56 protein-coding genes (2 of these 56 only partly in view) are annotated in these 55,921 nt (G+C 59.8%); 24 read left to right on the forward strand and 32 right to left on the reverse strand.

Going from position 1 to position 55,921, the window contains the following annotated elements:
* The 7 genes from J7447_RS23685 to J7447_RS23715 all read right to left on the reverse strand — a co-directional run.
* Positions 1-158 carry the 5' end (the start) of a bifunctional sugar-binding transcriptional regulator/dihydroxyacetone kinase subunit DhaK gene (locus J7447_RS23685; RefSeq protein WP_209171134.1) on the reverse strand. 1,930 nt of this gene lie to the left of the window's left edge, so the window shows 158 of its 2,088 coding nt (coding positions 1-158); the start codon lies at positions 156-158; its stop codon lies beyond the left edge, outside the window.
* Positions 158-820: a dihydroxyacetone kinase subunit DhaL gene (dhaL, locus tag J7447_RS23690; RefSeq protein WP_209171135.1), complete on the reverse strand. Its 663-nt coding sequence runs from the start codon at positions 818-820 to the stop codon at positions 158-160. The genes J7447_RS23685 and dhaL (J7447_RS23690) overlap by 1 nt, the downstream gene beginning before the upstream one ends.
* A 19-nt stretch (positions 821-839) precedes the next feature.
* Positions 840-2,576 carry a dihydroxyacetone kinase subunit DhaL gene (dhaL, locus tag J7447_RS23695; RefSeq protein WP_209171136.1) on the reverse strand — a complete coding sequence of 579 codons (1,737 nt, stop codon included), beginning with the start codon at positions 2,574-2,576 and terminating at the stop codon, positions 840-842.
* A gap of 585 nt (positions 2,577-3,161) precedes the next feature.
* Positions 3,162-5,543: a ferrous iron transport protein B gene (gene feoB, locus J7447_RS23700; RefSeq protein ID WP_209171137.1), complete on the reverse strand. Its 2,382-nt coding sequence runs from the start codon at positions 5,541-5,543 to the stop codon at positions 3,162-3,164.
* Positions 5,543-5,911, reverse strand: a complete 369-nt coding sequence (locus tag J7447_RS23705) for a FeoA domain-containing protein (protein ID WP_209171138.1) — start codon at positions 5,909-5,911, stop codon at positions 5,543-5,545. The genes feoB and J7447_RS23705 overlap by 1 nt, the downstream gene beginning before the upstream one ends.
* A gap of 140 nt (positions 5,912-6,051) precedes the next feature.
* A complete protein-coding gene (locus J7447_RS23710) occupies positions 6,052-6,633 on the reverse strand; it encodes a UbiX family flavin prenyltransferase (RefSeq protein WP_209171139.1) in 582 nt (193 codons plus the stop codon).
* Positions 6,630-8,144 (reverse strand): UbiD family decarboxylase, encoded by a 1,515-nt coding sequence (locus J7447_RS23715; protein ID WP_209171140.1) that lies wholly within the window; start codon positions 8,142-8,144, stop codon positions 6,630-6,632. Before J7447_RS23715 ends, J7447_RS23710 begins: the two co-directional genes overlap by 4 nt.
* 149 nt (positions 8,145-8,293) lie before the next feature.
* Here J7447_RS23715 and J7447_RS23720 point away from each other — a divergent pair, with 149 nt between their 5' ends.
* Genes J7447_RS23720 through J7447_RS23735 form a run of 4 tightly spaced genes read left to right on the forward strand, consistent with a single transcriptional unit; the run spans position 8,294 to position 11,132 of the window.
* Positions 8,294-8,851, forward strand: a complete 558-nt coding sequence (locus J7447_RS23720; protein WP_209171141.1) for an SCP2 sterol-binding domain-containing protein — start codon at positions 8,294-8,296, stop codon at positions 8,849-8,851.
* Entirely contained in the window at positions 8,848-9,858 is a 1,011-nt protein-coding gene (locus tag J7447_RS23725; RefSeq protein ID WP_286189518.1) for a peptidase U32 family protein, read from the forward strand. The genes J7447_RS23720 and J7447_RS23725 overlap by 4 nt, the downstream gene beginning before the upstream one ends.
* Positions 9,859-9,861: 3 nt before the next feature.
* Entirely contained in the window at positions 9,862-10,773 is a 912-nt protein-coding gene (locus J7447_RS23730) for a U32 family peptidase (protein WP_209171142.1), read from the forward strand.
* Positions 10,746-11,132 carry a hypothetical protein gene (locus J7447_RS23735; protein ID WP_152507826.1) on the forward strand — a complete coding sequence of 129 codons (387 nt, stop codon included), beginning with the start codon at positions 10,746-10,748 and terminating at the stop codon, positions 11,130-11,132. Before J7447_RS23730 ends, J7447_RS23735 begins: the two co-directional genes overlap by 28 nt.
* An 11-nt stretch (positions 11,133-11,143) precedes the next feature.
* Here the strand turns inward: J7447_RS23735 and J7447_RS23740 are convergent, their stop codons facing one another.
* Positions 11,144-11,905, reverse strand: coding sequence for an NnrU family protein (locus J7447_RS23740; RefSeq protein WP_286189519.1), 762 nt, complete (start codon positions 11,903-11,905; stop codon positions 11,144-11,146).
* 139 nt (positions 11,906-12,044) lie between these two features.
* Between J7447_RS23740 and J7447_RS23745 the strand changes: the two genes are divergently transcribed.
* The 8 genes from J7447_RS23745 (at position 12,045) to J7447_RS23780 (ending at position 22,177) form a co-directional block, all read left to right on the forward strand.
* Positions 12,045-13,262 carry an NnrS family protein gene (locus J7447_RS23745; protein WP_286189577.1) on the forward strand — a complete coding sequence of 406 codons (1,218 nt, stop codon included), beginning with the start codon at positions 12,045-12,047 and terminating at the stop codon, positions 13,260-13,262.
* 155 nt (positions 13,263-13,417) lie between these two features.
* Positions 13,418-15,631: a NosR/NirI family protein gene (locus J7447_RS23750; protein WP_209171144.1), complete on the forward strand. Its 2,214-nt coding sequence runs from the start codon at positions 13,418-13,420 to the stop codon at positions 15,629-15,631.
* 30 nt (positions 15,632-15,661) lie between these two features.
* Positions 15,662-17,572 (forward strand): TAT-dependent nitrous-oxide reductase, encoded by a 1,911-nt coding sequence (nosZ, locus tag J7447_RS23755; RefSeq protein WP_055660829.1) that lies wholly within the window; start codon positions 15,662-15,664, stop codon positions 17,570-17,572.
* Between the two features lie 3 nt (positions 17,573-17,575).
* Positions 17,576-18,859: a nitrous oxide reductase family maturation protein NosD gene (locus tag J7447_RS23760; protein ID WP_209171145.1), complete on the forward strand. Its 1,284-nt coding sequence runs from the start codon at positions 17,576-17,578 to the stop codon at positions 18,857-18,859.
* Entirely contained in the window at positions 18,856-19,776 is a 921-nt protein-coding gene (locus J7447_RS23765) for an ABC transporter ATP-binding protein (RefSeq protein ID WP_168687701.1), read from the forward strand. The genes J7447_RS23760 and J7447_RS23765 overlap by 4 nt, the downstream gene beginning before the upstream one ends.
* Positions 19,777-19,779: 3 nt before the next feature.
* The gene (locus J7447_RS23770; protein ID WP_168687702.1) at positions 19,780-20,610 is read left to right on the forward strand and encodes an ABC transporter permease subunit; all 831 of its coding nucleotides are present in this window, start codon (positions 19,780-19,782) and stop codon (positions 20,608-20,610) included.
* Positions 20,607-21,155 carry a nitrous oxide reductase accessory protein NosL gene (locus tag J7447_RS23775; RefSeq protein WP_209171146.1) on the forward strand — a complete coding sequence of 183 codons (549 nt, stop codon included), beginning with the start codon at positions 20,607-20,609 and terminating at the stop codon, positions 21,153-21,155. Before J7447_RS23770 ends, J7447_RS23775 begins: the two co-directional genes overlap by 4 nt.
* Positions 21,152-22,177, forward strand: a complete 1,026-nt coding sequence (locus tag J7447_RS23780; protein ID WP_209171147.1) for an FAD:protein FMN transferase — start codon at positions 21,152-21,154, stop codon at positions 22,175-22,177. Before J7447_RS23775 ends, J7447_RS23780 begins: the two co-directional genes overlap by 4 nt.
* A 12-nt stretch (positions 22,178-22,189) precedes the next feature.
* On the opposite strand, the gene J7447_RS23785 is transcribed toward J7447_RS23780, so the two are convergent.
* The 12 genes from J7447_RS23785 to J7447_RS23840 all read right to left on the reverse strand — a co-directional run bounded on the left by J7447_RS23785 (position 22,190) and on the right by J7447_RS23840 (position 32,324).
* The gene (locus J7447_RS23785; RefSeq protein WP_209171148.1) at positions 22,190-22,591 is read right to left on the reverse strand and encodes a hypothetical protein; all 402 of its coding nucleotides are present in this window, start codon (positions 22,589-22,591) and stop codon (positions 22,190-22,192) included.
* A 25-nt stretch (positions 22,592-22,616) separates the two neighbouring features.
* On the reverse strand, positions 22,617-22,868 hold the full coding sequence (locus J7447_RS23790) for a hypothetical protein (RefSeq protein ID WP_023001466.1): 252 nt from the start codon (positions 22,866-22,868) through the stop codon (positions 22,617-22,619).
* Positions 22,865-23,608, reverse strand: coding sequence for a CbiX/SirB N-terminal domain-containing protein (locus tag J7447_RS23795; protein ID WP_023001467.1), 744 nt, complete (start codon positions 23,606-23,608; stop codon positions 22,865-22,867). The genes J7447_RS23790 and J7447_RS23795 overlap by 4 nt, the downstream gene beginning before the upstream one ends.
* On the reverse strand, positions 23,565-25,112 hold the full coding sequence (locus J7447_RS23800; protein WP_023001468.1) for a nitrite reductase: 1,548 nt from the start codon (positions 25,110-25,112) through the stop codon (positions 23,565-23,567). Before J7447_RS23800 ends, J7447_RS23795 begins: the two co-directional genes overlap by 44 nt.
* On the reverse strand, positions 25,087-26,307 hold the full coding sequence (gene nirJ / locus J7447_RS23805) for a heme d1 biosynthesis radical SAM protein NirJ (protein ID WP_209171149.1): 1,221 nt from the start codon (positions 26,305-26,307) through the stop codon (positions 25,087-25,089). Before nirJ ends, J7447_RS23800 begins: the two co-directional genes overlap by 26 nt.
* A 3-nt stretch (positions 26,308-26,310) precedes the next feature.
* Complete coding sequence (locus tag J7447_RS23810) at positions 26,311-26,799, reverse strand: Lrp/AsnC family transcriptional regulator (protein WP_055660808.1); 489 nt, start codon at positions 26,797-26,799, stop codon at positions 26,311-26,313.
* Positions 26,796-27,251 carry an Lrp/AsnC family transcriptional regulator gene (locus tag J7447_RS23815; RefSeq protein ID WP_055660806.1) on the reverse strand — a complete coding sequence of 152 codons (456 nt, stop codon included), beginning with the start codon at positions 27,249-27,251 and terminating at the stop codon, positions 26,796-26,798. The genes J7447_RS23810 and J7447_RS23815 overlap by 4 nt, the downstream gene beginning before the upstream one ends.
* Positions 27,248-28,237, reverse strand: a complete 990-nt coding sequence (locus J7447_RS23820) for an Lrp/AsnC family transcriptional regulator (protein WP_209171150.1) — start codon at positions 28,235-28,237, stop codon at positions 27,248-27,250. Before J7447_RS23820 ends, J7447_RS23815 begins: the two co-directional genes overlap by 4 nt.
* Before the next feature lie 3 nt (positions 28,238-28,240).
* The gene (locus J7447_RS23825; protein ID WP_209171151.1) at positions 28,241-29,389 is read right to left on the reverse strand and encodes a cytochrome D1 domain-containing protein; all 1,149 of its coding nucleotides are present in this window, start codon (positions 29,387-29,389) and stop codon (positions 28,241-28,243) included.
* Positions 29,386-29,703, reverse strand: coding sequence for a cytochrome c (locus J7447_RS23830; RefSeq protein ID WP_023001474.1), 318 nt, complete (start codon positions 29,701-29,703; stop codon positions 29,386-29,388). The genes J7447_RS23825 and J7447_RS23830 overlap by 4 nt, the downstream gene beginning before the upstream one ends.
* A complete protein-coding gene (gene cobA, locus J7447_RS23835; RefSeq protein WP_152507811.1) occupies positions 29,696-30,499 on the reverse strand; it encodes a uroporphyrinogen-III C-methyltransferase in 804 nt (267 codons plus the stop codon). Before cobA ends, J7447_RS23830 begins: the two co-directional genes overlap by 8 nt.
* A gap of 70 nt (positions 30,500-30,569) precedes the next feature.
* Positions 30,570-32,324 (reverse strand): nitrite reductase, encoded by a 1,755-nt coding sequence (locus tag J7447_RS23840; RefSeq protein WP_055660798.1) that lies wholly within the window; start codon positions 32,322-32,324, stop codon positions 30,570-30,572.
* A gap of 370 nt (positions 32,325-32,694) precedes the next feature.
* On the opposite strand from J7447_RS23840, the gene J7447_RS23845 reads away from it, so the two are divergent.
* From J7447_RS23845 to J7447_RS23870, 6 genes are read left to right on the forward strand one after another with little or no spacing between them, the layout of a single operon-like run.
* Positions 32,695-33,147 carry a cytochrome c gene (locus J7447_RS23845; protein WP_023001477.1) on the forward strand — a complete coding sequence of 151 codons (453 nt, stop codon included), beginning with the start codon at positions 32,695-32,697 and terminating at the stop codon, positions 33,145-33,147.
* Positions 33,148-33,171: 24 nt separating this feature from the next.
* Positions 33,172-34,542: a cbb3-type cytochrome c oxidase subunit I gene (locus J7447_RS23850; protein WP_023001478.1), complete on the forward strand. Its 1,371-nt coding sequence runs from the start codon at positions 33,172-33,174 to the stop codon at positions 34,540-34,542.
* Complete coding sequence (locus J7447_RS23855) at positions 34,542-35,357, forward strand: CbbQ/NirQ/NorQ/GpvN family protein (protein ID WP_286189521.1); 816 nt, start codon at positions 34,542-34,544, stop codon at positions 35,355-35,357. Before J7447_RS23850 ends, J7447_RS23855 begins: the two co-directional genes overlap by 1 nt.
* A 10-nt stretch (positions 35,358-35,367) precedes the next feature.
* Positions 35,368-37,305 (forward strand): VWA domain-containing protein, encoded by a 1,938-nt coding sequence (locus J7447_RS23860; RefSeq protein WP_209171153.1) that lies wholly within the window; start codon positions 35,368-35,370, stop codon positions 37,303-37,305.
* Positions 37,306-37,313: 8 nt separating this feature from the next.
* Positions 37,314-37,892 (forward strand): cytochrome c oxidase subunit 3 family protein, encoded by a 579-nt coding sequence (locus tag J7447_RS23865; protein ID WP_286189522.1) that lies wholly within the window; start codon positions 37,314-37,316, stop codon positions 37,890-37,892.
* A 6-nt stretch (positions 37,893-37,898) separates the two neighbouring features.
* Positions 37,899-38,171 carry a hypothetical protein gene (locus J7447_RS23870; RefSeq protein ID WP_023001482.1) on the forward strand — a complete coding sequence of 91 codons (273 nt, stop codon included), beginning with the start codon at positions 37,899-37,901 and terminating at the stop codon, positions 38,169-38,171.
* Here J7447_RS23870 and J7447_RS23875 read toward each other — a convergent pair.
* Both J7447_RS23875 and J7447_RS23880 read right to left on the reverse strand, forming a co-directional pair.
* Positions 38,161-38,721 carry a DUF4202 domain-containing protein gene (locus J7447_RS23875; RefSeq protein ID WP_209171154.1) on the reverse strand — a complete coding sequence of 187 codons (561 nt, stop codon included), beginning with the start codon at positions 38,719-38,721 and terminating at the stop codon, positions 38,161-38,163. The genes J7447_RS23870 and J7447_RS23875 overlap by 11 nt on opposite strands.
* Positions 38,722-38,723: 2 nt before the next feature.
* Positions 38,724-39,428 carry a Crp/Fnr family transcriptional regulator gene (locus J7447_RS23880; RefSeq protein WP_023001484.1) on the reverse strand — a complete coding sequence of 235 codons (705 nt, stop codon included), beginning with the start codon at positions 39,426-39,428 and terminating at the stop codon, positions 38,724-38,726.
* Between the two features lie 171 nt (positions 39,429-39,599).
* On the opposite strand from J7447_RS23880, the gene hemA reads away from it, so the two are divergent.
* Entirely contained in the window at positions 39,600-40,823 is a 1,224-nt protein-coding gene (gene hemA, locus J7447_RS23885; RefSeq protein WP_209171155.1) for a 5-aminolevulinate synthase, read from the forward strand.
* A gap of 216 nt (positions 40,824-41,039) precedes the next feature.
* Complete coding sequence (locus J7447_RS23890) at positions 41,040-41,423, forward strand: cytochrome c family protein (RefSeq protein WP_023001486.1); 384 nt, start codon at positions 41,040-41,042, stop codon at positions 41,421-41,423.
* An 83-nt stretch (positions 41,424-41,506) separates the two neighbouring features.
* Here the strand turns inward: J7447_RS23890 and J7447_RS23895 are convergent, their stop codons facing one another.
* Together J7447_RS23895 and J7447_RS23900 are read right to left on the reverse strand one after the other, a co-directional pair.
* A complete protein-coding gene (locus J7447_RS23895) occupies positions 41,507-42,127 on the reverse strand; it encodes a gamma carbonic anhydrase family protein (RefSeq protein ID WP_152507806.1) in 621 nt (206 codons plus the stop codon).
* Entirely contained in the window at positions 42,124-42,642 is a 519-nt protein-coding gene (locus J7447_RS23900; RefSeq protein ID WP_209171156.1) for a MarR family transcriptional regulator, read from the reverse strand. Before J7447_RS23900 ends, J7447_RS23895 begins: the two co-directional genes overlap by 4 nt.
* Before the next feature lie 1,610 nt (positions 42,643-44,252).
* Here J7447_RS23900 and J7447_RS23905 point away from each other — a divergent pair.
* Positions 44,253-45,359 (forward strand): glycosyltransferase family 4 protein, encoded by a 1,107-nt coding sequence (locus J7447_RS23905; protein ID WP_209171157.1) that lies wholly within the window; start codon positions 44,253-44,255, stop codon positions 45,357-45,359.
* 134 nt (positions 45,360-45,493) lie between these two features.
* Here J7447_RS23905 and J7447_RS23910 read toward each other — a convergent pair whose 3' ends face one another.
* Positions 45,494-46,066 carry a TetR/AcrR family transcriptional regulator gene (locus J7447_RS23910; RefSeq protein ID WP_209171158.1) on the reverse strand — a complete coding sequence of 191 codons (573 nt, stop codon included), beginning with the start codon at positions 46,064-46,066 and terminating at the stop codon, positions 45,494-45,496.
* A gap of 111 nt (positions 46,067-46,177) precedes the next feature.
* Here J7447_RS23910 and J7447_RS23915 point away from each other — a divergent pair, with 111 nt between their 5' ends.
* Both J7447_RS23915 and J7447_RS23920 read left to right on the forward strand, forming a co-directional pair.
* Positions 46,178-47,368 (forward strand): acetyl-CoA C-acyltransferase, encoded by a 1,191-nt coding sequence (locus tag J7447_RS23915; RefSeq protein WP_209171159.1) that lies wholly within the window; start codon positions 46,178-46,180, stop codon positions 47,366-47,368.
* Positions 47,369-47,437: 69 nt separating this feature from the next.
* Positions 47,438-48,010: a carboxymuconolactone decarboxylase family protein gene (locus J7447_RS23920; RefSeq protein ID WP_209171160.1), complete on the forward strand. Its 573-nt coding sequence runs from the start codon at positions 47,438-47,440 to the stop codon at positions 48,008-48,010.
* A gap of 73 nt (positions 48,011-48,083) precedes the next feature.
* On the opposite strand, the gene J7447_RS23925 is transcribed toward J7447_RS23920, so the two are convergent.
* From J7447_RS23925 to J7447_RS23955, 7 genes are all read right to left on the reverse strand, one after another.
* A complete protein-coding gene (locus J7447_RS23925; RefSeq protein ID WP_168687719.1) occupies positions 48,084-48,602 on the reverse strand; it encodes a nucleoside-diphosphate kinase in 519 nt (172 codons plus the stop codon).
* Positions 48,603-48,785: 183 nt separating this feature from the next.
* Complete coding sequence (gene rnk / locus J7447_RS23930; protein ID WP_209171161.1) at positions 48,786-49,232, reverse strand: nucleoside diphosphate kinase regulator; 447 nt, start codon at positions 49,230-49,232, stop codon at positions 48,786-48,788.
* Positions 49,233-49,584: 352 nt separating this feature from the next.
* Positions 49,585-50,265, reverse strand: coding sequence for an SGNH/GDSL hydrolase family protein (locus tag J7447_RS23935; RefSeq protein ID WP_055660766.1), 681 nt, complete (start codon positions 50,263-50,265; stop codon positions 49,585-49,587).
* A 29-nt stretch (positions 50,266-50,294) separates the two neighbouring features.
* Positions 50,295-51,251: an ABC transporter permease gene (locus tag J7447_RS23940; RefSeq protein ID WP_023001496.1), complete on the reverse strand. Its 957-nt coding sequence runs from the start codon at positions 51,249-51,251 to the stop codon at positions 50,295-50,297.
* Positions 51,252-51,253: 2 nt separating this feature from the next.
* Complete coding sequence (locus tag J7447_RS23945; RefSeq protein WP_209171162.1) at positions 51,254-52,216, reverse strand: ABC transporter permease; 963 nt, start codon at positions 52,214-52,216, stop codon at positions 51,254-51,256.
* A 25-nt stretch (positions 52,217-52,241) separates the two neighbouring features.
* Positions 52,242-53,735: a sugar ABC transporter ATP-binding protein gene (locus J7447_RS23950; RefSeq protein ID WP_209171163.1), complete on the reverse strand. Its 1,494-nt coding sequence runs from the start codon at positions 53,733-53,735 to the stop codon at positions 52,242-52,244.
* A gap of 98 nt (positions 53,736-53,833) precedes the next feature.
* Positions 53,834-54,907: a substrate-binding domain-containing protein gene (locus J7447_RS23955; RefSeq protein WP_075281816.1), complete on the reverse strand. Its 1,074-nt coding sequence runs from the start codon at positions 54,905-54,907 to the stop codon at positions 53,834-53,836.
* A 377-nt stretch (positions 54,908-55,284) separates the two neighbouring features.
* Here J7447_RS23955 and J7447_RS23960 point away from each other — a divergent pair, with 377 nt between their 5' ends.
* Positions 55,285-55,921, forward strand: the 5' portion of a protein-coding gene (locus J7447_RS23960; protein ID WP_209171164.1) for an SGNH/GDSL hydrolase family protein. It continues 5 nt past the right edge of the window; 637 of the gene's 642 nt are visible here — the first part of the coding sequence; the start codon lies at positions 55,285-55,287; its stop codon lies beyond the right edge, outside the window.

Raw genomic sequence — 55,921 nt, forward strand, 5'->3', positions numbered from 1 at the left:
GACGCCCGGGAGAGCCCCATGAGGTTAGCGATGTCCGCCTGGGTCATGCCGTCTTCGTAATAGAGCCAGGCAGCCCACAGCAGCGGATCGTCGCCGAACCGCATCGGCATTTCACTCAGGATGGCCTTGTCGGGTTTCCCGCCGGAACGCTTCACCATCAGCTTGCCTCCCCTTGCAGGAGGTTCGCGAGACCCTCGCGCAATGCGGCAATGATGATGACTGCGGAGGCGGCTCCCGGGTCGACATGCCCGAGCGATCTTTCACCCAGTCTTGCGGCCCGGCCGACGGAGGCGACCATGGCGCGCGTGGCTTCTCGCCCTTCGCTCGCGGCCTCCAGCGCGGCATCGAGGCAAGCAACCGGGCCTGCCCCGTTCTGCTGTGCTTCTGTTACGGCACGCGCAGCCGGCCCCCAGGCGTCCAGCATGGTCTTGTCGCCGGGGGTCGCCTTGCCCCGTTGTGCAATCCCGTCGCAGAAGCAGACGACCATCTCCGGGAGACGATCCACCGGAATATCCTGCTGCGTATCAAACGCCTGCCCAGCCCGAAGAAAGGCACTGGCATAGAGCGGTCCGGTCGTTGCACCGACGGCATTCAGGAACGAGCGTCCTGCAATCGGCAACAGGGCACCGGCCTTCACGTCCTGGTTTGCAGCCTCAACGCATGCGGTAACGACCGCGGCAAATCCGCGTGCCATGGTGTTCCCATGGTCGGCATCACCGATGGCGCCATCCAGGGCACCAAGTTCGGCACTTGCTTCGTCGATCCGCATCGAGACGATGCGGAGCAATTCGGTCATTTGCGTTGCGTTGAGGTTTGTCATGGTTCGTCTGCTGCTCCGTTTAGCCCAGCCTCTTTTCAAGTGAGTCGGCCAGTGCCACCAGGATAAGGCAGCAGGATGTCGCGCCTGCGTCCAGCACACCGCGCGATCGTTCGCCCAGACGGCTGGCACGTCCGATCTTCGCGACCAGATCGATCGTGCTGTCACGTCCCTGTTCTGCGGCCTTGCGCATGGCAGCAAGGGCAGCAACGAACCCTTGCGATTTTGCTCCGTCAAAGGCTTCGACCGCCGGAACAAGCGTGTCGATCAGTGTCTTGTCGCCGACCTTTGCCGAACCGGTCCGGCGGACACCTTCAAGCGCGGCATTGAGAACGGCCGAGAACCCGTCGGCATCGATGGCGGGGCGCCCCTGAACGGTCGTTGCCATTTCCTGGAACATGAAGCCGTACAATGGCCCCATGGATCCGCCGATCTCGCTCATCAGGACATCGGACAGAACGCTCATCGCCTCATCAAGTGAAAGGGACTTGCCGGAAATACGCTCCGCGGCACGACCAAACCCCTTGGCCATGTTGATCCCGTGATCACCGTCCCCGATCAGACCGTCTATTTCGGAAAGATAGGCCTTGTTCGCGACGATCACCTCGGCAACTTCCGCCACGATCTCCTGAGATCCTGCAACAGGCACAGAAGGTCCCTCGATGGTGACATCCTTTGCGACGGTGGGCCGCGCTTCTTTTCGGCTTCCCCGTGACCTGTGGGTCTGAGCGCCTTCGGGAACTTCCGGTGCTTCGACCTTCCCGGTCGACATGCCCGGTGCCTCGGCGGCCATGTCCAGCAGCTCTTTCAGCTCACTGTCGAGCGCCATGACCGTCAAGGTCGCACCGATCATTTCCAGCGAGGTGAAGTAGTTGCCGACAAACGCCTTGTGCACACGAATGCCCTGCGCCTGGAGACGTGTCTCGATGCGGTTGTAGAGGACATAAAGCTCGTTCACGGGCGTGGCACCGAGACCCGAAACAAGCACGGCGACTTCCGCACCGTCCTCAAGTCCGTGATCATCGAGAACGATCTTCAGCATGTCGTCGGCCACGGCATCGGCAGAAGCGAGCTTTTCGACACGAACTCCGGGTTCGCCGTGGTGACCTATGCCGACTTCCATCGTACCGGCTTCGATCGAAAAGTTGGGATGACCCACAGCGGGCAAGGTGCAGGGCCCGAGACCCACACCAACGGACCGGCAGGCATCGATTGCCTTTTGCGCGGCCGCCTGCACTTCCGTCAATGACCCGCCGAGCGCAGCCTTCGCTCCGCCGATCTTCCACATGAAGATTTCTCCGGCTACACCCCGGCGCTTTTCCCGCTCGGCAAGCGGCGCAGAGCAGACGTCGTCGTTGGCAACCACCGTAACGACCTCGATGCCGTCGGGAGCCACCATTTCCTTGGCCATTTTCACGTTCATGTTGTCGCCGGCATAATTGCCGTAGAGGACGGCAACACCCTTGCCGCCATCGGCGGCGCGGATCGCATCGGCAAAGCTCTTGGCGGTCGGTGAGGAGAACAGCTCGCCAACAGCGGTGGCGTCGACAAGGTTCCGGCCGGTGTAGCCGATAAAGGCCGGTTCGTGACCCGATCCACCACCAGTGACGATACCCACACGACCTGGCCGCGGCGCTGTGGTGGACACGACAACACGGTCGTTTTCCGGATCCAGCCGGACAAGGTCGCTATGCGCCCTCACGAAGCCGGCAACGGTCTCGTCCACGAGGTTGTCTGGGTCGTTGATAAATCTCTGCATTCTCTTTCCGCTTGAAAAAACGTCACAGAAGGGCTCAGCCCCGGAAGCCATGCGCGAGACGCCTTTGAACAAAGGTCCGCGCTCGGCCAACCGAAGTTTCCGAGACAAGAGTGACGCTGATTAGCTCCTCCCTGAGCCGCCCTGAACGTGCAGGTCCGGTCTTGATGGGCTCTATGCTTCATCCGTATTTTGTCATTTGTCAAGCAAGAGTCGAATAATATCAAAAATTGACATTTTCCGTGTCGAAACGCTGTCGTCCAGCGACGCTACAGCATTGCAGCCGCAATCTCGGCCAGGGCCGGAACCGCCTTCCCACTACCTAAGGTTTCGGTATCTGCACTTGTTTGGAGAACGAATTTCGATGCCGTCAACTTGACCTGGCTCCGTCCAACTCGAGAGAACGGCGGGTAATGACCCACGGATCTAAGGCACTGATCTAAATGAGCATTCAGACATGCCTTTTGGCTGCTCTTATCGACGCAGGGAAGCGAAGGCCTTGCAGATGCCCACAGCATCGATCGCCCTTTGCCACCCCTCGAACGCCCGACGGCACAAATTGGCACTTTCTAGTTATGAGGGTAAAATTCACCCGGATGCGGAAGGTCGAAAATCCGCCTTGGACGGACCACTTCTTCCAAGGGTCCGACTTATGAAGAAGGTCAGTCCGATCAGTCCCGTCATGAGTGCCAGCCAGAATAGGGAGCGTTCAGCGTGGTTGCCGATCTGGCTGAGCTGATAGGCGATCGTGGCACCGGAGTAGGCGACGAACGTTGTCCATGCCGCAGCAAAGACGGCCCAACCGGCACCGATCTCCCGAGCAATCGCAGAAAGGGTCGCAACGCAGGGGATGTAAAGCAATACCGCCAGCATGTAGGCAAATGCAGCGCTCTGGCTGCCGAAGTACCTGGACATTTCGGCAAAGACGGCTGGCTGGACGTTCTGTTCGCCTGCCGCAGCTTCAAAACTGGATATGTCACCGACATCCAGTCCAAGCGGATCAAGCAAGGCATCCGCCAGGCCGAGCAGGGATTCGCCCAGGGCAAGCACCGTGGCTTGTGCGGTATCCATCGGATTGGGAATCACTTCACCTGCCGTTTCGCCGGAGGCGTAGAGAGCCTGCAGGGTCCCCACGACGGTTTCCTTTGCGAACATGCCGGTGAAAAGACCGACCGCTGCCGGCCAGTTGTCGGCACTGACGCCCATGGGTTCAAGAACGGGCGTAACCTGCCGGGCTGTGAGCGCCAGTATGGAGGTGCCATTGTCCTCATTGCCGAAGCTGCCATCAGGGCCGACGGAATTCAGAAACGACAGGAGCGCAACCACGATCACGATGGTCTTCCCGGCCTCGGCAACAAATTGCCGGATCCGGGCCCAGCAGAGCCGCAGGACCCTGGAAAGTGGTGGCATCTGGTAGATCGGCAGCTCGATTGCCAGAGGCCTGGGTCGCTGCAAGGTGAGCCGGGGAGCCAGCATCCAGCCGGTGAATAGCGCTGCCGCGATGCCGATCAGATAAAGTGCGAAAACGACATTCTGGCCCCCAACCGGGAAGAAAGCAGCGGCGAACAGCGCATAGACCGGAAGGCGCGCCCCGCAGGACATGAAGGGCGCCATCATCGAGGTCAAAATGCGCTCGGCGCGCGTGTCGAGAGTTCGCGTTGCCAGCACGGCCGGAATTGTGCATCCGAAGCCCAGCACAAGCGGCAGGAAGGCGCGGCCCGACAGTCCCAGACGACGCATCACGCGGTCCGCGACCACGGCGGCGCGGGTCATGTATCCGCTTTCCTCCAGAAAGATCTGGCACAGGAACAGGAACCCGACCACCGGCACGAAAGTCCCGACCGTCTGAATGCCGGTACCGATTGCGCCGACGGCAATGTCGAGGACCGTGCCGGACAGCCCCAGCTGATGGAAAACGAGCGCCGGCGTATCGACAAAGGCAGCCTGACCGAGGCCGTCGAAAAGATCGATGAAGACGCCGGACACATTGATCGTCAGGAAGAACAGGAGATACATCACGCCAAGAAACAGCACCGGGCCGAACCATGGCGAAAGGGCGATCCGGTCGAACCTGTCGGACAGAAATCTGCGACCTGCAGGGGGCGGCATATCTATGCGGCGCGCCAGAAGGGTTGCCTGTGCAAGGGGCGCGTCCGCCAGATACTGGTCGAGCGGCACACCATCCACAGGTCCGGTCTCCTCGATCAAACGGTCACGGATTTCAAGAAGGTCTTGTCTCGCGCGTTTTTCCGTCAGCCAGTCCCGCTCCATCAACCGGCGCGATGCGGCAACGGTGTTGGCGTTTTCATATTCGGGCCTGCCGTCCAGTACCTGTTGCAACGCCTCCAAGGCATCGCAGACCTTGCCGGGCAAGGATGTCTGCTGAGGAGAGGAAACGTGCTGCCGATCTTGCAGGCAACGTGCAAGCTGGTCATGGAGCTGATCGAGCCCTGAAAGGGTTCTGCCGGAAACGGCAACCACTGGAACATTCAATTGTTCGCTCAGAACCCGCGCGGCTGCGTCCACGGCAGCCGACGTCCAGCAGTCGGCCTTCGTCAGAACCGCCACAACCGGCACGCCGTTTCCACGGGCCTGCAGCAACATGGACAATCCGCGATGCGGCGCGGACAGATCCACCGCAACAATCAGGGAATCGTGCGCTACGTTGACGAGCGCGTCTCTGGCAACCCTTTCATCTATCCGTTCCGCCTGGGGAGCGGACAGGCTCGAGATTCCCGGCAGATCGACGAATTCTACGGTCAGACCCTTGATGACAGCCGTTCCGCTCTTTCGATCGACGGTCACGCCGGGCCAGTTGCCGATCGTTTGCCGGGCGCCGGTGAGCATGTTGAACAGCGTGGACTTGCCCGAATTGGCAGGGCCGAGCAGGAAAACCCGGTACTGCGCCGGCGCACAGGGCAGAAGGTCTCGCCGAACGCAACCGGGTGCGGCACAACTGGAACAGCCCATCAGACGCCCCTCCCCCGGAAAACGTGTTCGTGGGCCTGTTCCTTCTGGCGATTGCTGTCGCAACCGCAGCCGCAGTCACAAGGAGAGAGATGGACCGACAAGGCCAGATCCACGCCGATGGCGGCGCGAATGTCGCCACATGCCACGATGCGCGGCCGCAAACCGTTGCCGCGAAGAAGATTGATGACCGTGTCGGGTGCAAGCCCGGCCGCAAGAAGTTCCATGCGCGAGTGGCGTGTCTCGCCCAGGCAGACAACATGATACGCCTTGCCCGGCACGGCATGCGCAAGCGTCAGAACATCCGCGCCATCGGCCGTCGGCGGCGACGTTATTTGTCCACTTTCGGTTTGAAGGATTGTTTCAGACATTGGCGAAGCCCTTCTTGTTCCGAATAAGGGCGTAGCACCGGAAGAACCCGACCCAATTGACCATAGTCAAGTCTGACAGGGGGCCCGGTCGCGGCGAAAGATCACAGATCGACCGACGCAGGGCTGCCGGAGATCTAATTTCAGGCTGGTTCACCAGTCCATCGCCGCAGGCTGTCTCCCGGATCGATCCCCGCCGTTGCGAGCGCGCGGGCAGCAATCTGCCGGGTCATTTCCTCTATCGTTGAAAGGCCCAGATAAAACGGAGGCACCGGCGGTGCGACGATCGCACCCATGCGGGTAACCTTGAGCATTGCCTCCAGGTGCCCTTCGTGGAGCGGGGCTTCACGAGCCAGCAGGACAAGTGGCCTGCGTTCCTTCAGAGTGACATCTGCAGCGCGCGCCAGCAGTCCCTCCCCCGTGCCGTAGGCGATGGCTGCGAGGCTGCGCATGGAACAAGGCGCGACGATCATGGCATCCATCTGAAAGGATCCGCTGGATATGGGTGCGGCGATATCCGAAGCGGCATATTCCTGCGTCGCGAGATCTTGGATTTCCCCGCGGGCCGCATCGCCCAACTCAAGCTGTATCGTCCGTTCCGCCGCAGCGCTCACCGTGGTGAAGGTGTCGAGCCTGAGTGCCTTGCACAACCGCAGAATTTCAAGTGCAATTGCCGCACCCGATGCCCCTGAAATGCCGATTCCAAGTCGTTTGCGCCGGCTCATGGGCGCACCTCGGCCGCAGGTGTTAGGCACAGCTGCGCGAAGAGGCTGTCAGCGCGCGTTTCCATCTCCGCCGGCATGGTCAGTTTCTCCGCAAACGTACGTGCCGTCTCTGCGCCAATCTTGATCGTCGCATCAATGCCGAGCTTGCCCCCCAGTCCCTCGCGCGGACTGGCAAAGTCCAGTTGATCGACCGGTGTTCCGGTCAGGACGAGCAGGTCGCGCTCCGGGTCGGACCGTGTTGCGACAGCCCACATGACATCGTCCCAGTTCCGGATGTCGATGTCCTGATCGACAACGATCACGTATTTGGTCATCGAGAACTGCGGCAAGAGTGACCAGAAGCCCATCATCGCCCTCCGTGCCTGACCGGGATAGGTCTTGGCCATCTGAAGGATCGCCACTCTGTAGGAGCAGGTCGCAGGAGGCAGATGGACATCGATAATTTCCGGAATTGCCTGTTGCAGCAGCGGGCGGAAGAGACCCGTCATGGCCTCGCCGATAACAGAGGGTTCGTCGGGCGCCCTGCCGGTGAAGGTCGACAGATAGACGCAGTCCCGGCGCATCTTCATGGCCTTCAGCCGGAACACAGGATAATCGGCGGCTTCGTTGTAGTAACCTGTGTGATCGCCGAAAGGTCCTTCCAGCGCCGTCTCTCCCGGCTGGACCTCTCCTTCCAGGACAATCTCGGAACTCGCCGGGACATGAAGATCGATCGTATCGCAGGGAGCAAGCCTTGATGGCGTGCCGTTGAAGATGCCGGCCAGCGCCAGTTCACTCACGTTTGCCGGAGCCGGGATAACAGACGCCAGCAAGGTTGCCGGATCACAGCCGATAACCACGGCAACAGGCATTGCCTCGCCTGACTGCTGCCACTGGCGGTAATGCTGGGCACCTCCGCGAAACGGCAGCCAACGCAGGATTGCCCTGTCCTTGTCCAGCACCTGGATCCGGTAGATGCCGAGATTATAGCTCCTGGGGTCGTCCTTGCCGGGACGACGGGTAACGACCATTCCCCAGGTGATCAGCGGCCCCGCATCGCCCGGCCAGCAGGTCTGGACCGGAAGCTGCGAGAGATCCGGCTCAACCCGGTGAAGATCCTTGGGAACGCCAGTCATCTTCGGCCTTGAATTGAGCCCTGCCTTTGCCATAGGGATCAGGGTTCCAGCCTCCCGCCAGGAAGCGGGCGGCTGCGGACTGCGCAAGCAGGCCAGAAACTGTCCGAGGTCGGGCAGGTTTTCGGGGTGAAGACCCAATCCGTTCGCAACGCGCTTCGAGGTGCCGAAGAGATTGATCAAAAGGGGTGCGGCAAAACCGCCCCGGTCTGCCCGGACTGGATTGGAAACGAGGACCGCGGGACCGGCACTCCCGATCACCTTCTGATGCAACGCGGTCGCTTCAAGATGAACATCCACGGGGGTGCTCAGGGTCTTCAGATCGTCTTCACGACCCAGAAAATCCATGAATTTCCGCAAGTTGGGAAAGGGAGGCAGGTCGCGACCGGTCTTTTGCATCGTGATTCCAGCAAGACATGCGCGTGTGGCAACACGCTGCTCAGAGTGTCCGGCGATATCGGCAGAACGACCGATGCCCGCCTTGATAATTGTCAAGTTGGCAAGGGGCGATGCCGGTCTAGGCTCCGCTCACAGAAAGTGAGATCCGGATGCAAACACACCCCTCTTCGGAAAGCCTGCCACAACTCGTTTCCTCCCTTGTTTCGCCCCTGCCGAAACCTCCAATGGAAGCGCTGTTGTCGACCCTCACGAAACGCCTCGTCGCACGCCGGCCGGATCTGATCCGCAGGCTCGGCGACGTTGTCCAGGTGCCGATCGCGATCGTTCCGGACGATTTGCCCCACGCCTTTCTTCTGTCACTGGACCCCGACAACTCCAGGGTCCGGATCTGTGACAAGAGCCGGATTGGCGATGCCAGGGCGATCGTGCGCGCTCCCTTTCTGGTGCTGCTGGGGCTGCTGGACGGCACCTATGATGGCGACGCCCTGTTCTTCAGCCGTGATCTTCGTATCGAAGGCAGGACAGAGCACGTGTTGGCCTTGCGCAACACGCTGGAAGAGGCAGATCTCACCCCGGGCGAATTCTTCGGCCTGAGCGGACAATCGGCCGACTGGGTCAACACCATCAGCGACAAGCTGCTGGGCCAGGTTCGTGCCTTTGCGCAAAAATCCGCCCAGGCTGACTGTTCCCGGCAGAAACTCTCATGAAATCGCCTGAAGCAAAGGCGATGGAACTGGTTTGCCCGGCAGGAACGCCTGCCGCGTTACGCGCAGCAGCGGAAGCTGGGGCCGACGCGATCTATTGCGGCCTTGCAAACGAGACCAACGCGCGCAACTTTCCCGGGCTGAACTTCTCGCCGGAAGAGCTGGCGGAGGGCGTTGCCTTTGCCCACCGCAAGGGGTCCAGAGTGCTGGTCGCGATCAACACGTTTGCCCGGGCCGGAGATGTCGGTCTGTGGCGAGAGGCTGTCGATACGGCTGCGCAATGCAGGGCCGACGCCGTCATTGCCGCAGATCTTGCCGTTCTCGATCATGCGGCAAGCAACCATCCTGAACTGAGGCTTCATCTGTCCGTGCAGGCGGCCGCCAACACGCCCGAGGCGATCCGGTTCTATACGGACACTTTCGGGGTGAAGCGCGTCGTCCTGCCCAGGGTGCTGTCGGTGCCTGAAATCGCAAGTCTGAACAAGGAAATCAATGTCGAAACCGAGGTCTTCGTTTTCGGCGGGCTCTGCGTGATGACGGAGGGCAGATGCTCGCTTTCCTCCTACGCCACGGGCAAGTCGCCGAACCTGACCGGCGTGTGTTCGCCGCCGGAACATGTCGACTACACCGAAGACGCCGACGGCAAACTTCAGGCCCGGCTCGGCGGGTTCACAATCGACAGTTTCGAGCAAGGCCAGGCAGCCGGTTATCCGACGCTCTGCAAGGGCCAGTTCACCGTGGAAGGCAAGACCGGCTACCTGTTCGAGGACCCGGTTTCCCTCAATGCCTTCGAGCTTCTCGGAGACCTTTCCAAGGCGGGTGTCACAGCGCTGAAAATCGAAGGTCGCCAACGCGGCAAGGCCTATATCGCGGGCGTCGTCGGCGCGTTCAGAAAGGCTGTCGACAGTCTTTCAGACGGCGGCGACCCCGGCCCGGCCATCGGCGCCTTGAAAGCCTTTTCGGAAGGCGGCCGTCAGACCGCAGGCTCCTACAAGAAAACATGGCGATAAAAGATGCCGGACCATCCGAAAATTGAACTTGCGCTCGGGCCCTGTTTCTTCAACTGGTCTGCAGAGCGGCTTGTCGACTTCTACCGCGGCATCGCCGAGGAAGCGGACATCGACCGCGTGTATCTGGGTGAAGTCGTGTGCGGCAAGCGCATGCCGTTCACCGATGCAATCTGGCCGGACATCATGGAGATGCTGACCAAGGCCGGTAAACAGGTGGTCCTGTCCGGGCTTGCGCAACCCGTCAACAAACGGGAACGGGAGATCCTGCGCCAGCAGGCCGGTTATGACATGCCGATCGAGATCAACGATCTGTCGATGGTCCCGGGCCGCGCTGGCCAGGAATTCACGGCAGGCCCGTTTCTGAATGTCTACAACGAAGCCAGCCTCAGACTGCTTGCCGACAGAGGAGCCACGGCCTGGTGTCCTCCGGTCGAACTGCCTCTTGTTTCGATCCAGAAAATCGCCGCGCTCGTGCCGGAGGTGGACATTGAACTCTTTGCGTTCGGCAGGCTTCCGCTCGCACTCTCGTCCCGTTGTTACCATGCAAGGGCACATGGGCTGCGCAAGGATGCCTGTCAGTTTGTCTGTGATCGCGACCCGGACGGAATGAACATCGCCACACTGGACGATCGCAGGTTCCTGGCGGCAAACGGAATTCAGACCCTGTCGGATGCCGTTCATGTTGCGGGCGTAACCAGCGGACAATTGCTGGCAACGGGTATCCGCCGGCTACGCCTGTCTCCTCATTCGCTGGACATGGTGAAGGTCGCCGGCACATTCAGGCGTTTTCTGGATGGCGAGCTGACATGTGAAGACTTGAATGCAGAGCTCGCAGGCCAAGGCCTGCCCGGCCCTGTCTGCAACGCCTATCTCGCAGGAGATGCAGGATGGAAGACAGCAACACTCCCGGCCTGAGACCGGGCACCGAAGCGCGAAGCGAACCGTTTCCGGATGTCATCGAGCAGATCCACCGTGAACTGCAACGCCTGGACATGCCCTGTACGTGCAAGGAACAACTGGACCGGACGATCGTCGCCATAGAAACCTGGAGAACCCTCAAGCTGCAGAGGGACCTGACCAGCAATATCGAGACCGAGTATGCCCAGATGGCGTCCGGCATATCCTTCCTGAGCGATCTGGCGCTCCTCAGCCGCAAGCCGCTGTCACCGCAGGAAATGCTCGATCATGCCGAAAGCCTCAAGTTTCTGGCAGATATGGCGGATCGGTGTGCCCGGCGGCTGACGGAACTGGCCAGAATTTCCGGCAAGACCTGAAGACCGCTGCCTTACGGCATCAGCGTTGCCACGGGATCGACACCTGCAAACAAGGGGTGCGCGACTGCCAGGACAATGTAGAGCACAAGCCCTGCCGTTGCCCTGATCAGGATTGCTTGCCAGTTGACCGGCACCAATCTAGACGAATGCTTCATGTCGGCTAGCAGGCAATTCCAGGTATTGCCCATTTCCCTTTGTTTGCGCCGATCAATCAGTTTCATGCCCGCCAGAGAGAAAACCGCAAACGTTCCAAACAGGATGACGTGTGCCAGATCTCCGTTCGGAACAACATGCGCCACTGACCACAGAAACGCAGCCACCAGGATCGGGTGACGGGTCAGGCCGACGATGCCTGGACGCTCGGGATCGAACCGGTTGTTGTGCCGCCCGCCGAAGGAGAACGGGTTTGGTGCACCGATCCCGAAGGCGAGGATCAGACAGACGGGCAGCATCATCAATACGGGTACATAGGTCTGCCAGGGCTCCCAGGGCCAAAGCGCAACGTATGGCGCATCACGGGCTGCCACAATCAGCCACCACAGGATCCCCAGTGAAAGCAGCGAATAGCAGAGTGAAAACCCGCGCGGTGAGAGGAAGGCGACCAGAAGCGGACGAAGCGGCGGCCTGACCAGAACCATGTGGGAGGCGAAGAAGACCAGGAAGGCCGCGATAAAATTGAGCCAGTTGAGGCTGAGCATGGCAGGGGCGCTCTCTTCAGGAACACGTTTCCGGAACCTCGCAGCTCCGTCGATATACATGACTCTTATAGTCATGAATCCAATCCGACTTGACGATGGTCAAGACACTTGCAGACCCGTCTTGGGATCATGAGCCAAGGGCCCTTCGGCCTGTTTCATCTTCAGCTGCATTTGCCGGTCTGCCGGCAGAAACACCCTGAAAGGCAAGCTCATGATGGCAACTCATCGTTTTGGGGCATTGGGCAACCCTACCCGGATCCCGACAGTGTTGACCGCCGGGTTCAGGTTCTTTTTCCTGTCCGCAGGCATTTTTTCGGTATTTGCCATGCTCGCCTGGACAGTCTGGCTCGGTGTGCACGCCGCCGGAGGCACCTTTATCTCCACACCCATGGCCATGGCACCGCACCTCTGGCACGCGCATGAAATGGTTTTCGGCTACACCGCTGCCGTTATTGCAGGGTTCTTCGTGACAGCGGTGCCCAACTGGACCGGAACGAAGGAAGCCGGTTCGCTGTTTGTCATTGCCAGTGGCACGGTCTGGCTTGCGGGACGGATCGCCATCTGGTTTTCCAACAGCATCGACCCGGTGATCGTTGCCGCGGTAGACCTTGCCTTTGTCCCGGTCCTCTCCACCGCTGTACTCGGGCGCCTTGCTCGCAAATCCCAGGCCCGCAACATGGTGTTTCTGGCCCTGCTGACGGCTCTCCTCACCGGCAATCTGATGATGCATCTGGAGTGGATCGGCTGGACCGACGACACCGCCCAGGCCGGTGTTCGAATGGGGATTTTTACCAGCACGGCCATGATCGCGATTATCGGTGGCCGGGTCGTGCCGGCGTTCACGCGCAACGCCCTGCTTCGGGCGGGCTATCAAGGGTCCCTGCCCGCGTCGCGTGTCTGGCTGGACCGGGCAGGTATCCTGCTTGTGCTGCTGGCTGCCCTCGCATTCCTGCCGTTTGTGCCTGAGGTGTTGCGTGGTGGGCTTTGCCTGGCGGCCGGGCTGGTCACACTGTTACGTCTTGCCGGCTGGCAAGGCTGGGCGGCGCGAAGGGAACCGATCCTCTGGATCCTGCATGCCGCCTATCTGCTGCTTGGGTCGGGGTATCTGGTTTACGGTGTGACTTTACTAACCGGCGAATACTCCGAAACGGCTGCCCTGCATTTGCTTGCTGCCGGAGCAATCGGCAGCATGACACTTGCAATGATGACGCGCGCCTCGCTCGGTCACGCGGGTTTGCCGTTGAAAGTGTCGAGGCCGATCGTGCTCGCCTATGTGCTTCTGATCGCCGCCGCGCTAGTGCGAAGTTTCGGGCTCAGCGCCCTCGGCTACTTCGAAACCATGCTGCTGTCGGGCAGTTTGTGGATCGTGGCCTTCGCTTTGTATGTCGGAGTCTATTTCCCGATCCTGACGACGCCTCGAATACGAAAATAACAATATTTATCAAGGCGCTCGCCACAGGTGAGCGCCTTTTTTTCATCTCCTGAAAAATCAATTTCGACACGCTTGACTATCGTCAAGAAGTTCCAGGCCATGAAGGCCGACAACTAGCCCCAAGAGAAAACACACGACTTCTTGGAGCGCGTCTCGTGGGTCATCCCCGTCACATTTTTCTGTTCGCCTTCCTGAGCATCGCTGTTGCCCTGGGTCTGGTGGGAATCGCACCGGTCAAGGCAGATGAAGCGCTGGTCCAGCATTACCTCGACAAGGTAGCGCCGGGCGAACTCGTGCCGGGGGCCGAAACTTTCGGCCCGCTGAAGAACGATGTTCCGGTCGTGCCTGCCCTGAAAGGCAAAGACACGCTCGGCTGGGTTTACCTGACTTCGGATTTCGTCTCCACAACGGGCTATTCCGGCAAACCGATCCACACTCTTGTCGGGGTCGACAAGGACGCCGTCATCACGGGTGTCCGACTGGTCAAACACTCCGAACCGATTGTCCTGATCGGAATTCCGGACAAGAAAATCCGTGCGGTCACGGAAGGATATGCAGGTCTCGACCTGAAGTCGGAAGCTGCCAGTGGTGGCTCGGCACACGATCTCGACATCATATCCGGCGCGACCGTGACCATCATGGTCATCGACGATTCCATCATCCGTTCGGGCCTGAAGGTTGCACGGACCCTGGGTCTGGGTGGTCTTGCTTCCGAAGTTGCGGAGAGTGGCCCGCAAAGGGAAGTCGATACCGGCAAGAAAGACATCAGTGACTGGATGACGTTGACCGGTGATGGCTCGGTACGGCGCCTCTCCCTGGATGTCGCGCAGATCAACGAATCCTTTGTGAGCCAGGGTGACAAACGTGCGGTCAAACGGCCTGAAAAAGGCCCGGAAACCGACACCTTCATCGACCTCTATCTCGCTCTTGCAGATGTACCTTCAATCGGCCTGTCGCTGTTGGGCGAAGCGGAATATGCCAACCTGATGGCACGGCTTGACGACGGCGACCACGCCATTCTTGTGGCCGGCCGGGGGCGCTATTCCTTCAAGGGGTCGGGTTATGTGCGGGGTGGGATCTTCGACCGGATCCAGCTCATCCAGGACGATATCTCGGTTCGTTTCCATGATCGCCAGCACAACCGCGTCGGCACGATCGCCGCGGAAGGTGCCCCGGCCTTTTCCGAAATGGACCTCTTCATCATTCCGGCGGACTCAGGTTTCGATCCTGCCAAGGAATTCCGGCTGCAGCTGCTCGTGCAGCGCCCGGTCGGGCCGATCGAAAAGGTGTTCCTGACGTTCGACCTCGGCTACCGGCTGCCAGAAATCTATCTGAAGACCGTTGCACCAGCCGCAGCGCCTGTCGCAGCTTCAGGTCAATCCAGTGCAGCCGCCGCGGAAAAGGACACAGGTGTCCAGGCCCTCTGGAAACGGATCTGGAATGACCGCAAGACGGACGTTCTGATCCTTGGCGCTGCCATCGCCGTGCTCACGCTGGTGTTCTTCTTCCAGATGCAGGTAACCCGCAACGAGCGTTTCACCTTCTGGTTCCGCATCGGCTTCCTCACCTTCACGCTGGTCTGGCTCGGCTGGATGGAAAACGCCCAGCTGTCAGTGGTCAACGTGCTGGCCTTCTTCTCCGCCCTCACGAGCGACTTCAGCTGGGACGCCTTCCTGATGGATCCGCTGGTGTTCCTGCTGTGGTTCTCCGTGGCTGCTGCCCTTCTGTTCTGGGGACGCGGCGCCTATTGCGGCTGGCTGTGCCCCTTCGGCGCCCTGCAGGAGCTGACCAACCGTATCGCCAAGCTGTGCCGTATCCCGCAGATCGAAGTGCCGTGGGGTCTGCATGAGCGCCTGTGGCCGGTGAAATACATCATCTTCCTGGGTCTGTTCGGACTGTCGCTCTATTCACTCGATGTGGCCGAACACTATGCCGAGGTCGAACCCTTCAAGACGGCCATCATCCTGAAGTTCCAGCGCGCCTGGCCCTTCGTCCTGTTCGCGGTGGCCCTGCTGGCAGCCGGCCTGTTCATCGAGCGGTTCTACTGCCGGTATCTGTGCCCGCTCGGCGCGGCCCTCGCGATCCCGGCACGGCTGCGGATGTTCGACTGGCTGAAGCGGTACCGCGAGTGCGGCAACCCCTGCAACCGCTGCGCCAAGGAGTGCATGGTCCAGGCCATCCATCCCGAAGGCCACATCAATCCCAACGAGTGCCTGAACTGCCTGCACTGCCAGGTTCTGTATCAGCACGACCAGAAATGTCCCGTTTGCATCAAGAAGCTCGCGAAAAGACGGCGGTTCGAGGTGCAGACCGGTCTCGTCAAGCCGGACACAAAAGCCAAGGCAGAAACGCCGGTGCCGGCCAAATAACCTTCAAAAGGCAACCTAAGGAGATCAGCCATGAAGGACACTCAAGAACAGCGCGGCGTATCCCGCCGGGATCTGTTGGGCGGATCAGCCAAGACCGCCATCGTCGCCGGTATGGGCGCAGTCGCCCTCAGCGGTGCAGACCTTGCATATGCGCAGGGAGACGGACAGAAGTTCGAACTCGCACCGGGTGAACTCGACGAATATTACGGCTTCTGGTCGTCCGGCCAAAGCGGCGAGTTGCGCATTCTCGGTTTCCCGTCCATGCGCGAACTGATGCGTGTTCCGGTGTTCAACCGTTGCTCGGCAACCGGCTGGGGTCAGACCAACGAGTCCCTCAAGATCCTGACGGAAGGTCTGCTGCCGGAAACCAAGGCCTATCTCGCGGCGCAGGGCAAGGTCACCTATGACAACGGCGACCTGCACCATCCGCATATGTCCTTCACCGACGGCACCTATGACGGTCGTTACATCTTCGCCAACGACAAGGCGAACACGCGCGTGGCCCGCATCGATTGCACCACGATGAAGTGCGACAAGATCATCGAGATCCCGAACGCACACGACATCCACGGCATGCGGCCGCAGAAATATCCGCGCACGGGCTATGTCTTTGCCAATGGCGAGCATGAAGCCCCGCTGGTCAACGACGGCAAGATCCTGGACGATCCGTCCCAGTATTCCTGCCTGTTCACCGCCATCGACGGTGACGAGATGAAGGTCGCCTGGCAGGTGATCGTATCGGGCAACCTCGATAACTGCGACGCCGACTACCAGGGCAAATACGCCTTTTCGACCAGCTACAACTCGGAAATGGGCATGAACCTTGCCGAAATGACCGAGAGCGAACTGGACCATTGCGTCGTCTTCAACATCAAGGCGATCGAGGAAGCCGTCGCTGCGGGCAACTACCGGGAACTCAACGGTGTGCCGATCGTCGATGGCCGCAAGGAAGCCAATTCCCAGTTCACCCGCTATATCCCGGTTCCGAACAGCCCGCACGGCTGCAACGCGGCACCGGACAAGAAGCACATCGTCATCAACGGCAAGCTGTCGCCCACCTGCACGGTGATCGACGTGACCAAGGTCGACGCGCTCTTCTCTGACAATGCCGATCCACGCTCGGCTGTTGTCGCCGAACCTCAGCTCGGCCTTGGCCCGCTCCACACGGCTTTCGACGGCAAGGGCAATGCGTTCACCACCCTGTTCCTCGACAGCCAGATCGTGAAATGGAACGTCGACAAGGCCATCCGCGCCTATGCGGGCGAAGAAGTCGATCCGATCATCTCGAAGGTCGATGTGCATTATCAGCCGGGCCACAACTCCACGTCCATGGGTGAAACCGCGGAAGCGGACGGCAAATGGCTGATCTCGATGAACAAGTTCTCCAAGGACCGGTTCCTGAACGTCGGTCCGCTGAAACCGGAGAACGAACAGCTCATCGACATTTCCACCGACGACATGAAGGTGGTTCACGACGGGCCGACGTTCGCCGAGCCGCATGACAGCATCATCGTGCATGCGTCGAAGCTGAATCCGGCAACTGTCTGGGATCGCAACCATCCCTGGTTTGACGATGCCAAGAAACAGGCTGCCGCCGACGGTGTCGAGCTGGAATATGCCGCGGATGTCATCCGCGACGGCAACAAGGTGCGTGTCTACATGCACTCGGTCGCGCCGACATTCAGCCTCGAGAAGTTCACGGTAAAGCAGGGCGACGAAGTCACCATCTACGTCACCAACATCGATGATATCGATGACCTGACCCATGGCTTCTGCCTGTCCAACTATGGCATCGCCATGGAAGTTGGTCCGCAGGCGACCGCGTCGGTCACCTTTGTTGCCGAACGCCCGGGCGTCCATTGGTACTATTGCCAGTGGTTCTGCCATGCGCTGCACATGGAAATGCGCGGCCGGATGTTCGTGGAACCGAGGAACGCCTGAGCCATGCACCGCGCCTTTTTCAGATCACTGGCCCTTTCCACCGCTGCTGTGGCGAGCCTGACCGTCTGCGGTCCGCTACAGGCGGAAGAATGGCAGGTACCAGCCGAAAAGGGCGCCTTGCAGCAGGTTCTTCAACAAGCGCAGGCCGGGGACATTCTCCGGCTTGCACCCGGCAAGCATGAGGGCCCCGTGGTTCTCGACAAACCCTTGACGCTGAGTGGAGCGGGCAAGGCTGGCATTGCCGGCAACGGCACAGGTAGCGTTGTCACCATCAACGCACCGGACAGTGTCGTGGAAGGGTTGGAACTGACCGGGTCCGGCCTCTCGCAGGAAACGCTGGATGCAGGCGTCAAGCTGTCCAAGACCGCGCATCGCGCCATCGTGCGTGACAACCGGATCCTCGACAACCTGACAGGTGTCGATGTTCATGGTGCGCGCAACGCAACAGTTTCGAACAATCTCATCGAAGGCCGTCAGGACCTGCGCATGAACGAGCGCGGCAACGGCATCTACGTCTGGAACGCGCCTGATCTTCTGGCGGAATACAACACGATCCGCTACGGCCGCGACGGCATCTTCGTCAACACCAGTCCCAAGGACACCTTCCGCAACAACCGGTTCGAAGACCTGCGTTTTGCCGTTCATTACATGCACGGCAACAACGGTGTCATCGAGAACAACGTTTCTGAAGGCAACGACATCGGCTACGCGCTGATGTTTTCCGACCGGCTGAAGGTACGCAACAACGTCTCGATCGGCGACCGCAATCACGGCCTCATGCTCAACTACGCCAATCACGCCGAGATTTCCGGCAACCAGGTTGAAGGCGGCGGCGAGAAGTGCCTGTTCATGTACAACGCCAACAAGAACACGGTGACAGACAACAGCTTCGAAGGCTGCCCCATCGGTGTTCACTTCACCGCAGGGTCTGCAAATAACGCCTTCAAGGGCAATGCCTTCATCGCCAACAAGACCCAGGTGAAATACGTCGGCAGCCGCCAGCTTGACTGGAGCACGGACGGGCGCGGCAACTACTGGAGCGACCACCCGGCCTTCGACATGAACGGCGACGGCATTGCCGACACCGCCTACCGGCCCAACGACATGGTCGACCAGGTCCTCTGGACCCAACCTTCCGCCAAGCTTCTGGTCGGCAGTCCGGCTGTTCAGCTGCTGCGGTGGACCCAATCTCAATTTCCGGCGCTGCTGCCAGGCGGCATCGTCGACAACGCTCCACTGATGCATCCGCCGGTGCGGGCGACACCGAATTCGGGAGTTCAAGGATGACCGAAACGTCCCTTTCTGCACCGACCCTCCGCGTGGACGGCGTCTGCAAGACCTTTTCCGGGCACAAGGCCGTCGATGACGTGTCTTTTTCGCTGAACGCAGGTGAACGGGTTGCCATGCTCGGGCACAACGGCGCCGGCAAGACCACACTGTTCAAGATCGTGCTCGGGTTTCTGAAGCGCGACCATGGAGACGTCGCCGTCATGGGAGCTGCCCCCGGCAGTCACGATGCCCGTGTCGGCACGGCCTATCTGCCGGAATCGGTCGCCTTTCCCGCCTCGCTCACCGGCAAGGAAGTACTGACCTTCTACGCGAGACTGAAAGGCGAAAGCCCGGCCAGGGCCTTGCCGCTGCTCGAAAGGGTTGGCCTGGCGGAGGCTGCAAAACGGCGGGTCGGCACCTATTCCAAGGGCATGCGTCAACGCCTTGGTCTCGCCCAGGCTCTTGTCGGGAGACCTCGGCTGATCCTGCTGGATGAGCCCACCACCGGACTTGACCCCATTTCCCGGCAGACGGTCTATGAACTGATTGGTGAAATCGCTGGTCAGGGAACGACGGTGCTGTTGTCGTCTCACGCCCTCACCGAGCTGGAGGCCCGGACAGACCGGATCCTGATCCTGTCGAAAGGCCGGCTCGTTGCCGACGATGTGTTGAGCCGCCTGCGTGCCCAGGCCGGGCTGCCGATCAGGCTGAAGGTTTGGACCAGGCCCGAAGACCTTGCTCATGTCTCCGAAAGCCTCGGCGGAGGGCAGATGAACGGACGTTCGGTCGAGTTCAACTGCAACGCGGACGACAAGGTGAAAGCCCTTTCGGCAATCAGCGCACTCGGCAACCTGGTTGAGGATGTCGATGTGCACGCGCCAAGCCTCGACGACGTCTACCGGTATTTTTCCAGCACTGCTGGCAAGGAGGCCTGAACCATGTTCTCCAGAATCCTCACCGTAGCAGGACAAGAAATCCGAATTGGTATCCGCAACAGGTGGATCCTGCTTGCAGCGATGATCCTCGCCGTGTTCTCGCTGGCGCTCGCCCTGCTCGGCTCGGCACCAGCCGGAACGCTCGGCGTCGACCGCCTGACCATTACCGTTGCCTCTCTGGCCAGTCTGTCGGTCTATCTCGTGCCGCTCATCGCCCTGCTGCTCGCATTCGATGCCATCTGCGGCGAGATCGAGCGTGGCACACTGCTGATGACGCTGTCCTGCCCGATCTCCCGTGTCGAATTTCTGATCGGCAAGGCCGTCGGCCACACGCTGGTTCTGGCGTTCGCACTGGTTGTCGGCTACGGCCTGACCGCCGGACTGCTTGTGGCAGCGGGCTTCGGCTCCCTCTCGGGCCTTGCGGATTTTGCGCGTCTGATCGCAACCTCGATCCTGCTCGGCGTCTGCTTTCTCGCCACGGGCTACGTTCTGAGTTCACTGACACGCCAGTCGCGCACTGCGGCGGCGGCTTCAGTTGCCGTGTGGCTAATGTTGGTCGTCCTGTATGACCTTGCGCTGCTTGGCGCGCTGGTCGCAAACCCAAGCGGTGTCTTTGCGTCCGACGTTTTCCCCTACGCCATCCTGCTCAACCCGGCCGACGCCTTCCGCCTGTTCAACCTGGCCGCCCTCGGCGCAAGCGATCTGGTGGGCGGCATGGCCGGGGTGGCAGACACGCTGCCCTTCGACCCCTTGCTCGCCCTTGGCTCCCTGGCCGTATTTGCCGGCCTGGCCATGGCCGGCTCCGCTCTTCTGATAAAAAGGATTGCGCCATGAAACGCGCGCTCATTTCGATATTCATGCTCGGGGTCCTGGCTGCCTGCCAGGAAGAGGTTCAGATTGCCAAACCCGATGCCGTGCATCTGACACCGGAGGCGGCTGGTCACTACTGCCAGATGACCGTTCTGGAACATGACGGCCCCAAGGCGCAGATCCATCTGGCAGGAAATCCCAATCCGCTCTGGTTCACACAAGTCCGCGATGCAGTTGCCTTCCTGCGTTCTCCCGAAGAGCCGAAGGATATTGCTGCCGTTTATGTCAATGACATGGAGCAGGCAGAAAGCTGGACCCAGCCCGGTACCGACAACTGGATCGATCTGGATGGGGCCTGGTTCGTCATCGGCAGCAACGTGGCAGGCGGCATGGGCGCCCCGGAAGCAATTCCCTTTGGCACGCAGGCCGGAGCGGATGCGTTCGCGCGGGACAACATGGGCCGCGTCGTCCGCGCCGAAGACATCCCGACCGACTACGTTCTGGGAGCCGTCGATGTGTCCGCTGCCACCTCGGTCCCCATGTCTGTAAAACACGGGGCTGCGCAATGACACATGCAACCATCAATCAACCACCCATGAACCGCAGGCGTTTCCTGCGGATCTGCGCCGCCGGTGTTGCTGGCCTTGCATTGCCCGCAAGCGGAGCAATGGCAGGTGCACAGGCCCAATTGTACCGCTGGCGCGGCATTGCGCTCGGGGCTGGGGCCGAGATCGATATCCTGCATGAAAGCGCAAGCGAAGCGAAACGCCTGTTCACCAGGGTGGAAGCGGAAATCCGCAGGCTGGAAGCGATCTTCAGTCTCTACCAACCGGACAGCGAGCTGGTCCGGCTGAATGCCAACGGACGGCTTTCGGCGCCTTCTCTGGAAATGGTCGATCTGCTCGGCCTGTGCGACAGGATACACGCCGCGACTGAAGGAGCCTTCGACACGACCATTCAACCTTTGTGGGCCTATTACGCCAGGCAGGCGTCCGGCGACACCGGAGAAGATCTTGCAACTGCACGAAGCCGCACAGGCTTCAGACACGTCGTTTATGGCCCGGGCGAGATCCGCTTTGCGCAAAAAGGCATGTCCATGTCCTTCAACGGCATTGCCCAAGGCTACATCACGGACAGGGTGACGGCCCTGCTAGCCGCGAAGGGATGCACGAACATGGTGGTCGATCTCGGTGAGATCGCCACCAGAGGCGGGCCGGATGAAGAACCTGCTCTCGACGTAGGCGCTCACCGTGGCTGGCCAGTGACCTTGCAGCCAGTGGCCGAAAGCGCAGAGGCGAAGACCAGGATCAGATTGACGAACGCCGCAGTCGCCAGTTCCGCGCGGCTCGGAACAACATTCGATCAGGCCGGCCGGCGCTCCCACATCATCGATCCGCGAACCGGCCTGCCGGTTGCGGGTGCAGTAGATGGCGCCAGCGTCATAGCTCCGGCCGCAGCTCTTGCCGATGGCCTGTCCACGGCTGCATTGGTACTTGAAGAGAACCGCCTTGGCAAAGCCCTTACCGACTTTACGGCAACCAGCGCCTTCGTGGTGCGCCGCGATGGTTCGACAGGGTGGCTGAGGGCTTGAGGAAAGCGTCTGTCAGCGGATTACGGCGCGCAGGGCGGTCGAGGTAACGATCGCCCAGAAGCCCGTTCTGAAGATCAATGCCACGAGAGTGCGCGTTTCATGAGGCCCGCCCTGGGACACATACACAAGGAATGCACATAGGACGATCGCCGTCCCGATCAGAATCGCGATGGACATCCAGCGAGCCCACCCTCTGGCGAACAAGAGCCCGATGCCGGTCATTACATATGCAAAGCCCGCCAGGAAATTGAACCACAGGACAAACGAGACGACGTTGCCAGCCAGTCTGGATAGCTGATCGCCACCAAAGAGAACCGTTCCACCGCTCACGACTGTCATGACACCGAAAACAGCGGCGGCGGCACCAGCCATGCGCAGGCCAGTTCCTCGACGCAGGTCCCTTTGTATCAACATGGTCTGTTTCCCGTTTACGAGGGTGTCAATCTGCCGGTGGCAGTTTTCCATCTGCTTCGTCCATCAGTCGCCGCACCCACTTTGCTGCAAGCCATGTCGCCGGGATGCCGAGTGGCAAGCTGATCCAGATCGACACGATCGGCGACAGGGCCGGCAAGCCGATGGCCTGCCCCATCAGGCTGAGCATGAAGAGATTGATGGCAACGGCAGCGGCCGTGAACGGGTAAAGCACGATCGCAAGTTTGCGCACCGGCCAGCCGGTTTCGATCCGGGTCACGCCGCCAGTTCCTTCCGATTGGCGCTCTCCAGCGCGCAGGCAATGAGTTTGGGTACGAAAGGCGCCTCGATCAGCGGAGCAAGGCGCAGTCCCTCGAACCCGGCCTTGTCGAGAGCTTCCGGAATGTCCTGGGTCACATGGTGCCCGTTTCCGGCAAACAGGGGCAACAAGACCGTTCTCATGCCGCAACTTGTAGCCGTTTGTTCCAGGAAGGGTGCTTCTTCCAGGAAGCCCAGCCGGATCGGTCTTTCCGGCAACCATTCGGCAAGACCAGCGGCAAAGCGGACGGTGCTTTGCGCGGTCGACCGGCAGGTAGCCGACCCATGGGCTGCCAGCAGCAGTTCGTAGCCGGACGCATTCCAGTGAGTTCTTTCAGCCGTCATTTCCAGAAAATGCGCCGTCAACCGTGGCAACTCGGGATGAATACCAAGGGCAGGCAGCTGCCGGGCGCCCGTCCCTTTCAGCCTGCCTGTCAGAGCGGTCTGCGTGAACCAGCCTTCGGCCATGAAAACCGGAAAAACAAGCGGTTCAGGCCCGGCAAGGCCCAGGGCCCGATCAAGAGCGCCAGGCGCGGCCAGCGTGGCCGAGCGGATGGACCAGCCGGGCAGGAATTCGCGGACCTGCTGCGCAAGTGCGCGCAAATACGCTTCACCTGCCTGCGGGTGCGACGGCTGGCCGTGCGAGACGAGGATCGCCTCAATGGCTCGTTCCTTCCGAAAAGGTGATCTTGTTCCAGACATTGTACTTCCCCGAAGGTTTTCGCATGGGCAGGCGCCGGATCTCTTCCAGCGTGCTGGCGTCGTAGACAATCACCGCACCGTCGTCCTCCCAGACGGAGACAAGGGCATAGCGGCCATCTTTCGTGAATTCGACATGGGCAACCGTCGCGCCTTCGACGGGCTTCAAGGTCTTGACGATTTCCAGGCTTTCCTTGTCGATCACATGAATTTCGTCCTTGTTCGGACCGAAGAAGACATCGGCCCAGAAATAGGGCGTGTTCTCGTGACTGCGCAGGAAGAAGCCGGGACCGTCGGTCTTGATCGTCGCGATCTGCTTCCAGGTTTCGGTGTCGATGACCGACAGCTTGCCTTCTTTCAGGTGCGGGGTCGCCATGACCCTGCGGCCATCGCGCTCCCAGCTGATACCGGACCCGAGATGCGGCATGCCTTCCAGCGGCAGTTCAGCGATTTCACGTCCGACATTCAGGTTGACCACGACACCGCGCGCGCCGTCGCGCGACGCTCCGACGAGATGCCGGTAGTCATCATCGAAAAAGAAATCGTCAAGCGGTTCTGCCGTCAGGATCCGGCGGCGGGCGAAGAGACCGACGGACGAAGGCAACGCTTCGACCATGCCTTTTTCCCGGCTGTGCACGAAGCCTTCGTAGACCGGGTCCGCCTCCGGATCGGTTGCAACTTCCCAGATTTCCGGAGCATCCTTCAAGGCAAGGATGAAGCTCTTGCGGTTGGGAGCCTGATAGACCGCCGAAACGCGACTGGCCGTACCGTCCTTGGCCGTCACATCCATCACGGTTGCGACCGAAAGGTCCTCGGTCGACAGGATCGTCAGCGTCATCGGCAGATAGTTGGCAACCGCCAGCCACTTGCCGTCATGGCTCATGGCAATGTTGCGGCTGTTGAGCCCTGCCCGCACCCGGCCGACTTCCTGAAGCGCGTAGAGATCGTATTTCTGGACCCAGCCGTCGCGCGACATGATGAAGACATAGCGCCCGTCCGGCGAGAATTTCGGCCCGCCATGGACCGCAAACGGCGTTGCGAACCTGTCGAGTGTCTCGAAGGTATCGCCGTCAAGAACACTCACGTGATGATCACCAGTTTCGACGACAAGGGTGATGTTCATCGGATCGGACTGCCAGACCGGTTTTTCGACCGGCTGATAGTCCTCGTTGATTACCTGGCTGGCGGCAATATCCGTTTCGGTCCAGTCCGGAACGTCACTCAGTGGTTCCTTCAGGAAAGCGGCCAGGGCCTCGATCTGATCGGCACCTAGAATATCGGCGAACGCCGGCATCTGCGTCGCCTTGCGGCCGTCTCGAATGACAGCATCAAGATCCGGTCCGCGCATGCGGCCGAGGGTCTCCGGGATCAGTGCCGGTCCGACACCACCAAGACGGCCTGCTCCATGGCAGTCCTGGCAGTTGTCTGCATAGTCCTGCGCGGGGCCTGCAACCGAAAGCGAGGTCATCAGAAGGAGTGCGCTAAGCGAAGCGGTGAGCCGGATCATGGCGTTTTCCTCGGAACGGGGTCACGGCCAGGCGCTCGCCGCCAGGGCCGGCAAGCCCGATTTCGTCGTCATTGAGATAACAGGCAGGGTCTTCGGCCCAGGGGTCGCCAGTCAGTTGCAGTGCGCGGATACGGGTATTGCCGCCGCACACGTCCTTGAAGGCACAGGCACCGCAGCGCCCCTTGAGCGGTCTTGGCCTTGTTCTGAGCCGGGCCAGCATGGGGTCTTCACCGGTCCAGAGCTCGGAAAACGGAACGGATTTCACGCTGCCGATGGTGTAGTCGGACCAGTAGGTATCCGGATGCACGTTGCCGAGGGTGTCGATGTTGGCGACACCGAGACCGGAGGAATTGCCTCCCCAGGCCGCAAGATGACCGCGCACTTGGGCTGCCGTTTCCGGACCAAAGATCCGCTGTACCCATTCCAGAAAGTAAACCGCGTCGGCATCATTGTTGCCGGTTACGATATCGAGTGGCCGGCCACCGCTGACACCTTGCCATGCGCGGTCCATCAGAATGTCCATTGCCCATCTGGAGCGCTTGTGCTCGGCATCTTCGCCGCGGTGCTTGTCGCCCCTGCCGGCATAGACGAGATGGGACAGGTAGAACTTGTCGACACCTTCATCGTCGCACAGACGCAGAAGATCCGGCAGGCTTTCGTGGTTGCCCTCGGTCAGGGTGAAGCGCAGCCCGACCTTGATGCCGCGTGACTTGCATTCGCGAACGCCCCGCAGGGCAGATTGGAAAGCGCCCTCGATGCCACGAAACCAGTCGTTCGTGGACCCGATCCCGTCAATGGAAATGCCCACATAATCGAAACCGATCTCGGCCACCTTGTCGGCAGTCTCGCCGTGCAGCCTGGTGCCGTTGGTCGACAGAGCCAGCATGCGCACAAGGCTTCTGGCGCGCCCGGCAATCTCAAAGAGGTCTTTCCGGTCCAGCGGTTCGCCCCCGGACAGGATCAGGGCGGGAATGCCGAAGTGTCCAAGATCCTCCAGGGTCGCCATGGCCTGGTCGTGGGTCAACTCGCCCGGAAAATCGACGTCCGCCGACACGGTGTAGCAATGCCGGCATTTCAGGTTACAGCGCCGGGTCAGGTTCCAGATCACCACCGGCTTGACCGCACCGGTGCCGCGGCGTGTCCTGACAGGTGTCGGCTCCACGATCTGGTGCATGTATTCCGAGAGGCGGAACATCGTTCAGCCCTCCTTGCCGCGTAGGCGCATACCGGTCTTTTTCAGGATGCGCGTTGAAAACAGGATGTCGCCGGCACGGCAGGCCTTGCCCAGCAGACTGGAAATCTCCACCCGCTTTGCAATAACTTCCTCGCGGGTTTCTCCATGAACCATGGCAAAGAGGTTGTAAGGCCAGTCGGGCAGTGCCCGCGGACGGCGGTAACAATGCGTGACGAACGGCAGGGCGCCGACCTTTTCGCCGAGACTGTCGACCACTGCGTCATCGACATCCCAGACGGTCATTCCGTTGGCTGTCATGCCGAGCCGGTAATGATTTGGGGCGGCCCCGATACGCCGGATGACACCTTGCGCCTTCAGCTGCTTCAGGCGGTCGATCAGCTCCGCTTCGCTCAGTCCCAGGCTTTCCGCAACGACGGCAAAGGGTCTGGTGACCAGAGGCAATCCGGCCTGTGTGGCTTCGACGATCGTTCGGTCCTGTGGGGTCAAGGTCATGCGTTCACCCGAAAGCCTATGAAAAACTCGCGTTCCTTCGGAAACAGCAGCACCGGCAAGCCTGTGTCGCGTTCGATTGCTTCGGCAGTTGCCGAAATTGCGGCCTGACTTTCCGTTGCCAGGACGAACCACATGTTGAGCTTGTGGTCCCGTTCATAGTTATGGGCGACTTCAGGGTAGGCATTGACTTTGGTTAAGACGTCTTCGAAACGCTCTGGCGGTACCGCGATGGCGCAAAGGCAAAAGGCACCGCCAAGGGCTTCCGCATCGAAGAAGGGTCCGAACCGTGTCAGCAGGCCGTCGTCGCGCAAGGTCCGGATGTGCCCGGCAACCTCTTCTTCACTCAGGCCCAGTTCCTGCGCCAATTCCTGAAAGGGATGCGAAACCAGCGGCAGATCGTCCTGCAGACGATTGATCAAGGTCCGCTCAAGAGGAGACAGTTTCCGGGTCATGCCGCAACTCCCTGACGAGAGATCAGCGCCCCGGTCTGCTTGAAGCAACGGGTGGAAAAGAGAACGTCGTGTCTGACGCCCGCCACTTCCGGCAGGCGCGATGCCTGAATGAGAACATCCAGTGCCTGCGACCGGCTCCGGCCGTGAATCATGCAGTAAAGCCGATAGGGCCACACGCCTGCCACGGGCCTGCGTTCGTAACACAGGGTCACCCCCGGATGCGCGGCAAGCGCCGGGCCCGCCGAGGCGATCCTTTCCGGTTCGATATCCCAGACAACCATGGCGTTCGCGCGCCAACCAAGGGCGCGATGACGTACAATCACGCCGAAGCGGGAAATGATACCGGCGTCAAGCAACCTTCCAATCCGTTCCAGAACGTCCTCTTCCGTTCGGCCGAGGTGTTCTGCGATACGCAGGTAGGGACGCTGTATGATCGGTAGTCCTGTGGTCAGAGCCTGCAGGAGGTCATCGTCTCCCTCCTGCAGTCGCTCCAACCGGACCGGCCGGGGCACTGGTGGCCGGCCCAGGCCGCCGTTCAAGCTGAAGCCTAGGTCTATATTGAACGGACGGATGATCGGGAGATCCAGTACGGCAAGCTGCGTCTGGTCTCGAATGGTGTCCAGAACCCCGTTGACATGCTCCCGGTCCGGGCCGGTGGCAACGAACCAGAGGTTCCGGTAATTTTCCCGTAGATAGGAATGATTGATACCCGGCTGAGCACCGACGATCCCGGCAACGGCCTCGATGCGATCGTGTGGCACCGACATGGCCGCCAATGTGCTTGCCGAAACCGTGTTGGGTGCACAGGTGGCACCAACGCGGGTGATCCGGCCGGTCGCAGCCATATCCTGCAGCCGCCCGATAACGTCACCTTCGGAGCAGTTCGTCCCCGCTGCAATGATTTCGAAAGGTCTCGGCACCAACGGGAAGTCCCGTTGCCAGTTATCGAGCAGGGTCAGGTCAATGGGATCGATGAGGCTTGTCATGGCTCACAACCCCGTCCTGTGTGCCCGGGCTGTAAAGAAGATGCCGGATGGGCTTTCGGCGTCGATTTCGCCTGTCTTCTCGAAGGTCTGGGTGTCGTAGATCATGACCTTGCCGGCATCGCGCACGGAAACCCAGACCTCGTTACCGCGTGGCGTGAATTCCATGTGCAGTACGGCAGGGCCGGGTTTGAATTCGTGAACGACCTGCTTTGTGACCGTATCGATCACCTGGATGGTGTCATTGAGCGGATGTGCGAAGTTTACCCAGACCTGGCGGCCATCGGGTCTCGCCATGGCAAAGACCGGTTGACCATGGGTACTGGTGCGTCCGGTTTCGGCGAGCGTTTCACCATCGACCCACAGAACCTCGTGGTGCCCGACGGCAGGCAGGACAAACTCCTGGCCCGCGCGTGCCCAACCTTCCAGATGGGGCATCTTGTAGACCGGTAGCTCCGCTTCCCCGCGGCCATATCCGGGCAAAACGCGAATTGGTTCGGGATTTTCCTGCCACAGGTCGAGCGCGGTCAATCCGTCTTCGCCAAACAGGCCTGTGATGTAGAGACGGCCGTCACCGGTGATCAGGGCGTCATAGGGGTTGGTGCCCATGCCGGTAATCCTGGTGATCTTCGGTTCCTCCGAATTGAGGTCCGCGATCCAGGTTTCGCCTGCATCCCACAAGGTGAAGACAAAGCGTTTGCCGGGCGCATCGACAAGACCGATTGTCTTCGACCCGGTCGGAATATCTGCAACCATCTCCAGCGTCTGAGCGTCGAAGATACGCACACCGCCAGGCTCATAGTTGGAAACCGCGACCAGTGAGCCGTCGTCCGAGATGGCCCCACCGATGGCGTTTCCGGATTGAATCACCCGCTTGGCTATCCGTTTCTCGACAAGATCGACCTTGGAAAGGCCACCATCGCGGCCGAAGACATAGGCGAAACGTTCGTCCGGTGAATAGACCAGGCTTGCATGGGAAAGGTCGCCAAGCCCTTCTATCCGTGTCAGGGATGCACGGTCGGACTGATCGACCAGCAACAGAGACCCGCTCGCCCGTTCAACCACAAGACCGAGATCGCCGGTAGCAACGACCGACTGCGCCTGGACAGTGCCGGTCAACATGGCTGCCAGAACGGCTCCACATAGCCACTTCATTTCGTGTCTCCCTTCAAAAGGTATTCGGCAATTTTCCTCGCGTCGGCCTCGCTCAGGATCGGACGCCAGGGAGGCATTGCCGTTTTCGGGATGCCGTCCAGAACCACCGTGGACAGGGTGTCGATGTCGTAATGACCGAGGGCATCCGGCCGGATGTCCGGTCCAAGGCCACCTTTCAGCGTCATGCCGTGACACGAGCCGCAGTCCTGCCGCACAAGGTTGACCAATGCCGCAGGCGTTTCCTGTTCCTCGGCAAGCGCGAGGCTTGTGATGGCCAGAAGACAAAAGGCAATGGTGAGCAGCGTCTTAAGCATGGACCAGCCTTCCGGCTGTGCCGCTGTCCACGGCACTGAGCATGGCGTCCAGGGTGGCTGCCGGCCATTCGGCACTCAGGGTCACGACCTTGCCGACAACAAACAGCACTGGCGCCTTGAACCTGGCGTCGCGGATATCGATCGCGATCCTGTCGAGTTCGGAATAGAGCCTGGTTTCACGCGGTGTCGTCGCGTTTGCGATGGCAAGTACAGGGGTTGTCCCGCTCAGTCCTTCGGCAATCAGGCGCAGGGCAATCTGCCCGATGTTGGCAACCCCCATGTAGACGACCAGCGTGGTGTCCTCGCAGGCAAGACTTTTCCAATCGAGGTCGAGAACGCCGTTTGCCTGCCGGTGTCCGGTCACATAGCGGACGCCGGTTGCCAGACCACGATGGGTGAGCGGCACACCTGTTACGCAGGCGGCCCCCTGGGCAGCGGTAATGCCGGGCGCATATTCGACCGCGATGCCGCGTGACAAAAGATGTTCGGCTTCTTCCGAACCGCGACCGAAGATCAGCGGATCGCCGCCTTTCAGGCGGGCGACGGTCAAGCCTTCCAGCGCCAGTTCTTCAAGGATCTCGTTGATCCTCTCCTGAGGAACGGGATGATTGTCGGGCGATTTTCCAACAGGCACCTGCAGGGCACCGGACGGAGCCAACGACAGGATTTCAGGTGAAACCAGACGATCGAACACGACGGCATCCGCTTCCTGGAGCATTCGCAGGGCCTTGAGCGTCAGAAGCTCCGGGTCACCGGGTCCCGCACCGATCAGATAGACCTTCCCTGGCTGTTTCATCGTTTGCTCCTGCAGGCGGCATGGAAGAAAGAAACGGGAGAGGCGGAATTCCGCCTCTCCCGGCGGGACATCAGTAGACGTCGGCGCGCGTGTTGAAGACGTTGAACTTGCCGGTCGGAGTGATCAGCCGTTCGTCCTTGATGACGTGCTTCAGCTCGAGCGTCTTGTCGTCAACGACGACGATCGCGCTTTCCTTGTCCTTGGCGTTCCAGACGGAGAACCAGATTTCCTCGCCCGCCTGGTCGAATTCGCCCTGAACGACACGCGGCTGGCCCTCGCCAACATCCGCCCATTCGACAATCGGCAGAACCTTGTATTCAGGTTCTTCCTGGGTCAGGTCGTCGACGTTGAACACTGCGATCGCGCCCGAGACTTCCGCGTCCGGGTTCAAGGGTGCATCCACGTAGAGATGGTTCGACTTCGGATGGGACTTGACGAAGAGCGAGCCCCCGCCGAGACCATAGAGGGTCTGCACGACCTTCCAGGCACTGTCCGGATGGCCTTCCGGATCCGTCCCGATCAGGGCGACGGTTTCATCGCCGAGGTGCGAAGTGACCCAGACAGGACCGTAGGTCGGGTGGATCAGGTTGGCACCACGCCCCGGATGAGGTGTCTGACCACCCGTTTCAAGAAGGGCCGTCAGCTTGCCTTCCTTGGTGTCGACGACCGCGACCTTGCCGCGGGCATTGGCAGCCACGAGGAAGTAACGCTTGGTGCTGTCGAACCCACCATCATGCAGGAAGCGTTCGGCTTCGATCTCGGTCGTCTTCAGGTTCTTGATGTCCGAGTAGTCGACCAGCAGGATCTTGCCGGTTTCCTTCACGTTGACGATGAATTCCGGATTGTAGTGCGATGCCACGATGGAGGCGACGCGCGGCTCGGGATGATAGGTCTGGTCGTCGTAGACCATGCCACGGGTCGACTTGATCTTGAGCGGCTCCAGCGTGTCGCCGTCCATGATCACATATTGCGGCGGCCAGTAGGAGCCGGCGATCGCATACTTGTCTTCCCAACCCTTCATCTTCGATGTTTCGATGGAGCGGGCCTCGGTGCCGACCTTGATCTGCGCCACTGTTGCCGGTTCTTCCATCCAAAGGTCGATCATGTTCACAAGCGCATCGCGCCCGATCACGTAAAGATAGCGGCCGGAGGCGGAAATACGCGAAATGTGAACCGCGTAACCGGTGTTGATCACTGCATGGATGGCATAGGTTTCACCGTCGATCAGGGCGACCTGGCCACTGTCGCGCAGGGTGACCGAGAAGAGGTTGTCGATGTCGATATCGTTCAACTTTTCTTTCGGGCGGTCTTCCGGTGCAACCAGCACCTTCCAGCTCTTGCGCATTTCGTCCATGCCGAACTCTGGCGGTGACGCCGGTTCCAGCAGGATATAGCGCGCCATCATGTCGACCTGTTCCTCGGTCAATTCACCCGAGGTCCCCCAGTTCGGCATGCCGGCGGGCGATCCGTAGGTGATGAAGTCGCGCAGATATTCGTAGCCGTTTTCCCGGGTGATATCCGTGGTCAGCGGCTTGCCGGTCGCACCCTTGCGCAGCACGCCGTGGCAACCGGCGCAGCGTTCGAAATAGATCTGGTTTGCATTCTGATATTCTTCAGGCGTCATCACGGGATCGCCTTCCTTGCGCCCCGGAATCTCGACCTTCAGCTGGCCGAGAGTTGACATGCTTGGCTCATAGGCAGCTGAAGGACCACTGCCGTGGTCCGCCGGCTTATCCTGGGCAGAAACGCCAACTGCCGACAATCCGAGTGTGAAAGCCACACTCATCAGCAGCGCATTTCTCCGAATGGCTCGTGTCGAGATCATGATTAGTCTCCGTTCGACTGGTGAGGCAATCGGACGGTGCGCGCAGGCAGGGTCTGCTTCCTTGACTTTCGTTAACTTGAAATTTTCAGGCAGGTTTGTTCAGCCATGTCCGTCGGGAAAACCGGCAAGACACGAGTTTTCTAGGCGTTTGTTTTTATTGATACAATTACGAGTTCACCGCCTGCAAAACGACACAATTGTCGCAGGGGAGCATACACTTCACGGCAACATCGGCGAAGGCGACGATCCCATTGCAATGAATTTCACTGTCTTCGGCACCGCTTTCCGGTCCACTTGACTTTGGTTAAGGAAATGCGGCTGCGCGCTGGCACCCTCCCGGCAGGATCAACTCCGGGGAAAGGAGCGCGCTATGCGCGAAGTCATGACCAAAAGCATGGCCCGAAACATATTCTATGGCGGGTCGCTTTTTTTCATCATCATCTTTGTGGGGCTGTCGGCGCACAGCCACCTTTACATCACCAGCACATCGACGAATGCGGAAACGCTGACCGAAAGCGTTGCCGCAGGCAAACGGGTCTGGGAGGACAAGGCCTGCATCAACTGTCACACGATCCTCGGCGAGGGTGCGTATTTCGCCCCCGAAGTCGGCAACGTGATGACCCGTTGGGGTGTTCTGGACGATCCTGACCTGGCATTCGAGACCCTCAAGGGCTGGATGGAATCCCAGCCTTCCGGCATCGAAGGTCGCCGACAGATGCCGCAGTTCCACCTGACGGACGAAGAGATCCGCGATCTCTCGAACTTCCTGATCTGGACAGACAAGATCGACGCCCAGGACTGGCCGCCGAACGACGCCGGCTGATTTTGAACGCTGAGGAAACCCAAGATGAAATACCAATCTCAAAAGGTTGCGCTGGCGTATTTCGCCGTGGCGCTCGGCCTATTCGCCGTCCAGGTTCTGGGCGGGTTGCTCGCCGGCTACATCTATGTGGCGCCGAACTTTCTGTCGGAGCTGCTTCCCTTCAACATCGTGCGGATGCTGCACACAAACAGCCTGATCGTCTGGCTGCTGCTCGGCTTCATGGGCTCCGCCTATTTCCTGATCCCGGAAGAAGCGGAACGGGAAATCCATTCCACCAAGCTCGCCTATCTGCAGCTTATCATTCTGGTGGTCGGCACGCTGGGTGTGGTTCTCACCTATGTCTTCAACCTGTTTGAAGGCAACTGGCTGCTGGGCAAGGAAGGCCGCGAGTTCATCGAACAGCCCAAATGGGTCAAGGTGGGCATCGTTGTTGCCGCCCTCATCTTCCTGTTCAACATCACCATGACAGTGCTGAAGGGCAAGAAAACCGCGATCACCAACATCCTGCTTCTGGGTCTGTGGGGCCTGGCGCTCCTGTTCCTGTTCAGCTTCTACAATCCAAGCAACCTCTCGCTCGACAAGCAGTACTGGTGGAACGTCGTCCACCTGTGGGTCGAAGGTGTCTGGGAACTGATCATGGCCTCGGTCCTCGCCTACCTGATGCTGAAGCTGACCGGCGTCGACCGCGAAGTCATCGAGAAATGGCTCTATGTCATCGTTGCCGCCGCACTGTTCTCCGGCATCCTGGGCACCGGCCACCATTACTACTGGATCGGGACACCCGGATACTGGCAGTGGATCGGCTCGATCTTCTCCTCGCTGGAGGTGATCCCCTTCTTCGCCATGATGGCCTTTGCCTTCGTGATGGTCTGGAAGGGCCGACGAGACCACCCCAACAAGGCCGCGCTGCTATGGTCGCTCGGTTGCGCAACGCTCGCCTTCTTCGGTGCCGGTGTCTGGGGCTTCCTGCACACCCTCCATGGCGTGAACTACTACACCCACGGCACGCAGATCACCGCTGCCCACGGACACCTGGCCTTCTTCGGTGCCTATGTTTCCCTGAACCTGGCGATCATCACCTACGCCATGCCGCTTCTGCGCGGCCGGGATCCCTACAACCAGGTGCTCAACATGGCGTCCTTCTGGCTGATGGCTGGTGGCATGTCCTTCATGACCTTCGTGCTGACGTTCGCCGGAACGGTGCAAACCCACCTGCAGCGTGTCATGGGCGAATACTACATGGACGTTCAGGACCAGTTGGCCGTGTTCTACTGGATGCGCTTCGGGGCCGGTGCTGCCTTCGTCCTCGGCGCCATCCTGTTCATCTACGCAGTTGCAGTGCCACGCCGCGAAGTCATCCAGCCCGGTGAAGCAGCCGGCGCCCCGGCGGAGTGATGGATATGGACGCTACAGTCTCCATGGAAAAGGGGGCGGCATCTGCCCCCTTCTACCTCGCGCAAGGCGACGAATGCGATGTCTTCGAAGCCGCGCACCGGAACGGCCTGCCGGTTCTGCTGAAAGGGCCGACCGGCTGCGGCAAGACCCGGTTCGTCGCCCATATGGCGGCAAGGCTCGGCCGCAAGCTTTACACGGTCGCCTGTCATGACGACCTTGCCGCCGCCGATCTGATCGGCCGGTACCTTCTCAAGGGCGGCGAGACCGTCTGGGTGGACGGACCGCTGACACGGGCCGTCAGGGAAGGCGCAATCTGCTATCTCGACGAGGTTGTGGAAGCGCGCAAGGATGTGACGGTCGTCCTTCATCCGCTCACGGATGATCGCAGGACCCTGCCAATCGACAGAACCGGAGAAGAGCTGATGGCCGCACCCGGCTTCATGCTCGTCGCATCCTACAACCCCGGTTACCAGAACATCCTGAAGACCCTGAAACCATCCACCCGCCAGCGTTTTCTGTCGCTTGAATTCGATTTCCCGCCGGCGGATCTGGAAACCGAAGTGGTTTGCGAGGAAAGCGGCCTCGATCACGACCGGACCGCCTCGCTGGTACGTCTGGCCGGGAAACTCAGGGCGCTGAAAGGCCAGGATCTCGAAGAAGGCGTGTCGACCCGTCTGGTCGTCTATGCGGCAACGCTGATTGCCCAGGGCATGCCTGTCGGACGGGCGATCGAAGCTGCAATGATCGAACCGCTGACCGACGATGAAGACGTGAAACGCGGGCTCCTTGATCTTGTCACGGCCGTGTTTGGGTGAGGCCAGACCGATGGGCAAGATCGACATCGAGCCATGGGAACCCGAGGAAACTGTCGGGAAACTGTGGCACGCGTTTGCAAGCCGCCTGGGTGCACCCGAGGTGCATCATGGAGCCGCGGTCGGCCTCGATGAGGTCGGCGGGCGGCTTGCTGTCCTTTTCCGGGGATTGGGCGGAGCTCACAGTGTCGAGCTCCGTCCGGTCGCCCAAGAGGTTTCCCGCCATCGCCTCGGATTTCTGAGGCGGCTCGGCACGGAAGCTGAAACCGTGACACGGACCAGCTTCGACGGCGAAATCCTGAGATTGCCGGCCAGTCTTGCGGTGTTCCCGCTGCGGGAGGCAAATGCAGCCCTCTATGTCTGGCTGACGGCCCTTGCGGCCCATGCACCAACCCATACCGCCGAAACGGACCCGCTCCGCGCCGACCTGCAAGCGCTCAGGGCAATTTCCGCGATGGTGCGGGACACGCTCGAACATGCTCCCGGCTTGCGGGATCTTTACACCGCACTCTGCCAGCAGGTGCTGGCAGCAAGACCACAGGCCCCGCTGCCGGACATGGAAGCAAGGGTCGACAGGCTCATACGTCAATTTCTGGGAGACCCCGCCCTGCCGCCCCGCGATGTCCTGGAACTTCAGGAACGGGTTGACCGGAATTCGTTCGAGGAGATAACTGCCCCGCGCGGTTACCGCCCTTTCCGGCCGGTACCGCTTTGGCCGGATCTCAGAGAGGTCGTGTTTTCTGCGGGAGACGAAGTCGACAGCCGTGAGACAGACGGCCCACCCGAGGAAGCGACCGGCAAGACCGTGCGCGCCCGCAGACGCAAGGCAGATCAGGCGGAACGCAAGGACAGTCTGATCCTCCACAAGTTTGAAGCCATTCTGAGTTGGGCGGAGTTTCTCAATCTCAATCGGCGTGTCGATGACGACGACCACGACAGCGCCAAGAAAGCGGCAGACGATCAGGAGGAGATCGGCCTCGGGCAAATCTCCAAGGCACCGGCAACCCGTCTGAAGCTGCATCTTGATCTCGCCCCGGAGGATGTGGACCGCGAAAGACTGTCCGGACGGCATCTCTACCCGGAATGGGACACGCGCAGCGGCCGCTATCTGGCAGACCACGTCTGCGTTCTGACCAGCACCGCGGAAGCGGATCCTGAAAAGGGATCTGCCGGCATGGATGAGCGGGCCAAACGGCGCATCCGCTCGGTGAAGAAGCAGTTCGAGGCCCTCCGCCCGGGCCGGGTGACAACACGTGGACACCTTGAAGGCGACGGACTGGATCTTGATGCAGCCGTGCGCTCTGAAGCCGAACGGATTGCAGGCGGCACCGGCTCGGAACGAATCTGGCTGCAGACCCGTCCGGAAGCGCGTGATCTTGCGGTTTCCATCCTGCTCGACGTTTCCCGCTCGACCGAGAGCGCCGTCACCGGACGCGCCGTGATCGATATCGAACGGGAAGCTCTGACAGCTTTGGCCTGGGGTCTGAACGCCTGCGGCGATGATTTCGCCATCACTGCCTTTTCATCCCTGAAACGGCAGCGGGTGTACCTGCAGTCCTGCAAGGGATTCCATGAACCGATGAGTGCCCTTGTCGAACAGAGGATCGGAACGCTGCGTCCCGGCTTCTACACCCGTCTGGGCGCAGCCATTCGTCATGTATCCGCCGACCTGGCAGTGCAGTCGCGCAAGCGAAAGCTTCTTCTGGTGATCACGGACGGCAAGCCGAACGATCTCGATCACTACGAGGGGCGGCACGGCATCGAAGACACCAGGATGGCAGTTCGGGAAGCCCGGCGGGCAGGCCAATCCGTCTTTGGCGTCACCATCGACAAGTCGGCCAAGTCCTGGTTTCCGCGGTTGTTTGGTCAAGGCGGCTTTGCCGTGATCCCGCATCCCGATCGGCTGACACAGGCCTTGCCGCAGATCTACCGCCAGATTGTCGGAGGCTAGAGCCGCTGATGCACGCTCCGTCACCGAAGCCGGATCAAGACGGCGACGCCGGCATCCTCGACGAGTTGCCCGGGGAACTGATGATGTGGGTACTCATCGTCAGTGAACTGCTGGTGTTCGGTGCCGGTCTTGCCGCCTTCATGGGCGTGCGAATATCCGATCCGGCAGGATTTGCTGCCGCAAGAGCTCATCTCGACCCGGCGCTTGCGGGCATCAATACGATCGTTCTGATCACCAGTGGTTTTCTGGCGGCCAGAAGCCTGGAGCTTCGGCTTGCGATGAAACGCACCGCGGCGCGTTTGCACCTGACAGGTGCCATGGCCCTCGGCTGCGTGTTCCTCGCCATCAAGATACAGGAATATGCGGTCAAGATAGAGCAAGGGATCTCCACGGAGACCCATCCCTTCTTCACCTTCTACTACCTGCTCACCGGATTTCACGCGGCTCATGTGCTTGCCGGTATCGTTGTGCTGGGTCTGGTTGCCTGGAAAGACGAACCACGTACCATCGAAACAGGCACCGCCTTCTGGCATATGGTCGATCTCATCTGGGTTCTGCTGTTTCCGGTGATCTATGTCCTGGGATAGCGAACGATGACCCTTCCCTCCGTCACGCTTGCGTGGATTGCGCTATTGGGCCTGTCGGCCGCTACCGTTCTGGTGACTACAGGCGGAACCGGTCATTTCAGCCCGGCTCTTTTCGGCGGACTGCTGTTGCTGCTGGCCTTCATCAAGGCACGGATCATCCTGTCCCGATATCTCGGGTTGTGGCAGGCGCCTGCCTGGCTGTCAGGCTTCAGCTGGGTGATCGGGTTCTTTTGCCTGCTGTTGCTGGTGCTTTACGTGGCACCGGGGCTCAGTCCCTGAACGCTTCGGCAAGCTGCTTTGGAAGATCGAATTCGGCAAGCACCCGGGCTCGTCCGTCCTCCGACATCTTCCGTGCCGTTTTCTGCACGATATCGAGCACCTTGCTGTCCTCGTGCTTGGCGGCAAATGGCGCGAAATACCATTTCAGGAACACAAAACAGATCACGTTTTCCAGCGCCTGCACGTCCGCGTCCCGCTTGAGGCCTTCCTTGCGCAGCATCTTCGCCGCCGCCTCGATCTCCTCCGGTGAATAGCCCGCGCCCGCCATGATTTCACCGACCCGGTCCGCGTGATGACGGGCCTGATCCCGGCGCCAGGCGTGGTAACCAGCCTTGCCTTCGGGGTAGGACTGGCGCGGAGTGATCCAGCGCTCGATGTGCTGGCCCCTGGCCGCGACCTTCAACGGATCGGTCGCCTCCGGGTAGAGCCGGTCCAGCTCTTCGCTCATCCGTTGCCCATATAGAAGAGCCGCAGGCTTGCCGTCTTCCTGGTTGGGGTCGGCGGCGTTCGCGGTGTCGATGGCCGTCAAGGCAATGTCCAGTTTCATCATGGTCACCCCTTGGTCCAGGCATCCACCGGATCTTCTTCGGAGAAGGCCCGAAGCCGCTCGATATCCTTGATTTCCGCATGATTTCGATTGATGCGGACCCCAGCAGATTTCAACCGCGCAAAAGACCGCGACAGGCTTTCCGGCTTCATGCCGAGACGGCCGGCAATCAGGAACTTGTCGTAAGGCAGGGTTACCTCGCAGCTACCGCTTTCCTGCTCGCACAATTCCAGCAAGAACTCGGCAACCCTTTGCGGTCCGGTTTGCGCCTTCAACTGTTCCAGCTGCGAAACAAGGGAATGCAGGTGAATGAAGGTCGATGCCACAACCGACACGGCAATGTCCGGGTCCTTCCGCATGGCTTCCAGGATGGCCGTGCTGGGTATGCGCATCACTTCGCAGGCGGTTACCGCTTCCGCCGAAACCGGATAGGCAAGCCCGCGAAACGCGACAGCTTCACCGAAGCTTTCGCCCTTGGCAAAGACATTCACGACCGCTTCGCCTCCGTTGGGCGCGATCCGGTAAAGCTTGACCCAGCCATCCATCACGATGTGGATTGCCTGGGCTGTCTCACCATGCAGAAACAACGTCTCACCGCGGTCATATGTCCGCCAGCTCGACATGCCGAGCACCATGTCTCGGATCTCCTGCGGGAAGCTTTTCAGAAGCAGGGAGTTCTGGGCAATTTTCCGCTGGCGGTCGGTCGGCATCGATGAAGGTCCTGCTCAAGTGATATGGAAGAACGTCTAGCCCGACCTGGTGACTTTGCACAATAGCAAGCGCGGACCATCGACGGATTCTTGCCTTTCTTGACTATTGTCATTCAGCCTGCCCCGCCCCGCAACTAGCGTCTACCGGACACTTGAGAAAGCGGGGACGTCATGGACTATCAAGCCTTTTTCAAAAGCCGTCTTGCAGACCTGAAGCATGATGGAAACTACCGCGTCTTCATCGACCTTCAGCGTAAACGCGGCAATTTTCCGGAAGCGAAGTGGACCAGCGGAGAGAGCACCAAAGATGTCGCCATCTGGTGCTCGAACGATTACCTCGGCATGGGGCAGCACCCTAAGGTTCTGGCAGCCCTGCACGAGGCGGTCGACCGCTGCGGAGCCGGGGCAGGCGGAACCAGAAACATTTCCGGCACGACACACGATCACGTGCTGCTGGAAGCCGAACTCGCCGATCTGCATGGCAAGGAAGCCGCCCTGGTGTTTACATCCGGTTACGTCTCCAACTGGGCCGCGCTCGGTACGCTCGCCTCGCAGATCCCCGACTGCATCGTTTTTTCCGACAGCCTGAACCACGCCTCGATGATCGAGGGAATACGCCACTCGCGCGCCGAAAAGGTGATCTGGAAACACAACGACCTGGAAGACCTAGAAGCCAAATTGCGGGCTGCCGACCCGGCAAAGCCGAAGCTGATCGCTTTTGAAAGCGTCTACTCCATGGATGGGGATATCGCGCCGATTTCGCAGATCTGCGATCTTGCAGACCAATTTGGCGCCATGACCTACCTGGACGAGGTCCATGCCGTCGGCCTTTATGGGCCGCGCGGTGGCGGTATCGCAGAGCAGGAAGGCGTGATGGACCGCCTGACCGTCATCGAAGGCACCCTTGGCAAGGCCTTCGGCGTTGTCGGAGGATATATCGCAGCGTCTGTCGAACTTTGCGATTTCGTGCGCAGTTTTGCCAGCGGCTTCATCTTCACCACAGCCCTTCCCCCCGCTATCGCGGCCGCCGCAACGGCGTCCATCAGACATCTGAAGGAAAGTTCGGTGGAACGGGATGCCCACAAGGCCATCGTCGCCAAGGTTCGGCGGCGTCTCGATACGCTCGGTATTCCACATGTCGACAATCCCAGCCACATCATACCGGTGATCGTCGGCAATCCGGCCAAGTGCAAATTCCTGTCGGACACGCTCCTGGAGGAATTCGGCATCTACATCCAGCCGATCAACTACCCGACCGTTCCAAAGGGAACCGAGAGGCTGCGGATTACCCCGTCGCCGGTTCACACATCCGGGGATGTCGACCGGCTGGTCTGCGCGCTTCATTCGCTTTGGTCGCAATGCCAGCTGGCAAGACAGCCCGTTGCCGCCGAATAGCCGGAGGCTCGCTTGACGGATGTCAAGGATGTGAAAGGCGATCACCGGCTTTCTGGCCTCGCACCCTCACCATGACCTCGTCCGTCCGACAATGAGGCCTGGGGACGGACCGGTCAGGCCGGGCAAACTAGGTTTGCCCGGCCACCACGAAAACCCACCGCGGCCGTCCGCCGGCCGGATCGTCGGCAATGTGCCGGCAACAGGAAAGGAAACATCATGAGAAAGACACTCACCTGCCTTGTCACGCTTGCGGGTCTCTTCGCAGCGGCTCCTGCCTGGGCTGACGGCGACGCTGCTGCAGGCGAAAAGATCTTCAAGAAATGCCAGGCCTGCCATGCTGTCGGCGACGGCGCCAAGAACAAGGTTGGCCCGGCGCTCAACGGGATTGTCGGCGCGCCTGCAGGCCAGGTCGAAGGCTATAAATATTCCGCCAGCATGACCGAAAAGGCTGACGGCGGACTGGTCTGGGACGAAGAAACCCTGACGGCCTATCTGCACAAGCCAAAGGAAGTCGTCCCCAAGACAAAGATGTCCTTCGCCGGGCTGCGCAAGGACGAGGAAATTGAGAACGTCATCGCCTACCTGAAGACGTTTCAATAAGCGGACCGCAACGGGCACACCGGGCTCGCGCCGTTAACTCAGGCGCGGTCCGGTCGTGGCCTACCCGTCGGTAATTCCTGGGCTCAAAGGCCAGGCACGGTTGGTGCACCGGCCGCGGTTACCTGGCGTTCCCCCAGGCTTTCCGAAAGCCGTTGGGTGATGGTTTTCATCACGTCGGGAGCGTTTCTGTCGACGCCATAGACAAACCCCGGAAAGTCGAGCGGCTTCTGGATCGTCCAGATGGCTTCATGCTGGTCTGCCGAAAGGATCCGGGCCGGGTCACCGACAGCGACCCATCCAATCGGAACGGTCGATCCGGGTTCCAGCCGCGTGCGAAGGTGAACCGTGCCGTTGACGCGAACCTCCGACCCGTGCCCCACCTGCGCGCCATGGAAAACGGCAGCTCCAGTTGCGATGAAGACTTCATCCTCGATTTCCGCGCCGACAACATGAGTGTTCGGGCCGATCAGACAATGATCTCCGATTTTGCAATCGTGACGGGACGTTGCGCGGATCACGGCGTTTTCGAGCACGATACAGTTTCGGCCGATACGGATTGTGCTGCCGCCTTCCGCCACCAGCCGGGCACCATTCATGATCCTGCTGCCCGCACAGATCCTGACATCGCCCGCAACCGTCGCGTCGGGCGCAACCCATGCATCCGGATCGATGAAAGGTGAGGTGCTTCCTTCAGACGTGCTCATAGCCGCTCCTGCGCTTTCTCGATTTCGCTTGCCTTGCAGCCAATCGGGCAAACATCGGCGCTGCACAGGTTATGCTCGCACAGCCGGCAAGTTGTTCTGGCAAAGGATCGCGATGTCGTTGCCTCTTCAAGAACCCTGTCCAGCAGCAAAACGAACCGGTTCCGGTCTTTCTCGGGCAAGGCGCCAAGCAAACCGTCCAAAGTGGCCAGCCGGCGCTGCTGCAACGCTTCGGCCTCATCGTGACCGGCCTTTGTCAGACTGAGCGGGGTGACGCGCCCTATCTGCTCGCCGCGCTTGATCAACGCCTGTCGTTCCAGCCCGTCTATCAACCTGACGGCAGTCGGTTGACTGACGCCGACGACTGTTGCGATTTCACTCGTCGTCAACCCGGGCTTGAAGTGAAGCATCGACAGAACGGCCGCGGCGCTTGGCGACAATGCTCCCAGCGCCGCATCTGTCCGGTCGCGGATCAAAGTACCGAGGGCACCCAGTTTGTTGGCGTCTAATAATTGCATAGCCTATGCATATATTAATTTCTCTCGTTGTCAACGTCCATGTCCGCCTCCGCCAATACAAACTCTTCGCACTCATTACGCTACGCAAGATCCGATGCGCTGGAACAAGAAACGCCTGAAGGGTGCCCCCAGGAAATCTTCTCCTCCCGAAGAATTCAAAAAGGCAATACCTCGGAGGCTTCTTCTTGTGTCCACTCCGAAGGAATGTCGGACAGTTTGAAACGTAAACCTTGGATGCAATTTCGTGCCGAACGGAGTGTCAGCTGACTGTTGTGACGTTTCGATAAAAACAGGGCCTTCCCGCTTTGTCTGTATTCGACGAACGAGTTGCGAATACATTTTTCGGAACACTCTGAAACCTGACTATTCAGTACGTGTCTTGTTTCACAAGCCTGACAAAGTCTAGCACCTCGATAAATTGACCTAGGTATTGCGATATCTGATGTAAATCATTTTCTTCACCCAATTCATATCAAGAATTATTCTTGAATTACTGCAAGCTTCGCATTGTCAAATTAAAGATTATTTCCTTCCTGGAGGTCAATCGCGTTGACGAACTTTGCGATTAAAAGGTCTCAGGCCTCTCGGAAAAACTTTCGACATTCAAAGCTTTCCCTGCGTAGCGTTAATGGTGTATTATTTGTTAATATAGGGCGGATGGCTAATTATCATTTTTTTCTTCGCTCCTGTGCGGCAAGTTCACGTAGTGGGTTGGGCAACCTGACAGCACAGTGAGGGAAGTGGCATCGTCCGATCTGCGAGCATGGAGAGTGCTCGTAGAAAAATGCGCAAGACCACGTTTGGAATGGCAGCTATTGCAATTTGATTTTGGAAAATTTCCTAAAAGCAAACGACATGAACACGGAAGGTTCTATTTCAATTTAGAAAATAACAAAGCTTAGGCAACACAAGAAAATCCCAAAACAAGTTGCTTCCTGATTGATAAGGAATGCCAACCATACGGTTGGTGGCAACGCTATATTTTTTTACAGTGTATTTCTCGGTGGATATTCTTTTTACAGCTCATCAAGGGCACGCGAAATCCACCTTCAGCGTAATACGTCCTGTAAATCTATAGCTATAAATACTTCATACAAGAATAAATTTCGCTTCCAATTGAATATGGTGGGGTGACATGGGCAAGCTACATAGTAAATTTATCGGTCAATTATCCGTTGAAACGTTCCCTTTAAGACGTCAAGCCAGAATTACGCGGACGAATGGAAGGGGACACACCAAAACTGCAGCGGAAGTCACGCTTGATAAGGCCCGGCTTGATGGCTCCGCGTCGGCACTGACCCTCGGCAACGGCATTCACTGGGGTATCGCCGCCCTGCATGAGTGCGCGCGGAGACATGGTGCGACCTCCGAGATCCATAGTCCCGTCGAGCAAAACAGGACCTGCATTTCGGTCTTCCATTCTTCAAATCATCACTAAAAGCCGATCCGAAGGGAAGCGTTACAATGACGCCAAAGCTTACCCGTATGATCATCGTCGACGAGCATCAAGTGATGGTTGCTGGAGGCCGGGGCCACATCGCACAATCAGAGACTAATAGGCATCCGGCACCGAAAGGCTTCACCAGCCCCGCAGCGAGAAAGGATCCGTAATGCGTGTTGTGTTTGTTCTTGCGGGCCTCGGAGCAGGCGGTGCTGAAAAAGTCGTCAACCTGCTGGCGCACCACCGCCTTGCCGCTGGCGACGATGTACATGTGATCGCCCTGAATGCGACCGATGCCACCTCTTATTTTTCCTATGACCCCAGGATTCAGGTCGAAGGGCTAACCCGCACCGGCAAAAATTCTCGGCATTTTGTTACCATGCAACGGGTAAAGGATCTGCGCAGGCGCTTTGCAAGGATCAGACCGGATATGGTCGTCTCCTTTCTGACCAAGATCAACGTCATCACGGTCCTTGCGACCGCAGGTACCGGTACACCGACGATCATATCCGAACGCAACAATTTTGATGTTCAGCAAATGAGCCGCTTCTGGCGCTGGTCTCGGCCGATGGCGGCCTTTGCAGCGACCAGTGTCGTCGTCATGACGGAGCGCGCGCGTGCAAGACAACCCGCCCGCGTTCGCAAAAAAACCATCGTTATTCCAAATCCGGTCACACCGCTGCCGCGCGCCATGCCGCTGCCCGATGCAGGTCGCAGGGTGGTCGCGGTAGGACGGCTGGACCGACAGAAAGGCTTTGATATCCTCATCGCCAGCTTTGCCCAGATAGTGGAACGCGTCCCTGATGCGGTGTTGACGATCTATGGCGAAGGGCCGGAGCGGTCCGCGCTCGAAAAGCAGATTTCCGACCTTGGGCTGCAGGAAGTCGTCCGTCTTGCGGGTGTCACGCAAGTTCCTGGCGAATGGGTATCACCCGGCGACGTATTTGCCCTGAGTTCGCGCTTCGAAGGTTTCGCGAATGTCGTCCTCGAGGCAATGTCGAGCGGGATGGCCGTTGTGTCCGTCGACTGCCCGTGGGGTCCCAGCGAAATCGTGCAGGACGGAACCACCGGTCTGCTCGTGCCGATGGGCAGCAAGGAGGCACTTGCTACGGCGATCACTCGGGTCCTTACCGACCCTGAGCTGCGCGGATCTTTTTGCGAGGCCGGCCCACCTTCGCTGGACCGCTTTTCCACGGCAACCGTCCTGGCCAAATGGGACGAGACAATTTCTCAAGCCGCAGGCCGTCCTCCATTGACGGTTTTTGCCGATGCTTGAGATGGGGTTCATTGGCACCAAAACGGCCATGTATGCCAACTTCCGGTTTCACCTAATGGCCGTGCCGCCCTTGAGCGCGAAACAGGTCTCACACACCACAACGGTGAAAGGCGTATGAGACGCCGGGGCATTGCCTATTTCGAGCGTCCAGGCGCTGGTTCCAGAATCGCGCAATCGAGAACTTCCTGGCTTAACGCCCCCTCCCCGACAGCCCGTGACAGGACAAGCGCTCCGACCATTCCGGTGATCAGCCGAATTGCCTCACAGCGGGACTGGGCACTTTCGGCGCGGGTGTCGGTCAGCAGAGTGATGGATTTCTCAACGGCTTCACAAAACGCATCCTGAAGATCCTTGCCGTGACGCGGGGCTTCGGCCGCCAACGCGGCATAAGCGCAACCTGCGTCACGCCGGTCGACATGTTCCCGGGATAGATACCAGCGTCGTAGAGCGTTCAAAGGGTCGTCCTGGTGTCCTTCAACAACGGATTGCCAAGCAACGAGATTTTCATCCAGCGCCTGCTGTGTTGCTTCGGTGATGATGGCGTCCTTGTCGGCAAATTGCTTGTAGAAGCCACCCTGCGTCAGCCCGGCAGCTTTCATCAGTCCTGCGATACCGATCCCGTCGTAGCCGTGTTCCCGAAACTGTCTGCTCGCGGTTTTCACGACGTTCTCGCGGTTTCTGGCTGCCGTTTCCCTGCTGACACGCATTTTCACCTCCGTTGGCTGTTGGAATCGTAATTCGGATTACGATCCAAATCTATTCTTGATTTTATAAATTATGATCATAATCTAATTTAGGACACCAACCAGGAGATACCCATGAGCGAACCCGATCCGATCGTTATCTGCGCCGCCAGACGCACACCGCTAGGTGCTTTCATGGGGGCCTTGAGCCCCGTAGCAGCTCCAAAGCTCGCCGCGGCAGCGATTGGAGCAGCAATTGAGGATGCGGGAGCTGGGCGAGACTCGATCAGTGAAGTTCTGATGGGCTGCGTTCTTCCTGCCGGTCAGGGACAGGCTCCGGCCCGGCAGGCGGCCCGTGCAGCCGGTCTTTCCGACCACACGGGCGCAACCACACTCAACAAGGTTTGCGGCTCCGGCATGAAGGCGATCATGCTCGCACACGATCTCCTGATTTCCCGCTCGGCAGACATCGTCGTTGCAGGCGGCATGGAATCGATGTCGAACGCACCCTTCCTGTTGCCGCAAATGCGCGCGGGTCGAAAGTTCGGCAGCAGCGAGGTACTTGACCACATGATGCGCGACGGCCTGGAGGATGCCTATGAGGCCGGCCGGCCGATGGGGTCTTTCGGAGAAGCGGCCGCTGAAAAATACGGTTTCACTCGCGCCGACCAGGACGCCTTTGCCCAGGAAACGCTCGTCCGTGCGCAAAAGGCGGTGACCGGCGGTGCCTTCCGGGATGAAATCATCCCTCTTGAGGTCGCAGGCCGCAAAAGCACGGTCACTATCGAGGACGACGAAATTCCGGGACGGGTCGATCCGGAAAAAATCCCGAGGCTTCGCCCAGCCTTTTCTGATAACGGCACCATCACAGCTGCCAGCGCCTCGGCCAACGCGGACGGTGCCGCGGCACTGGTTCTGACCCGCAAGAGCTACGCGCAAGCCAACGGACTGCCGGTATTAGCAATCGTGCGTGGCCACGCGACCCATTCGCAGGAACCGGCCTGGTACACGACCGCGCCGATCCCGGCGATCCTCAAACTTCTGGATCGCACCGGCTGGTCTGCCGATGACGTCGACCTATGGGAAATCAATGAGGCCTTCGCGGTGGTTGCAATGGCTGCCGCACATGACATCGGCATTCCGCGCGAGAAGCTGAACGTCAACGGCGGCGCCTGCGCGCTCGGCCACCCGATCGGCGCGACCGGTGCCCGTCTGATTGTTACGCTCATTCATGCCTTGAAAGCACGTGGAGCCCAGCGCGGCGTTGCAGCGCTGTGCATCGGCGGCGGCGAAGCCACCGCGCTGGCCATCGAACTCTCCGCCTGAACACTTTTGAACGCGCAGGACTAACGGCAGCGCATTCCCCCGCTTTCAAACTGACAAGAGACAATCTTCATGACCGAATTTGAAATCCACACGGCACAAACGGCGCCGGATCGCAGCAAACCCTTGCTCGAACAAACAAAGGCTGCTTTCGGCGTCGTGCCCAACCTCCATGGGGTCATGGCGGAAGCTCCGGGCCTGCTGGAAGGGTATCTGGTTCTTCACCGGCTTTTCCTGGAAAGCAGCTTCACGGACGAGGAAAAAACAGTTGTCTGGCAGTCGATAAACGTCGAGCACGATTGCCATTACTGCGTCCCCTCCCACACCGGCATCGCAAAACGCATGGGCGTTGATGATGCGGTCTCGGACGCCTTGCGCAACGAAACGTCATTGCCGACGCCCAGGCTTGAGGCGCTTCGCCGGTTCACGCTGCAGATGGTTCGCGAGCGCGGATCGGCCGGCGACCAGCAGGTGGAGGCGTTTCTGGCTGCCGGTTTCACCAGCCGACAGGTTCTCGAAGTCGTGCTTGCCATTTCCCAGAAGGTGATGAGCAATTACACCAACAAGCTGGCCAATACGCCGATCGAGCCGTATTTCGAGCAATTCGCCTGGCAACGCACACCATCAGCAGAGCTGGTCAGCTGAGAAGGTGACGAGCAAAACCTATTCCTCGCTGTCGCCCGGCATACGGCGCCGGGTGACAGCGGATCGTGCATATTTACCGGTGCAAGTGAACGAGATTGCCCTCTGCGTCTTCATCCGAGCTGTGAACAAGATGCAGAAAAGGCCTGCCTTGCCGTCTGGCGGATATCGGACCTTGCGGTACATCCAAGCGAACGCCACCCATGGCTTCGGGTTGGTAGGCAACCCCGATCACCGTAAGTGTCCTGCTCTGACGACCGAAACCAGTGAGGTCAATGCTTTGCTTTTCCGACATGCCAAGCAGGGCCATTCCCGTTGTCGTCGTGATCGGCAAGGTCAGGCCGACAAGACTGTCGGCTTCATCGGGAATGACCACCCTTGTGTCGGGTGCATGATCGTCCACCTGGAAGGTCACGCGGCTGTTCATGGTGACGACGTTCACCGGGATCTCCGATGAGGGCACTACGTGGGCTTGCGCCAATTTCCGGCGCAGCAGGGAAACAAACGGCGTATTGGTTCGCGGACATTGCGACACCATCCTTGTCAGGGTCGCGTAGTCCTTGTTCGTGAAGATAAACTGCTTTGGTTCGCGCATGCGGTGTCTCCTTCGGCCCCGCTTTGGCGAAGGCCGGTGTTGGAACTGGTTTCAGCTTCAAGACTGTTCCCCCTGTCCGGCCGTCTCGGGTGCAAGAGACCGGCAGGGGCTAAGTTCCTGCGAGAAGACTGCCTGCGTGATCCAGGAAACGGGGTTTGTGAAACGGCGAGCCGGAAGTCATGACTAACCGCGATCCAGGCACTGCAGCTCCGAACCTCCACCGACGAGCGGCGGCTGGCTGACCGACACGACGGTTAGGCGATGCCGGCGTCCGTCGTTTGCGCACCAGGTGATCGACTGACCCGCGGAAAGGCCAATGAGGGCGGTGCCGATGGGTGTCAGGATGGAAATCCTGCCGTTTGCGATATCCGCGTCGCCCGGAAAGACCAGCTGCAGGGTCTTTTCGTCCGTAGCATTGGTTCGGAACCGGACGACGGAACCCATTCTCACACTATCGGCAGGCAACGCCCCATCAGGGACGAGTCTGGCCCGGCTCAATTCGGCCAGAAGATCCTCCGTGACACTTGGCAATCGTGTTTCAAACGAGGAAGCGAGGCCTTCCAGTCGTTCATAGTCGGTCGTGCCGATGACGATGTCAGGCTTCGAAGCAAAATCAGTCGGTTCGCGCATAAAGTCCCCCTTGCCGGGTGCCTTCAGGCACCAATGGACGGAACACGTCCGGACGGCGGAGTTAAGTCTCAAGATGTGGTGATTTGTGCGCTTCGATGATTTCAACCGGCAGGCCCGGTTCCTGTTGCATCATCTCAAGTGTTTACCCCGAGGCTCGGGGCGCATGACAGCCGAGCCGGGGGCTACTCTCCCGCTTTGGGGATAGCTCTGAAATCTCGTTTGTAGCTGGTCGCGGCGGCTTTGTTCATGACGGGATAGTTGCGAAGAATTTCATGCAAAGTCAAGCCGCCCGCACATGCTTTGGCTACACTGGCGGGCGGCAAGGAGAGTTGTCAGGTCTGAACCAGGAGTATCAAGCCGCTTCGGCCTGCTGCCGGTCCAGGATCTCCCGAACCTTTCCGGCAATGGCCTTGCCCAGGTCGATGTTGTTCTGGGCCGTGAAATGAATGCCGTCGCAGCCGTCAGTGGTGATGTGGTCTGCCGCGCTCAGGAAATCGACCTTCATGAAATCGGCCATGTTCCGGTATTGCTCGGCCAGCGCCGCCGACTTTTCATGGGCCCCGCCAAACATGCCCTGGAAATAGGGATGCGGCATAGGCGTCAGGGGCGGCGGTGCGACGACAAGGCACTTTGGCGCCGGATAAGGCGTGCCGATGCCGCCACCACATGTCAGCACCTGTCCGACCAGCTTCGACATGCCATAGGCAATGTCATAAGGCGTGCGATTGAAGAACGGCTTGGTGTCGTTGGTTCCCAGAAGGATGATCGCCAGATCCAGCGGCAAATGGCTAGCAAGGGCCGACGGCAGGTACTGGCTGCCGTTCAGACGGGGATCGTTGGGATCATCGGCGCTCGTCGTGCGGGCACTGAGGCCTTCTTCGATAATCCGGTACCCTTCGCCCAACTCGGCGGCCATTGCCCCCGTCCAGCGCTGTTCATAAGGGTAGCGCATTGTCGGGGCGCCTTCCACAACGGGGATCCAGCCCCAGGTCAGCGAATCCCCAAAGCAAAGTATCGACTTTTCGTTTGCCATTGTTTCCTCCTCAAATTTTACGGAAAGGCTCAATTGGATCTGGACGTTCTGATGCCGTAGAAGATGGCGGCGAGCAGGATGATCAGCCCCTGGGCAATGAGCTTGCCCGGGTCATCGATGCCGAAGGTGGTCATCACCACGAACAAGAGGGCGAAGGACAGGACACCGAAGAACGGGCCCCAGACACCGCCTTCACCCCGGCCGAAGACGACCCCGCCGAGAATGGTTGCAGCCACCGCCAGGATAGGCAGATCGAGACCAACCCGGACACTGCCGACCGCGATGGAGGCGGTTTGCACCAGGGCTGCAACCGCTGCGATGAAACCGGCCAGCGTGTGGGCAAGAATGACGGTCCGCTCGACCGGTACCCCTGAAAAATGTGCGGCTTCCGGGTTCTCGCCAACCGAAGTGACATATCTGCCGAACACCGTCTTTGAGAGAAACAGCGCCATCACCACGGTCAAGGCGAACCAGAACAGCACCGGAACCGGGGCCGGGCCCCATTTGATGTTGTAGATGTCGTTCAGGTAGGACGGCACGTCTCCGGGTGGTTTGCCGCTTGAAAGATACTGCACGAAACCGACCAGGATGATGCTGACCGCCAGTGTGACGATAACCGCAGAAACCCGGCGCTTGCCGATCATCCAACCGTTGAAGAGGCCGATCGCGGTACCGGTTGCCAGACTAAGCCCGATGAAGAACGGCATCGACGCCCCGGGAAAGATCCCCGAGGAAATGAAGTAGTTGACCAACAGGATGATGCCACCGCCGGAAAGGTCGATGCTCTTCACGCGCATGACCAGCAACTGAGCCAGTACCAGCACGCCAAGCGGTGCCACCTGGCGAATGAAGATGCCCATGATATTGGCGTTGAGCATGTGCGGCCTGGCAATCCAGAGCGTGATCAGCAGGATGGCGAACACGTAGTACGCCGGCGGAACACGCAGCAGGCGCTGCAGGAAAGGATGCTTCACGATCGCAGACATGATCAAAGCCCTATCTTCTTGCGGGTCTGGAGCCCCACGACCAGGAGCAGGAGACCGCCCTTGATCGCGGTCTGGATGAAGGGCGACACGTTGGTGAGGTTCATGCCGTTGGACAGGAGCGCCAGGACCAGTGCCCCGATCACCGTGCCCTGCAGGCTGCCTATACCGCCGGAGAGCTGTGTTCCGCCGACGGCGACGGCGGTAATCGCATCCAGTTCGAACAAGAGACCGACATTGGGATCGCCCGAAACAATCCGGCCGGCCAGGAAGACACCGGCAAGGGCCGCAAAACACGAACAGGCGACATAGGCGAGCAGGATGTTTCGACGATCCGGAACGCCAAAATTGCGCGCAGCATCCGGCGTGCCGTTTGCAACTCCGCCGCCGATCGCAAACAGATGCAGGCCGAAGCGCGATCCATGCAGCAGTTTCCAGGCCACCAGAACCACCGCGACACCCCAGAACACCGGCATCGGCACTCCTAGAAACGTGCCGCCGACCGACTGGATGACGATATCGGGCACGGTGCCTCCGGAGACCGGACGCAGGATGCGCGTGATGCCCAGAATGACATACTGCATTGCCAGCGTTGCAATGATCGGGTGGACATTCAGCCGGGTGATCACAAGGCCGTTGCTGAGGCCAACCAATGCGGCGAACAGGAAAACCGCGGGTATCGTCACGTAGCCCGGCGCATCAAGCGCCAGAATGGCCGTCGTGAAGCTGATGAGGGAACCCACCGACAGATCGAGGCCGCCCACCACAACCACAAACATCTGGCCAATGGCCGTGATGACCAGCGGCATCGCCTGGGCAATCAGGTTGAAGAGGTTTTCAGAACCGAGGAACTGGTCGGTGCGAAGGCCGAGATAAATGCTTATGGCGATGGCGATCAGCAAGGGCAGCATCCACAAACCCTGCCGGCCGTTCGGCTGCGTCAACTTCGCGAGAAATGCTTGTGTCATGATCACTTCAATCTTGTGGGCAGGGTCAGGCGCTCAAGGCAGCGTTCAGGATCTGGTGCTCCGTTGCGGTCTCGGCGGGCAGCTCCGCGACAATGGCCTTGCCATGGACGACATAAATGCGGTCGCACAGGCCAATGAGCTCAATTGTCTCGCGGGAAAGAACCAGAACCGCGCCCCCCTCGTCCGCAAAGCTGCGCAACAGCTTGTAGATTTCCGCCTTCGCCCCGATGTCGACACCCCGGGTCGGTTCTTCGATGAGCAGCAGATCAAGACCGGCCGCAAGGTAGCGCCCCAGGAGCACCTTCTGCTGGTTGCCACCCGAAAGCGTGCCGACCGGTGCGGATGGACCGGACGCCTTGATGTTCATACTGGCCATCGTCTCGGCAATCGCCTTGCGATAGTCGTGCGCAATGGAGAGTTCGCCCTGCACGGAAGACAGACCGACGGCAATGTTGTGTGCGATGGAAAGCCCCAGGAAGAGCCCCTCTTCCTTCCGATCCTCTGGAACGAAACCGACTTTCCTTGCTTGAAGCTGCCGGATGCCGGATGCTTTCGGCGCGGGGAGCGGCAAGGTCTTGCCCTTGATGGACGCGGTGCCTGTCGAAGCCGGGTAAAGCCCGGCGAGCGATCTCAGCAATTGCTGTTGTCCCTGCCCTTCCAGTCCAGCAAGGGCGACGATCTCGCCCTTGTTGACATGAAGGGACAGCGGTGTGCTGCCCGGATCGATCCTGAAGTCTTCAAGGTCGAGGACAGTTTCTGTTGACGCTTTTCCGCGTGCGGGAAAGAGGTCCTGCAGTTCGCGGCCGACCATCAGGGCAATAAGGCTGTCCGGCGTCATGCCGCTCAGGGGCCGCGTTGCGACCAGCTTGCCGTCCTTGAGAACCGTCACCGTGTCGCAGATGCCGAATATCTCGTCCATGCGGTGCGAAATATAGACAATCGCCTTGCCTTCATCGCGCAAGCGCCTGATCTGCGCATTCATCACCTCGACATCGGCCGCATTCAGCGCGGCTGTCGGTTCGTCCAGAATGAACACCGAGGCATCCGCCTTGATGCCATGGGCAATTTCAACGAACTGGCGCTCCGCAATCGACAGCTCGGAAACCAGAATATCGGGGTTCAACTCCAGCCCCAATGCGGCAAGGGCCTTGCGGGTTTCGCGCCGCATCCTTGCCCTGTCGACCGTTCCGAATGCTGTAACCGGTTCCCTGCCGAGGAACATGTTTTCCGCAATCGTCAGGTTGGCGAGCAGAGACAGCTCCTGAAACACGGTCGATATGCCTGCTTCAAGAGCTTCCCTCGGCGTCTCGAAACCAGCTTTCCGCCCCTCGCGGAAGATCTCCCCGCTGTCCGGCTGGTGGACACCGGCCAGGATCTTCATCAGCGTCGACTTGCCGGCACCGTTCTCACCCATCAGGGCATGGACCGTGCCGGGCATGAGCTTGAGTGACACACCGTCGACTGCTTTGCTTCCGCCGAACGATTTGGAAATGTTCGACATTTCAACGAGGCAAGTCATTGCCTTCTCCCCCGGATCATACTCTGGATCTTTGCTGTCGGTGACCAGCCGGCGCGCGGAACTGCAGCACCGGCTGGCCGTCCGGCCTCGGGAGGAGGCTATTTCTTGCCGTAAAGCTCCTGCAGCTTTTCCTCCGGCAGCTCGGTTGGCCACCAGACGTTGGCGGACAGGTCCTCGCGGTAATATTGCTTGGCCTTGTCGACGTCCCAGCCTGCCGGGTTGTAGTCGTAGTGCTTCTTCAGCTCTTTGCCTTCCAGCAGGGCGACAGCAGCACGCACACCGGCAGCCCCCTGGGCAGGCGCGTATTCCGCAGACACGGATTTAAATCCGTCCCGGATCCACTGACCGAAAAAGCCGTTGTTGCCTTCGCCGGAAATCGGCGGAATTTCAGCGCCGAACTGCTTGAACACGTCAACACAGGCACGGGTCATGTCGGCACCGGAAGACCAGATTCCGTCGACAGACGGGTTGTTCAGATAAAGCGTCTCACACAGGTTCTTGGCCTTGTCGTACTGCCAGTCGCCATGTTCCTCGGCGATGACTTCGACATTCGTGCCTTCAAGAGACTGCAGCAAGCCGTTGTAACGGTTGGTGTCTTCCGGGTGTCCGGCGAGACCGCGCAGAACCCAGATCTTGCCGTCGGCGCCAACCTCGTTGACAAGCCAGTCGCCCATCACCTTGCCGAAGTGTTCGGCGCCGCCCTGGATCTCGGTCGTATAGGCATCGCTCTCGATACGGCCGGTGTGCAGGACAACCGGAATGCCGGCTGCCACGGCCTTGGCGATCGACGCATCTGCAGACGTTGACGTCACGGGCTGAACGATGATCGCATCGACGTTCTGTGCAACCAGATCCTCGATATCGGCCACCTGCTTTTTCTGGTCGAAACCGGCGTCGAGCAGGATGAACTTGGTGATGCAGTCGTTCTTGGCAGCAGCCGCTTCGGACTCATGTGCCACCTGAACGGTCCATGTATTGGCGTTCACACCAAAGTGGCTCATGCCGATGGTCCAGGGGCAATCCTTCTTGTATTTGTCCGCTTCGACAACCGGATTGTCGCCTTCCCTGGCCGTAACACCATCCATCAGAAACGTGTCTTGCGCGAATGCAGGGTATGACGAGATGGCGACCGCCAGACAGCCCGCCAGAGTGGCAGGTTTGAAATATGTCATCGAAATTCCTCCTCCAAGGTCAGGCCTTTGATCTGCTTGCAGGAAGACTGCCGAGCGCCTGACCTCGGCGAACAGCCTTCCTTTACGCACAGGTCAGCCGTTCCGGCAGCGACAACGGGTGCCGGCCGGCAGACAAGGCGATGCCGTTCGCCGAAACGCATTCCGGCGGCGGGTGAACGCAACTGCGATGGGTGGGACCTCCTCCCAGGTCCGTTAAAAATCACGGCAGGACTTGCCTGTCAATAGTTATTCATATTGAATGATTAATTGGAAAGCTTGTCAGATCCCGCGAGCGATGCAATGTATGGCAACAGAGATTTCGGCCAACCTTCGGGACAACCGACTGTTTTCAATAACCAAATCAGGACGATGCCAGCATGCGCACGATCTTGTGTTACGGCGACTCGAACACGCACGGACAAATTCCAGGGGGGACACCACTGGATCGCTACACTCTGCTGCAGCGGTGGCCGGGTGTGCTTGCGCGTGAACTCGGCAAGGGCTGGCACATCATCGAGGAAGGCCTCAGCGGTCGGACAACGGTGCATGACGACCCTATCGAAGGCGCGCTGAAGAATGGCCGCTCCTATCTGCGACCCTGCCTCATGAGCCATGCTCCTCTGGACCTTGTCATAATAATGCTGGGCACGAACGACCTGAAGGCCCGGTTCAGCCAGCCGGCGTCTGAAGTGGCAATGGGCATCGGCTGCCTGATCCACGACATCAAGGAACTCTCGCCCGGCCCTGACGGAACGGTTCCCGAGATCATGGTGGTCTCGCCGCCGCCGATGCTGGACGACATCAAGGAATGGGAGAACATCTTCAAGGCCGCCCAGCAGAAGTCCCATGAACTTGCCCTTCAGTTCGAGATCATGTCGGATTCTCTTGAAGTGCATTTCTTCGACGCGGGGTCCGTCTCGACCTGTGATCCGCTGGACGGGTTCCACATCAACGCTCAGGCACATGAGAATCTCGGTGTCGCCCTGGCGCGGGAAGTGGAGGCGATCGGGTGGA

Origin of the sequence: Labrenzia sp. R5_0 (genome assembly GCF_017743835.1) — a bacterium.
In the GTDB taxonomy this organism is placed as follows: Bacteria; Pseudomonadota; Alphaproteobacteria; order Rhizobiales; family Stappiaceae; genus Roseibium; species Roseibium algicola.

Excerpts from the sequence above, each read along its gene's own strand:
- J7447_RS23935 (WP_055660766.1), bottom strand. The coding sequence starts at position 50,265 with ATGGCAAACGAAAAGTCGATACTTTGCTTTGGGGATTCGCTGACCTGG.
- J7447_RS23920 (WP_209171160.1), top strand. The coding sequence starts at position 47,438 with ATGACCGAATTTGAAATCCACACGGCACAAACGGCGCCGGATCGCAGC.
- J7447_RS23905 (WP_209171157.1), top strand. The coding sequence starts at position 44,253 with ATGCGTGTTGTGTTTGTTCTTGCGGGCCTCGGAGCAGGCGGTGCTGAA.
- cobA (WP_152507811.1), bottom strand. The coding sequence starts at position 30,499 with ATGAAACAGCCAGGGAAGGTCTATCTGATCGGTGCGGGACCCGGTGAC.
- J7447_RS23745 (WP_286189577.1), top strand. The coding sequence starts at position 12,045 with ATGGCAACTCATCGTTTTGGGGCATTGGGCAACCCTACCCGGATCCCG.
- J7447_RS23890 (WP_023001486.1), top strand. The coding sequence starts at position 41,040 with ATGAGAAAGACACTCACCTGCCTTGTCACGCTTGCGGGTCTCTTCGCA.
- J7447_RS23775 (WP_209171146.1), top strand. The coding sequence starts at position 20,607 with ATGAAACGCGCGCTCATTTCGATATTCATGCTCGGGGTCCTGGCTGCC.
- rnk (WP_209171161.1), bottom strand. The coding sequence starts at position 49,232 with ATGCGCGAACCGACTGATTTTGCTTCGAAGCCTGACATCGTCATCGGC.
- nirJ (WP_209171149.1), bottom strand. The coding sequence starts at position 26,307 with ATGTTCCGCCTCTCGGAATACATGCACCAGATCGTGGAGCCGACACCT.
- J7447_RS23830 (WP_023001474.1), bottom strand. The coding sequence starts at position 29,703 with ATGCTTAAGACGCTGCTCACCATTGCCTTTTGTCTTCTGGCCATCACA.
- J7447_RS23785 (WP_209171148.1), bottom strand. The coding sequence starts at position 22,591 with ATGTTGATACAAAGGGACCTGCGTCGAGGAACTGGCCTGCGCATGGCT.
- J7447_RS23825 (WP_209171151.1), bottom strand. The coding sequence starts at position 29,389 with ATGAAGTGGCTATGTGGAGCCGTTCTGGCAGCCATGTTGACCGGCACT.
- J7447_RS23925 (WP_168687719.1), bottom strand. The coding sequence starts at position 48,602 with ATGCGCGAACCAAAGCAGTTTATCTTCACGAACAAGGACTACGCGACC.
- J7447_RS23735 (WP_152507826.1), top strand. The coding sequence starts at position 10,746 with ATGGAAGACAGCAACACTCCCGGCCTGAGACCGGGCACCGAAGCGCGA.
- J7447_RS23900 (WP_209171156.1), bottom strand. The coding sequence starts at position 42,642 with ATGCAATTATTAGACGCCAACAAACTGGGTGCCCTCGGTACTTTGATC.
- J7447_RS23880 (WP_023001484.1), bottom strand. The coding sequence starts at position 39,428 with ATGCCGACCGACCGCCAGCGGAAAATTGCCCAGAACTCCCTGCTTCTG.
- dhaL (WP_209171136.1), bottom strand. The coding sequence starts at position 2,576 with ATGCAGAGATTTATCAACGACCCAGACAACCTCGTGGACGAGACCGTT.
- J7447_RS23820 (WP_209171150.1), bottom strand. The coding sequence starts at position 28,237 with ATGACAAGCCTCATCGATCCCATTGACCTGACCCTGCTCGATAACTGG.
- J7447_RS23855 (WP_286189521.1), top strand. The coding sequence starts at position 34,542 with ATGGATATGGACGCTACAGTCTCCATGGAAAAGGGGGCGGCATCTGCC.
- J7447_RS23715 (WP_209171140.1), bottom strand. The coding sequence starts at position 8,144 with ATGCAAAAGACCGGTCGCGACCTGCCTCCCTTTCCCAACTTGCGGAAA.
- J7447_RS23870 (WP_023001482.1), top strand. The coding sequence starts at position 37,899 with ATGACCCTTCCCTCCGTCACGCTTGCGTGGATTGCGCTATTGGGCCTG.
- J7447_RS23770 (WP_168687702.1), top strand. The coding sequence starts at position 19,780 with ATGTTCTCCAGAATCCTCACCGTAGCAGGACAAGAAATCCGAATTGGT.
- J7447_RS23895 (WP_152507806.1), bottom strand. The coding sequence starts at position 42,127 with ATGAGCACGTCTGAAGGAAGCACCTCACCTTTCATCGATCCGGATGCA.
- J7447_RS23865 (WP_286189522.1), top strand. The coding sequence starts at position 37,314 with ATGCACGCTCCGTCACCGAAGCCGGATCAAGACGGCGACGCCGGCATC.
- J7447_RS23875 (WP_209171154.1), bottom strand. The coding sequence starts at position 38,721 with ATGATGAAACTGGACATTGCCTTGACGGCCATCGACACCGCGAACGCC.
- J7447_RS23940 (WP_023001496.1), bottom strand. The coding sequence starts at position 51,251 with ATGTCTGCGATCGTGAAGCATCCTTTCCTGCAGCGCCTGCTGCGTGTT.
- J7447_RS23845 (WP_023001477.1), top strand. The coding sequence starts at position 32,695 with ATGCGCGAAGTCATGACCAAAAGCATGGCCCGAAACATATTCTATGGC.
- J7447_RS23810 (WP_055660808.1), bottom strand. The coding sequence starts at position 26,799 with ATGACCTTGACCCCACAGGACCGAACGATCGTCGAAGCCACACAGGCC.
- feoB (WP_209171137.1), bottom strand. The coding sequence starts at position 5,543 with ATGGGCTGTTCCAGTTGTGCCGCACCCGGTTGCGTTCGGCGAGACCTT.
- J7447_RS23720 (WP_209171141.1), top strand. The coding sequence starts at position 8,294 with ATGCAAACACACCCCTCTTCGGAAAGCCTGCCACAACTCGTTTCCTCC.
- J7447_RS23850 (WP_023001478.1), top strand. The coding sequence starts at position 33,172 with ATGAAATACCAATCTCAAAAGGTTGCGCTGGCGTATTTCGCCGTGGCG.
- hemA (WP_209171155.1), top strand. The coding sequence starts at position 39,600 with ATGGACTATCAAGCCTTTTTCAAAAGCCGTCTTGCAGACCTGAAGCAT.
- J7447_RS23915 (WP_209171159.1), top strand. The coding sequence starts at position 46,178 with ATGAGCGAACCCGATCCGATCGTTATCTGCGCCGCCAGACGCACACCG.
- J7447_RS23780 (WP_209171147.1), top strand. The coding sequence starts at position 21,152 with ATGACACATGCAACCATCAATCAACCACCCATGAACCGCAGGCGTTTC.
- J7447_RS23910 (WP_209171158.1), bottom strand. The coding sequence starts at position 46,066 with ATGCGTGTCAGCAGGGAAACGGCAGCCAGAAACCGCGAGAACGTCGTG.
- J7447_RS23710 (WP_209171139.1), bottom strand. The coding sequence starts at position 6,633 with ATGAGCCGGCGCAAACGACTTGGAATCGGCATTTCAGGGGCATCGGGT.
- dhaL (WP_209171135.1), bottom strand. The coding sequence starts at position 820 with ATGACAAACCTCAACGCAACGCAAATGACCGAATTGCTCCGCATCGTC.
- J7447_RS23795 (WP_023001467.1), bottom strand. The coding sequence starts at position 23,608 with ATGTCTGGAACAAGATCACCTTTTCGGAAGGAACGAGCCATTGAGGCG.
- J7447_RS23800 (WP_023001468.1), bottom strand. The coding sequence starts at position 25,112 with ATGATCCGGCTCACCGCTTCGCTTAGCGCACTCCTTCTGATGACCTCG.
- J7447_RS23815 (WP_055660806.1), bottom strand. The coding sequence starts at position 27,251 with ATGACCCGGAAACTGTCTCCTCTTGAGCGGACCTTGATCAATCGTCTG.
- J7447_RS23860 (WP_209171153.1), top strand. The coding sequence starts at position 35,368 with ATGGGCAAGATCGACATCGAGCCATGGGAACCCGAGGAAACTGTCGGG.
- J7447_RS23730 (WP_209171142.1), top strand. The coding sequence starts at position 9,862 with ATGCCGGACCATCCGAAAATTGAACTTGCGCTCGGGCCCTGTTTCTTC.
- J7447_RS23945 (WP_209171162.1), bottom strand. The coding sequence starts at position 52,216 with ATGACACAAGCATTTCTCGCGAAGTTGACGCAGCCGAACGGCCGGCAG.
- J7447_RS23765 (WP_168687701.1), top strand. The coding sequence starts at position 18,856 with ATGACCGAAACGTCCCTTTCTGCACCGACCCTCCGCGTGGACGGCGTC.
- J7447_RS23950 (WP_209171163.1), bottom strand. The coding sequence starts at position 53,735 with ATGACTTGCCTCGTTGAAATGTCGAACATTTCCAAATCGTTCGGCGGA.
- J7447_RS23705 (WP_209171138.1), bottom strand. The coding sequence starts at position 5,911 with ATGTCTGAAACAATCCTTCAAACCGAAAGTGGACAAATAACGTCGCCG.
- J7447_RS23955 (WP_075281816.1), bottom strand. The coding sequence starts at position 54,907 with ATGACATATTTCAAACCTGCCACTCTGGCGGGCTGTCTGGCGGTCGCC.
- J7447_RS23740 (WP_286189519.1), bottom strand. The coding sequence starts at position 11,905 with ATGACTATAAGAGTCATGTATATCGACGGAGCTGCGAGGTTCCGGAAA.
- J7447_RS23840 (WP_055660798.1), bottom strand. The coding sequence starts at position 32,324 with ATGATCTCGACACGAGCCATTCGGAGAAATGCGCTGCTGATGAGTGTG.
- J7447_RS23725 (WP_286189518.1), top strand. The coding sequence starts at position 8,848 with ATGAAATCGCCTGAAGCAAAGGCGATGGAACTGGTTTGCCCGGCAGGA.
- J7447_RS23760 (WP_209171145.1), top strand. The coding sequence starts at position 17,576 with ATGCACCGCGCCTTTTTCAGATCACTGGCCCTTTCCACCGCTGCTGTG.
- nosZ (WP_055660829.1), top strand. The coding sequence starts at position 15,662 with ATGAAGGACACTCAAGAACAGCGCGGCGTATCCCGCCGGGATCTGTTG.